Genomic DNA, 57,671 nt, shown 5'->3' with positions numbered 1-57,671 from the left:
CCATCGAGAGCAATGAGCTCAAGTCGATAGTAGGGGTGCAGTGGCACCCGGAGTGCATGGCCGACGGCGACAGGCTGTTCGGCTGGCTCGTGGCCGAGGCGGCAAGCTACCGCAAGGCCCGCAAGGTGCACGACAGGGTGCTGACGCTCGACACCCACTGCGACACACCGATGTTCTTCGCCCAAGGGGTCGACTTCGGCAGGCGCGACCCGCGCCTGCTCGTCGACCTGCACAAGATGGACGAAGGGCGCCAGGACGCCACCATCATGGTGGCATACCTGCCCCAGCCGAAGCCGGGAGAGCGGTTTGCCGACGTCGTGCCGTTTGCAGCAGACAGCCCCGGGGCCTACGCCGACCTCATATTCGACAAGATAGAGGCCATGGTGGCGGCCAACAGCGGCTGTGTGGCCATTGCCCGCACGCCGCAAGAGCTGGCCGACAACAAACGCAGGGGGCTCAAGTCGATAATGCTCGGCATCGAGAACGGGCTCGCCCTGGGCACCGACACGGCCAGCGTGGCGCGCTACAGGCAGCGCGGCGTGGTCTATGTCACACTGTGCCACAACGGCGACAACGACCTGTGCGACAGCGCCCGAGGATGCAACACCCACGGAGGCGTGAGCCGGCTCGGCGCCGACATGATAGCGGAAATGAACCGGCGGGGGGTGATGGTCGACCTAAGCCACGCCTCGGAGCGCAGCTTCTACGACGCGCTTGACATGAGCCGGCTGCCCATAGTGTGCAGCCACAGCAGCTCGAGGGCGCTGTGCGACCACCCGCGCAACCTCACCGACGACCAGATGCGCGCCCTCGCGGCCAAGGGAGGGGTGGCGCAGACCACGCTATACCACGGCTTCCTGCGCACTGACGGCGAAGCCACGGTGCTCGACGCCATGGCACATCTGGAGCACGCCATAGCCGTGATGGGCATCGACCACGTGGGCATAGGCACCGACTTCGACGGCGACGGCGGAGTGAAAGGCTTCGAAAGCTCGTCGGAAGCCATCAGCTTCACACGCCGGTTGCTGGCCCGCCGCTACAGCGAGGCCGACATCCAGAAGATATGGGGCGGCAACTTCTTGCGCGTGATGGCACAGGTGCAGGCAGCAGCCGAGGCCTGACGCCACGCCAAAGACAGTTGCATCGCGCACCGTGGCCAATGCTACGGAGCAGCCATACAACCAGAGACAACCCTAAGAATATGAGACAATACACCATGATATGCCTCATGCTGCTGGCCATGCTGGCAGCCTGCGGCAACAAGAAAAAACAGGCCGGCGACGCCGGCGATGGCGCCACACAGGCCGCCGGGCCACAGTTCAGCGCCGACAGCGCCTACGCCTATTGCGCCGCACAGTGTGCCTTTGGCCCGAGAACGATGAACAGCGCCGCGCACGACAGCTGCGGCAGGTGGATAGAATCGAAGTTCAGGCAGTACGGCATGGACGTCAGACTGCAGCAAGCCACGCTGAGCGGCTACGACGGCACGCCGCTGAAGGCCACCAACATCATAGCCAGCTACAAGCCCGGACTGAAAGACAGGGTGCTGCTCTGCGCCCACTGGGACAGCCGCCCGTGGGCCGACAACGACCCGGACTCGGCCAACTGGCGCAAGCCGGTGATGGCGGCAAACGACGGGGCGAGCGGGGTGGCAGTGCTCATTGAGCTGGCCCGCCTCATCGGAGGGCATGACAGCCTGGGCATAGGCGTCGACTTTGTTTGCTTCGACGCCGAAGACTGGGGCACGCCACAGTGGAGCGACAAGCCCGACAACGGCGACTCGTGGGCACTGGGTGCCGCCCACTGGGCTGCAAACGCCGCCACCGAGGGCTACAAGGCGCGCTACGGCATACTGCTCGACATGGTTGGCGGCCGTGGGGCGCGCTTCTACCAGGAAGGCATGTCGCTGCAATATGCGCCACAAGTGGTAGACAAGGTGTGGGCGGCAGCGGCCGGCCTGGGCTACGGAAGCTACTTCCCGACGGCAGCCGGCGGCATGGTGACCGACGACCACATACCTGTCAACGAAAAGGCCGGCATACCGACGATAGACATTGTGCCCTATTTCCCCGACTGCCCCGAGAGCAGTTTCGGGCCCACATGGCACACCCTGGCCGACAACATGGACAACATTGACCGCAACACGCTGAAGGCCGTGGGCCAGACGGTGGTGCAGGTGCTCTTCACCGAACAGTGAGCGGCCGAGGCATCACAGCCACACCACAGCCCCATCGGTGTAAAAACATTTCTCCGCCACGACCCCGCCGCGCAACCAGCTGAGCCTCAATGCATTGCAATACGGGCCGTTTCACCCTCCGAAACGGCCCGTGCCATAGCGTCAAACGGCCCGTTCCGCAATACGGAACGGGCCGTTTGACGTTACACCAATGCCGCTGCCGCCACCCGGGCGCGGCCTTTGTAAACATCGGTTACCACCGCAGCAATCCAAAAAACTGCATCTTCAAAAGAATGTTCCCGTATTTTTTATCCCTCAACGCTTAATCCACAAACCCGAGCCATTGTAATCATTATCACTTAATACTTAATCCTTAATTCCCAAATCCCGGCCTACCTTCCGCCTTAACCCTTAATACTTAACACTTAAAACTAAACTTTCCCCTCTCATATCTGCCCGGCCTCGACCATCAGCACCACCCGCTCGGTGAGCCTGTCGGTGCCGTCGGGGTCGTACTCCTTGCGCAGGCTGGCCCCGAAAATAGACGAGAAAGCCTGCCAGAAGCCGGCGCGCATCGGCCCGAGAAACGCCTTGACGATGTCGTACGACGACGAGTTGCACTCGCGGTAGATGAGCTTTATGAGCAGCTTACCCTGCGAATAGGTGAGCTTCTTCATCTTCGGCTTATACTCTTGCACTATCCCTTTCTCCACCCTCTTCATGTGTTCCTCGCGCGATTTCTGGTCGGGCAGCGTCTCAAGATACTCATACGTCTCGAGGATAATCTTGTTGGCTTCCTTCGCTATGGGCAGCACCTTCTTGACATTGCGCACAAGCCGCATGTAAGCAGCGGCCTGTCGCTGGCTCTGGAACGTGAGTTTCGGATAGACGTAGACATTGTTCATCTCCATATACAGGATGCTGTCGCCGGCGTCCATCACCTTGCCCACCTTCACCATCGGCACAAACGTAGGGCTGTCCATGGCGTCGAGCAAGTCGTCGGTCGTCGGCCTCTTGCCGTCGTCCTGCGCCTGCGCCGCTGCCGGGAGCATCATCCCGGCCATCATCATTGCTAAGAAAGCCTGTCTCATAACACCGGCAAAAGTAGCCATAATTTTCCGTCCGGCGAGCGACACACGGCAAATTTAGCATCTGCCATGCCCGAATTAAGAAAAATTACGGGTTGCGGCCCACGCCACGGGGCCCCCGGCCGGCGGCTGCGGCTTGTCCGCCGGCCACGCGGGGCGTCACATCCCCGACGGCGCCAGCTTGCGCCTGAGGTGCCTGTACAGCAACAGCATGCACGGCACGAGAAACATGTCGGCCGCCACCCAGGCCACGGGGTCGCCGTAGCAAACGCCAAGGAAGCCCAGCGCAGGCACCAGCCAGATGCTCACACCACACCGGGCCACCATCTCCATCACGCCCGACAGCATCGACAGGTTGCTGTAGCCCAGCCCCTGAATGCTGTACCTCAGAATGGTGAGCAAGCCCAACACTGGGTAGAAATAGCATGATATGCGCATGTACATGGCCGCGTTGGAAATGATTTCCGTCTCGTCCGCGTCTACAAAAAGCATCATCATCTCCTCCGCCAGCGGCAGTATCAGCGCCAGGGTGGCGACGAAGTACACCGCCGTTATCTTGACGGCAGAGCGCAGTCCCATGGCTATGCGCCCCACGCGGCGCGCCCCGATGTTCTGCCCGCAGTAGGTTGCCATGGCCACCCCGATGTTTTCGAACACGCAGGTGAACAGGTATTTCACCCGCATCGAGGCCGTGAAGGCCGCCACATACACCGTGCCGAGCGCGTTGTTGGCGCTCTGCAGCATTATGCTGCCTATGGCCGTGATAGAGAACTGCAGCCCCATGGGCAGTCCGCTGGCCAGCAGCGATGTCGCCTTGGCCCTGTCGTAGCCCCGCTCGTCGGCCCGCGGTATGAGCACGTCGAGCTTTCGCCGTATGTACGCATAGCACATGTAGGCCGATGCCGCCTGCGACATCATGGTGGCAAGACCCACTCCCTCAACCCCCAGTTTCATCCCTATGATGAACAGAAAGTCGAGTAGTATGTTGACCACCGATGAGAAAATGAGGAAGTAGAAGGGCTGCTTCGAGTTGCCAAGCGCGCGTATTAATCCCGCAAGAAGGTTGTAGGCGATGGTAAACGGGATGGCCGCGAACTGGAAGACAAGGAAGACATAGGCATCGGCGAATATCTCGTCCGGGGTGTTCACCATGCGCAATATGGGGCCGCAGAGGGCACATGTGACAGCCGTCATGGCCACGGCAATGACCGCCGCTATGCGCACGGCGTTGGCAACGTAATGGCGCATGGCCACAAAGTCCTTGGCCCCGAACGCCTGGGCCACGGGTATGGCGAAGCCGCTGCACGCCCCGTTGCAGAAGCCCATTATCAAAAACATGATCGAAGCAGACGCCCCGACGGCGGCAAGTGCGCCCACGCTGACAAAGCGGCCTACGATGGCAGCGTCTATAATGAGGTACATCTGCTGCAGGATGTAGCCGCATACCAGCGGCACGGCAAACCTGATGATGCCGCGCGTGGGCGCCCCCACAGTCATGTCGTTAGTGTTACCCATACTGAAAACAATGCTCTTGTCGGGTGCAAAGTTACTCCGTTTTACGCATAGCGGGGCAAACGGCGCGTTAAACTTGTTGAAAACAAAGCGGGATGCGGCCCCCGGCCGCATCCCGCCCTCACATGGTCAGCGAAGCGTTCACCGCGCTACATACTTCTTTCCGCCGCGTATGTATATGCTGCCCTTGGCCGGCCGCTCCACGCGGACGCCCTGCAGGGTGTACACGGCATCGTCGGCAGCGGCCTCGCCCGAGCCCACCTCGGTTATTGCATCGGGCGTTTCGGGCCTGTCGTAGGTGATTACGGGGCACACCGCCATCGAGACAGCATCGTCGACGTTCTCGAACCACTGGCTCGTGCCGAGCGGGTTGCCATACTCATCCTGGTCTTCCACAAGCTGCCATGTGGTGCCCTTCTGCCCCGGATTGCGCCTTACGCACGCCACGGCGATGTCGTCGGATGTGTAAGGCGGCTCTTCGAGCGAGTTGTTGGGCATGCCCTCGATTACCACGAAGAAGTCGCCCGTCACCTCGGCCGGCCTGTCCATCACGAAGGTAGTGGCAAGGAAAGTGTCGTCGGAATACCTTATGTCGCCGGCCTTTACCGATGCCGATGCCAGCGTCTCGCCCGGCTTGCCGTCGGCGTCGGGCCGGCGTATGCTCACGGTGATGTCGGCATCGGGCGTGACGGTGGTGTTAGAGATGAAGTAAACGTCTACGCTGTCTATCGTGGCCGGTGCCAGCGGTGCCTTGAAATGCTCGGCGAAAGCCGGCAGCCCGAGCCAGTTGGAGCCCGCATAGTTGCCGTAGAAGCCCAGCGAGAGCTTGGCCAGGCTGTTGCTCTCGCCTATCTCGAGGTTCCATACATACTGCGCCCCGCCGGCCTGTATGGCATACTGCATCATGTCGATGTCGGTGCCGGCGCCGTTGGTGGCCTGTAGCGCCACGCTGAACAGCCCTTTCCTGGTGTAAGTGACGGTGGGGTTGCGCTCGGCCGACTTCTCGATGTCGGTGCCGTTGAACGTCCATAGCCACTCGGTTGGGTAGCCCCCGGACAGGTCGCGGAAGGTTACGGGCACCCCTGTAGGCACGAGCGTGCCCACGAAGGGCGACAGGTAGCCCTCTTCGGGCAGCCCTATGAGCGCCGACGGCTGCTCGGCCTTGACGTTGACGTAGCCCTGCCGCGTGACGGTGGATGTCGAAGTGCCGTCGCCCACGGTCAGACTGACGCTGTAGGTGCCGGCCTGGGGGTAAGTGACGGTGGGGTTGCGCTCTGTCGACGTTGCCGGCACGCCGCCCTCAAACTCCCACAGCCACGAGGTAACATTGCCCTGCGAGGCATCGGCAAAGCTCACCGAGTCGCCCTGGGCTATGTCGATTGACGAGCCCTCGGAGTCGTCGAGCTGCACCACCCTGAACCCGTCGATGAGCTGGGAGTCGCCCCCATTGCCCTTGTAATTGAACGAGAAGGTGACCGTCTTGCCCTCAACGCGGTCGAGCGGCAGGCGGAAGCGCAGCCACTTGGTCTCGTCGTAGGCCGACGTGTTGGCCCACAGGAACTGCTGCAGCAGCTGCACCGTGTCGCCCGTGGCCACGTCGGTGGCATACAAAGTCCAGCTTGCCTCGAAGAGCCAGACGGGAGAGAAGTAGTTGTAAAACTCGACACAGCTGTTCGGCCTGACGCTTATGGCAGGCGAAGTGACGGTCTCGTCGAAGTCGCTCTGGTTGTACTCGATGCCCAGCGAGAGCTTGCTGTCGGGGTCGATGGCGCCGAAGTCTATGCCCGACCCCATCGATGGCGTGAGCCTCCAGGTGTATTCGGGGTTGGTTTGCTCAAGCGTCCACGAGCCAAATTCGTCCTCAGAGTCGAATCCCTGGGTGTAATAAGGCTTGTAGGCATTGTCTGACGAGAATGCAGCCTGCAAGCCGTCGGCCTGTGCCATCAGCGGCACGGCAGCCATGATAAGAAGTAATGCTTTTTTCATAAGCGTTGTTTTATATGGATTTGAATATGCAAATATACGCAAAATAACGGCAAACAGCGATAAAATGAAACAAAATCTGCTTTGCAGCAAATATTTTCCAACAACCACGAAATGGCGCGGAGGCCACAGTGGCCACACCCCGCGGCGAGACCCCGGCGGCGGTAACAAAACATGACAAAACCGGAATCCCATGACGCCGACGGCCAAACGGGCGCGCAACACGGGCCGTTACGGACTGCAAAAACGGCCGTTTGGCAGTGCCGGACGGCCTGTTTGGCAACCCGCAACAGCCCTTCGCCGCAACCACCTGGGCCTCAGCAACTTGGCAGCATGCACGCAGACACGGCGCGGCGGGTAAAAAAATGCCGACACCAACAGGGCCGCCACAGCCACGGCCCGGCCCCGGCCGCGGCGCCACATGGCCCACGCAGCGCCACGGACAGCCCTCAGGCAGCCGGCATCAGGGCAGGCTGCAGGCCATGGCCCATAGCCTTAAATAATGTGAATTGTGGCATGGTTACGAAAGTTTAGCCTAAATTTGCACCGTAAAAACAATAATGCAATGAGCCTTACAAGGATAATAGGCAGGATGTTTGTGCCAAGGCAGAAAGAGCTCGAGCGGCACATCAGCGGCGGAGCAGACCTGCAACGACAGGTGCTGGAGCACCTCGTGGGCACAGCCAAGGACACAGAATACGGGCGCAACCACCTCTTCGGGGCCACACGAAGCTACGAAGACTTTGCACGCAACGTGCCCGTGAACACATACGAAGAACTGAAAGGCGACATAGACCGCATGCGCCACGGCGAGCGCGACGTGCTCTGGCCGGGCCGCGTGAAGTGGTACGCAAAGTCGTCGGGCACGACCAACGACAAGAGCAAGTTCATACCGGTGAGCCCCGACGGACTGCACGACACGCACTACCGCGGGGGCCTGGACTGCGTGGCCCTTTACCTGCGCAACAACCCGCACAGCCGCATGTTCGACGGCAAGGGCCTCATACTCGGCGGAAGCCATTCGCCCAACTACAACCTGCCCGGCAGCCTCGTGGGCGACCTCAGCGCAATACTCATCGAGAACATCAACCCGTTGGTGAACATGGTGCGCGTGCCCAAGAAACAGACCGCGCTGCTGTCTGACTTCGAGGTGAAGCGCGACCGGATAGCGCGCGAGACCATTGGCAAAAACGTGACAAACCTGAGCGGTGTGCCCTCGTGGATGCTCTCGGTGCTAAGCCGCGTGATGGAGCTCTCGGGCAAGCGGCACCTCGAAGAGGTGTGGCCGGGCATCGAGGTGTTCTTCCACGGAGGCGTGGCCTTCACCCCTTACCGCAGCCAGTACGAGCAGCTCATCACCTCGCCCGGCATGCACTACATGGAGACATACAACGCCAGCGAGGGCTTCTTCGGCCTGCAGGACGACCCGGCAGACAAGTCCATGCTGCTGATGCTTGACTACGGGGTGTTCTACGAGTTCATCCCCATGGACGAGTTCGGCTCCGACAACCCCACCGTGGTGCCGCTGTGGGGCGTGGAGACAGGGCGCAACTACGCCATGCTCATATCAACCACCTGCGGACTGTGGCGCTATGTGCTGGGCGACACCGTGAGCTTCACCCAGACAAACCCATACAAGTTCATCATCACCGGCCGGACAAAGTGCTTCATCAACGCCTTCGGCGAAGAGCTGATAGTGGACAACGCCGAGAGGGCGCTGGCCTACGCGTGCGACGAGACGGGCGCCGAGGTGACGGAATATACGGCCGCCCCCGTGTTCATGGACGGCCGGGGCAAGTGCCGCCACCAATGGCTCATCGAGTTTGCGCGCCAACCCGACGACGACGGACGGTTCGCACGGCTGCTCGACAAGAGGCTCCAGGAGCTCAACAGCGACTACGAGGCCAAGCGGTTCAAGGACATAACGCTGCAGCACCTCGAGGTGGTCAGGGCACGGACGGGCCTGTTCAACGACTGGCTCAGGGTGAAAGGGAAGCTCGGAGGGCAGCACAAGATACCAAGGCTGAGCAACAGCCGCGACATCATAGACCAGCTGCTGCGCATGAACAGCACGGCGGCCAAGCACGAAACGACCACAAACGAAACTATCTGACATGGCCACCGACACACCGACACAACAACGACCGGGCACGGGCAAAGGCAACAGAGCAAGGCTGAGGCGAGCGGCACGCATGGCGGCCGCAGCCGCACTGCTGGCCCTGACCGTGGCATCGTGCGCCAGGATGGGCCAGCCCGACGGCGGATGGTACGACGACACGCCGCCACGGATAACCGGAACCTCGCCCAAAGACAAGGCTACCAACGTGACGGCAAGGAAGATTCACATCTACTTCGACGAATACATCAAGCTCGAAGACGCATCGAACAAGGTGGTGGTGTCGCCCCCGCAAGTGGAGATGCCGGAAATAAAGACGGCCGGAAAGGAGATAAGCATCGAGCTCAAAGACTCGCTGCGGCCCGACATGACATACACCATCGACTTCTCAGACGCCATCTCCGACAACAACGAAGGCAACCCGATGGGCAACTACACCTACAGCTTCTCGACCGGAGAGCGCATCGACACGTTCGAAGTGTCGGGCAATGTGATCGACGCCAGCAACCTCGAGCCAATCAAGGGCATACTCGTCGGGCTGTATGCCAACCTGTCTGACACCGCATTCACCACCACGCCGTTGCTCAGGGTGGCGCGAACCGACAGCCGCGGGCACTTCGTGATCAAGGGAGTGGCGCCGGGCACCTACCGCGCCTATGCCCTGCAAGACGCCGACGGCAACTACATGTACAGCCAGAAGAGCGAGATGGTGGCCTTCAACACCGACTCGATAAGCCCCTCGTGCGGCCCCGACATTAGGCAAGACACCATCTGGCGCGACTCGCTGCGCATCGACTCGATAATCAGGACGGGCTACACGCACTTCTATCCCGACGACATCGTGCTGCGCGCATTCTCCGTTCCGCTCACCGACAGATACCTCATCAAGACCGAAAGGCAGTCGCCCGAGAAGATTGGCATATACTTCAGCTACGGCAGCGACACCCTGCCAGCGATGCGGGGGCTGAACTTCGACGCCGAGAAAGCGTTCATAGTAGAGTCCACCGAGAAGCACGACACCATCACATACTGGATAAAAGACACGGCCCTGGTGAACAAAGACACGCTGCAATTCGCGCTCACCTACATGATGACCGACACGGCGGGAGTGCTCGTAAGCAACACCGACACCATCTCGGCAGTGCCCCGCATGTCGTACGAAAAGCGCATGAAACAACGCCAGAAAGAGTTTGAAGACTGGCAGAAGGAACAGGAAAAGGCCAAGAAAAAGGGCGAGCCCTACGACTCTGTGATGCCCCCGGCGCCGCTGGTGCCCAAAATCAGCGCCGACACATCGCTCGACCCCGACCGCAACATTGCCATCGAGATGCCATCGCCGCTGGCACGGTGCGACACGGCGGCCATACACCTGTACTCCAAGCACGACACGTTGTGGTACAGGTCGCGGTTCGAACTGAGGCCCGTGCCGGGCAAACTGAGGGCCTACACGCTGCTGGCCGAATGGCGGCCGGGCATAGAGTACAGCCTCGAAATAGACTCGGCGGCATTCGAAGACATCTACGGGCTGGTGTCAAACGCCTACAAGGCGGGCATCAGGGTGCGCGCCATGGACGAATACAGCTCGCTGACGGTGAACCTCACCGGCACGGCCGACACGGCCATCATAGTGCAACTGCTCAACGGGGCCGACGGAGTGGTGAAGCAAACGAAAGCCAGCGGTGGCTCGGCAGAGTTCTTCTACGTCAACCCGGGCACCTACTACCTGCGCGCTTTCGCCGACACCAACGGCAACGGGACATGGGACACGGGCGACTATCACGCCGGGCGCCAGCCCGAAACGGTGACTTACTATCCCAAGAAGATTGAATGCAAGGAGAAATGGGACGTGACCATAGGCTGGGACATGTCTGAACTGCCCGGCAACCGGCAGAAGCCGATGGACATAACCAAGCAAAAGCCGGAACAGGAGCGCAAGCTGCGCAACCGCAACGCAGACAGGGCGCGCAACCTGGGCATAGAATACATAAAGCCGAACTAAGCGGCCCGGAACGACGGGCGCCCACGGCAACGGCACGGCCCTTGCCGCCACAGCACGCCGCCGCAGCCGCGACGAAGGCCGGGCGCACAGCCATGACGCAGCCGGCGCCACGGCCTGTGACAGCGGCAAAGCCATAAATGAAAACCAACAACAATGAGAAATATGAGACTGAAAGCTTTAGTGATATCACTGCTCATGGCAGTGAGCTTCGCGCCGGCGTCGGCCCAGTGCGGCATAAAGAACACGGCGTTCAAGTCGGGAGAGTTCCTTTACTACGACCTTTTCTTCAACTGGAAGTTCATCTGGGTAAAAGTCGGGACGGCATCGATGAGCACCGTCACGTCGAGATACGGCGGGCAGCAGGCTTACCGCGCCAGCCTGATAACCAGGAGCAACAACAAGCTCGACAAGTTCTTCACGCTCCGCGACACGCTACTGTCCTACTGCGCTACCGACCTGTCGCCTCTCTACTTCCGCAAAGGCGCCCGCGAAGGCGACAGATACTACGTAGACGAGATTTGGTACACCTATCCGCAGGGCAACTGCCACATGAAACAGCACCGGATAGAGAACGACGGGCGCCACGTATGGAAGCAGTCCGAATACCAAGACTGCGTGTACGACATGATGAGCATATTCCTGCGGGCCCGCAACTTCGACGTTTCCAAGTACAAGGTGGGCGACAACATCCCCATGCCGGTAAGCGACGCCAAGCGGCTGTCGAACTCCTGGCTCAAGTACCAGGGCAAGGAGACGTTCAAGATGGAGGGCAACAACGTGAAATACCGCTGCCTTGTCTTCTCGTTCATAGAGCGCGAGGACGGCAAGAACCACGAGTTGCTGCGCTTCTATGTAACCGACGACGCCAACCACATACCCGTGCGGCTCGACATGTTCCTCAGCTTCGGCTCGGCAAAGGCGTTCCTCCGCGGCTACAAGGGGGTGAAAAACCCCGTCACGTCGAGGCTCAACTGACGCCCGTGCCACCCTGCCGCCCCAACGGCCGTGAGCCTGCGGGGGAGCAACGGCGGCGGCCCGGCAGCCGGCCGGAAACGCAAAGAGGGGTGCATCCGCTGCGGATGCACCCCTCTTTGGGCAAATGCAGTCACTTAAGCTTGTCGTAGTCGGCGTCGGCAACAGGCTCAAGCCATTCGGTAGACGCCCCCTCTGCCGGCACGCTTATGGCCACGTGCTGGAACCAGCTGTCGGCCGCGGCCCCGTGCCAGTGCTTCACCCCGGCCGGTATGTCTACCACGTCGCCCGGCTGGAGCCTGCGCGCCGGCTTGCCCCACTCCTGATACCAGCCTTTGCCGTAGACGCAGATGAGAATCTGCCCGCCACCGTTGTGTATGTGCCAGTTGTTGCGGCAGCGCGGCTCAAAGGTGACGTTGCTCACCGGCAGACGGCCCTCGCCGTTGGCAAGTGGCGCAAGATAGCTCTTGCCAATGAAGTATTTGGCGTAAGCCGTGTTCTCGCCGCCCTTGGCGAATGGCAGCGGCTGCTCGCCCGCGAAAGCCTCGCCGTACACATCGGCAATGGCCTTCGAGGCCCTGTAGGCCGAGGCCTCGGCCCCGCGTGCGGCCAGCGTGAGCGGTATGGAGTGTATCTCGGCGTCGGAGAGCCCCATGTTGCGCGCCCCGTTGATGTGCGACCTGAGCTGCGGCTCGGCCCCCTCGATGCCCGACAGGGCGCTCACCGTTACCAGTTCGCGCTCGGCGAAGGTGAGGTTGTTGCGCGCGAAGATGTCGCCGAAGAGGTGGGCCTTGAGGTAATAGTCGGTCGCGGGCGCGAACTTGTAGTCGTATGGCTTGCCCGTCAGCTTTGTCTGCACCTCCGTGCCCTGCTTGAGGGCATCGTATCCTTCGGGCAGCGGGTCGGCGTCGCGGCCCTCTACGCTGGCCTTTCCGGCCTGCGCGCGCTCGGCCACCACGCGCTGCAGTGTGCCGAGGGCATTGAGGCTGCGCGGGAATCCCGTGTAAGCGTAAAGCTGCGAAAGGGCCTCCTTGATGTCGTTTACAGTCACGCTGTCATCGAGCGCGGCCGAGATGGCCTCGCCCAGCAGGCCCTGTTCACCCCGGGCCTCAAGGTTTGCGATGGCGACAATGTGCTGCTGCCGCCTGTCAAGTACGTTTTCCATAACTCCGTTGTTTTTAGTCTGTGCGCCCGCCGTGGCCGTCACGATAGCTGCTGCGAGCACGGCAATGATTCTCTTAGCCTTTTTCATAATCGTATGTTTTAGCAGTTTGTGGGCCCGCAACGGCTCCGCCGGCCGCGCCGGGCCTTTCAATGGCGCAAAGGTAAGCAAAAAATGCGTGGCCGGCACAACCACAAACACTGATAGGTGTATGCTTTTTACAGATATTGCACTGCCCCGCGCGCCACGGCCGGCAACAGCCCCGCCCCGAGGCAGCGGCGGCCGCACAAGCCGCGGGCTTTGGCAATGGCGGGCGGCGACGCAGCGGCGGCACTGCAGAATGGGCCATACGGGGGTGCGGAACGGGCCGTTCGGCAATACAAAACGTGCCGTTTCGCAATGCGAAACGGCACGTTTCACAACACACTGACATCCAGCGTGTTGCGGCATGCGGCCCGTAAGCCTTGGCAGCCGGGCGGTCAATACTTGAACGAACTGCCCCCGAGAAACTCGCGCAGCAGCGATGTCGACGGCACCTGGCGGTTGGGTATGGGCCTGATGTAGCGCAGGAACTTCAGCAGCCTGTACGCCTCGCTGTACTCGTCGGCGTTCTCAGGCACCAGCTCCAGCAACGGCTCGGCCTGCGTCTTGAGCACGGCCAGCTCGAAAAGCATTGCCGTGTTGAACATGGCGTCGGCATTCTCCTGGTACGGGAAAATCCACTTGTTCTCGCCGGCCCTCACCGACGGCCACCGGCGTATGGTCTCGAGGGCCGACACCCCGCGGTATTTGTAGTCGCGGATGATGCGCCTCAGCAGCCTGTTGTCGGTCGTTGGGATGTAGTTGTGCGAATCGAGCAGGATGGTGGTCAGCGCCGATGCGTAGACGCGATAGATGAGCGGGTCGGGTATTTTCGACGTGAGCTCGGGGTTGAGCGCATGTATCCCCTCTACCACGAGCACCTCGTTGCCCTCGAGCCTCAGCCGCCTACCGCTGCGCTCGCTGCGCCCCGCCTGGAAGTTATACTTGGGCAGCTCCACCTCTTCGCCCCTGAACAGCGCGTTCATCTGCTCGTTGAGCAGGTCGAGGTTGAGCGCATGCAGGTGCTCGAAGTCGTATTCGCCGCTCTCGTCCTTGGGCGTCAGCTCCCTGTCTACGAAGTAATCGTCGAGCGATATGGGCACCGGGTGCAGCCCGTTGGCCAGCAACTGTATCGAAAGGCGCTTGCATGTGGTGGTCTTCCCGCTCGACGACGGGCCCGCGATGAGCACCATCTTCACCCCGCGGCGGTCGGCAATGTCCTCGGCAATGTTCACTATCTTCTTCTCCTGCAGGGCCTCCGACAGGGTGATGAGCTGCGTGGCCATGCCCTTGTCGGCAGCCTCGTTGAGGTCGCCGATGGTTCTCAGCCCCAGTATCTGCTGCCAGTGGTGGTGCTCCTTGAATATCTCGAACAGCTTGTCTTGCTTGAGGAACTCGCCCAGCTTCGACGGGTCGTCCATCGACGGTATGCGCAGCAGCAGCCCGTCAAAATACTTCTCCAGCCCGAACAGGTGCAGGTAGGCCGTGTTTGTGAGCACCGTGCCATAGTAATTGTCGTGATACCCGTCAATCTCGTAGTACGTGGTGTACAGGCTCCCGGTGCTTTCGAGCAGCTTGACCTTCGACTCCGAGCCCAGCTTGCGGAATATCTCGATGGCCTCTTCCGTGGTGCTCTCGTGGCGGTGGATGGGCAGCGCCATGTCAATTATTTCCTGCATGCGCGCCCGCAAGCGGTCTACGTCGTCGTAAGTGATGTACCGCCCGATGTTCAGGTCGCAGTAGTAGCCGTTCGACACGGGTATGTCAATATACACTTTCCCGTCGGGATAAAGGTCGTGAACAGCCTTGCAAAGCACGAAAAAGAGGCTCCTGACGTATGCCCGCCACCCCGATGTGCACTTAAGCGAGAGGAACTCGACGTCCTTGCTGTTGTAAACGCGGTAATGCATCCCCTCAACTCGGTTGTTCACCTTGGCGCTCACAGGGCCATAGTCCATTTCGAGCCCAAATTCATCATATACCTCAGAAAGTGTGCTTCCGATGCGAATGTTTTTTGTTTTTTTATTATTTTTGCAACGGATTTGTATCATCTGTTCCATAACAATGGCCTTTTGGGATTAACGTTTGTAAAGTTACGCCGTTTTCCCGACATGACGCAATATCGCGAAACAAATTATATTAAAATATGTCGATTTGGATTTTTTTTAAGATTATCGGGTCCCTCGCACTGCTCATCTACGGAATGAAGGTCATGAGCGAAGCCCTGCAGAAAATGGCCGGGTCGCAATTGCGCCACATTCTGGGCACAATGACCAAGAACCGCGTTACCGGCATCATCACCGGAATGTTCGTCACGTGCGCCGTCCAGTCCTCATCAGCCACCACGGTGATGACCGTCTCGTTTGTCAATGCGGGCCTGCTGACCCTCGCCCAGGCCATCTCGGTCATAATGGGGGCAAACATCGGCACGACGCTGACGGCCTGGATAATGAGCCTCGGGTTCTCGTTCAACTTCACCAACGTTGTATTCCCCGCATTCATCATAGCCATACTGCTCATCTACACCAGGCGCCACAGATACCTCGGCGACTTCCTTTTCGGCATTGCCTTCATGTTTTTCTCACTCGCAATGCTCAGCGAGACCGGCGCGGCCATGGATCTCGGACACAACGAAGAGCTGCTTCGCTTCTTCAGCTCATTCGACACAAGCAGCTATATCACCATCGTCATATTCTTGCTCATAGGAACCCTGCTCACGTGCATACTGCAGTCGTCGGCCGCCCTCATGGCCATCACCATGGTGCTGTGCTCGAGCGGCGTGCTGCCGGTGTACCTCGGGATAGCCCTTGTCATGGGAGAGAACATCGGAACCACGGCCACCGCCAACCTTGCGGCGCTCGGGGCCAACACCCAGGCGCGCCGCGCCGCCCTGGCCCACCTGGTGTTCAATGTGTTCGGCGTGTTCTGGGTGCTGTGCTGCTTCTACCCCTTTGTCGACGCGGTGTGCAGCTTCGTCAACTACGACCCGCTCTCGGGAAGCACCGACCCGGTAAAGCTCTCGGTGGTGCTTGCCGCGTTCCACACATCGTTCAACGTATGCAACACGTGCATACTCGTGTGGTTCATCCCGCAAATTGAGCGACTTGTGTGCTGGATGATAAAGCCACGGGGAACCGACGACGAAGACGAGTTCCGCCTGCGCTACATCGGCGGCAACGCAATCATGAAGACACCGGAGCTCTCCGTGCTCGAGGCGCAGAAGGAAATACAGGCCTTCGCCGAGCGCATACAGCGCATGTTCGGGTTCGTGCGCGAACTCCTCGGCACGCAGAACGACGCCGACTTCAACAAGCTATTCAGCAGAATAGAGAAGTATGAGGGCATTAGCGACAACATGGAGATAGAGATTGCCAAGTACTTGGACAGCGTTAGCGACGCCCACCTGAGCGACGAGACCAAGGCAAAGATACGGGCCATGCTGCGCGAGATATCCGAACTGGAAAGCATCGGCGACAGTTGTTACAACATAGCCCGCACAATCAACCGCAAGATGGCGGGCAAAGAAGACTTCACCGAGCGCCAGTACGAGCACCTGCACCAGATGTTTGAGCTCACCGACGACAGCCTGACGCAGATGAACGTGCTGCTCACAGGGCGCAAGGACAACTTCGACGTGAACCGTTCGTTCAACATCGAGAACGAGATAAACAACTACCGGAACCAGCTAAAGAGCCAGAACATCAACGATGTGAACAACCATGAGTACACTTACGCCATCGGAACGATGTACATGGACATCGTCAGCGAGTGCGAAAAGTTGGGCGACTACGTTGTCAACGTGGTGGAAGCAAGGATGGGCACACGCCAGAAAGACGCGTAACGGAAGGAACCCGACGGCGCCAAGCAACATCAGGAACATGCTGCCGCGCACGGCTCTGGCCGTGTGCATGGCCCTTATGTGCGTGCAGCTGCGCGCACAGCCTACCATCATCGGGCGCACGCTGACCACCAGCGAAGGCTTTCCCGACAACAACATACGATGCATCGCCCAAGACGAAGACGGCTTCATGTGGTTCGGCTCCATGTATGCGCTGTACAGGTATGACGGTTACACATACTCAAAATACGTGCCGACGGAGCGCGGCGACACGCGCCTGCTGTCGGCGCGCCACATAGAAGACATCAGGCAATGGCGCGACGGGCTGCTCTGGATAAGGCAGCACGGCAACTTCTACACTGCCTACGACTGCCGCAAAGGCAAGTTTGTAGACTACACCGGATGCGGTCTCTACGGCCTGTCGTTCAGCCACGCCACGATGAACGCCGACGGAAGCATCACCCTTGAAGACGAAAACAACGGCACGGCAACGGTTGCCTACAGCGGCGGGAAGTTCACCTACAGGCGCAACCCGGCCGGCAAAGGCGCGCCGCGCCGCAGCAGCAGGGGCACGTTGACAGACAACAAAGGCAACCACATAAGGTTTACCGCCAACGGAGACGTGGTGTACACCGACGCCAAGACAGGCAAGACGTTCACACTGAACGTATATCCGAAACTGCTCATACAGTCAAACCTCAGCCCGAAGGTAAAGGTGGTGTCGCAAGACAACGGCCTGGTGTGGATATCGACATACGGCAACGGGCTACACCTGTACGACAAACGGACGGGCCAGCACACCCACATCACCAAGGACGACAGCCGGAAACTGATAGGCAGCAACTTCATAATAGCACTGGCCGAAGACCGCAACGGCAACATCTGGCTAAGCCAGGAGCGGCAGGGGGTGGCCTGCCTGAAGGCCACGCAGAGCAACTTCAGGGTGATAAACCTCAACGCCGACGGTCAGCGCGACCGCTCCAACGAGACAAGGATGCTAAAAAGGCTGCCCGGTATAGGCATTGTGGCGTCAAACAACGCGGGCTGCCTGTTCGCCATCGAGGGCATGCAGCCAAGGCAACTGCGCCAGACGGACACCATAAGGTACATCTCCGCCGCCACGGGGCCGGCCGGCGAGATGTGGATCGGGACGAAAACCGACGGCCTCATGGTAGGCTCGAAAGCCTACCGCCACACCCCCGGCAACCCGGCATCGCCGGCTGCCAACCGCATCGACTGCGTGCTCAGAGACCGGAAGGGTCGCATGTGGCTGTCAAGCCTCGAGGGATGCGTAGACCTTGCCGTGCCCACAGCCGGCGGAGGCATGGCCTTCCGCCACGTCATTGGGCCCGACAAAAAACTTGACGCCCGCAAGATGGCACTCGACAACAGGGGAAACATCGTGGTGGCATCAAACGACCGGGTGGTGTGCTTCAACCCCGACAGTATACTGACAGCCCCCGGCCGCATCGCCGAGACATGGCTCAAAAGCGGAGCCAAGGACAACGCCGTGCTGTGCCTGCTATGCGACGGCAGAGGGAACACATGGGTGGGAACCGACGGCAACGGCATCTACAGGCTCAGCCGAGGCCGGGTGGCAGAGCGCATAACCGTGGCCGACGGGCTCGCCAACGACGTGGTCAAGGCCATCACGGCCGATACAGCCGGCAACATCTGGGCCGCAACCATCGACGGATGCTCGGTGATAAGGCCCGACGGCACCATCGACAACATGCACTTCGGCACCTACCACCTGCTCAACACATTCAACGAAGACTGCGCCGCAAGCCTGGCCGACGGCAGGGTGATGCTCGGCTCGATGGCCGGGATAGTGGTGGCCGGGCCTGCCGCTGCCGCGACAGCCGAGCCCAGGCAGCCGTTGCCGATGGCGCTGACGCAGGTGCTCGTCAACGGGTCGCCGCTGACCGGGCTGCCCCCGGCTGCCTTCGGGCGTGACGGAGGCCCCGAACTGAGGCTCGACCACGACCAGAACACAATAACGCTGCGCTTCTCTGACTTCAGCTACGGCATGGGAAGCCAGCAGTCAAGATACACTTTCTTCCTCGAAGGCTAAGACAGCCGGTGGAGCGAATGGTCGCCCATGAACATCGCCTCCTACCGCGACCTGCCCACGGGCCGATACACCCTCATGGTGAAGGCGTCGGGCTCAGGCACGGCCATCAGGCTGCCGGTGGTGGTGGAGCCGCCCCTGTGGGCCACGCCATGGGCCATTGCGCTATACATCATTGCGGCGGCAGCTGTGGCCTTCACCGCCTTCAGCCACCTGCGCACGGTATACCGACAGCGCCGTGACATAGCCATGGAAAAACGGCTCACCGACTTCAAGATTAAGTTCTTCACCGACATATCCCACGAATTCCGCACCCCGCTGACGCTCATCAGGGGCAACGTCGACGCCATGAGGCAGTCGGCCGACTTCCCAAAGGCGCTCAAGCAGTCGGCCGACAGCCTGAAACGCAACACCGACCGCATGATGCGGCTCATCAACCAGCTGCTGGAGTTCAGGCGGATGGAGGAAGACAAGCTGCAGCCCTCACTCGAAGAGACCGACATCGTGGCCTTCCTCAGGGCCATTGCCGACTCGTTCCACGACGCGGCTGGGGTTTGTCACTCAATGCAGAGCGTGCCGTTGTATGTGCCCTTCGACGGCAGTCGGGTGCCGGGTTCCTTAAGCCTGCCCTTCTCGGGTCGGCAGAGCACCCGTGTGGCAAAGCGCAACACGTCGGGCGAGGAGGCGTCGCGCACGAGATGGCCGGGTGCCGTCAGCCTGACCATAAGGCCGCCGCTGCCCACCTCGGCCCACCTCATCTGCTTGGTGCCGTAGGCGTTTCGCCCGTCCCACAGGCCCATCACGGCGGCCTCCCGCTTGTTGGGATGAGTGTCGCAAGGGCCCAGTCCGAACCACCTTTCGAGCGTTGTGCCTGGCGACATTGCCGCCTGCAGCCCTACGAGCGGCAGCATGTTGGTCTGGAAGTCGGTCGCGATGGAGTATTCTACGGCCATCCTGCCGCTGCCGTCGATGCGGTAGCGCATGTCGGCCTCAAGCCTGTTGCTGTCGTTGGCCACATAAGCCACCACCGAGCGGAGCACGATGCAGCCGCTGTCGCGGGCCACGGTGAGCTCCGCCTTGCCCGGCACCAGCTTGTCGGGGCTTACGCCTTTGGCAAACTTACGGCCCCTGATGGTCATGTCTCCCTCGTTAAACTTGTGCCAAACGGTGGGCCGCATGGCCCCCATCACCTTCGTTCCGCCCTTCGATACGGACACCGGCATGCCCGTGGCGCGGCTGAACACATATTCCATGTCGCCTGCCCTGACGCTCAGTTCGCCACTGTTGTCGGCCACCGACGGCGCTGCCGCCGCGGCGGCAGGCTTCCCTTCGGCATACGAGGCGGGCTTCAGCTCTACGCTGTTGCGCCCAATCTCGCGGCCCAGCGAGTCGGCAAAGACCATCAGCACGTATGCCGTCTCTCCGCGCCCGACGGCGCCCAGCCTGCCGAGTGGCACCTTCACGAGCCCCAGCGAGTGGGGCGCGGCGTCGGCGCGGACGGTGGCCGAGTCGAGCCTCTGGCCGTCTTTGCACAGCGTCCAGGCCACCCTGACCGAGCCCAGTGGCGTGAAGTCGTAGTCGTTGCGCACAGCTATGAGGGCGGTGTCGGCCCCATCGGCAATGTCCACGCTGCCGCAGGCTGTCCTCACGGGGGCATATACAGCCTTCAGCTCAAGGTAGTCGCGCGTTGTGTTGCGGTAGGAGTCAACAATCCCGTCCCACCCGTTTGAGCTGATGCGCAGGTAAGGGTCGTCCTTGACAATGCCGCCATAGCGCTTCTCGTCGCGCCTCGTTGGCGTCTTGATGCCCTGGTCTGCCCACATCCACACAGCCCCGCCGGCCCCGGCCGGGTGGCTTGTGAGCGCGCGCCACCTGTCGGCAAGCCCCCCGAAACGGTCGGTGCCGAAGGCGTGGGTGTACTCTGTTGTTATCACAGGGCGGTCGCTTGTGGCCGCAAGAGAGTCGTATTCGCCCGCCGTCCAGTAGTGGGGCACCCTGATGTCAATCTCTTCGGGCAGGCTGCCGTCGGCGTTCCACGGCAGCAATATGGGCCTCGTGCCGTCGAGCGCCTTTACCACCCGCGCCGCCCTGAGGTACATGCCGGTGAGCGCATCCTCGTTGCCCACCGACCAGTATATCACCGACGGGTTGTTGACATCGCGCTCCACGGTCTCCACCGTGCGCAGCATCGAGCCCGCCGTGAAGCCCGGGTCGACGGCCATGCCGCCCGCCCCGCCGAGCGAAACCTCGCCCCCGACATACATGCCAATCGAGTCGCAAAGCTCGATGAAGCCCTTGGCGTGCTGGTAATGGGCCGTCCTGACATAGTTGATGTTGGCCGCCTTCATCAGCCGGAGGTCGCGCAGCCAGTGCTCGCGCGTGGTGGCGCGCCCCACGTCGGGGTACTCGTCGTGGTGGTTGACGCCGCGCAGCTTCACCGGCCGGCCGTTGACGCGCAGCACGCCGCCGTCGGTGGTAACCTCGCGGAAGCCTATGCGCTGCACCGAAGCCTGGCTCACGCCGTCGGGCTCAACCAGTTCGACGCGCAGGGTGTACAGGTACGGGTGCTCGGCATTCCACTGGCGGGGCTCCGCCACGCGCATGGTCACGGCTGTCTCGCGCCCGGTCGAGGTGTGGGCCGCCACGCGCCTTTCCACCGTCTGCACCGTGTCGCCGCCGGCATCGAGCAGCGTGAAGCGCAGCACATAGGGCTGCCCGGGGCTCCGGTAGTTGCCCGGCAGGGTGTTCTTGTGGCGGTCTATCACCATGACCTTCATCTTCAGGTCGGCGTCGCGGTAGTCTTTGTCGAAGTCGGTCACCACCCTCACGGCGTCAATCCAGCGCTTGGCGGGCATGGCTTCGAGCGTCACGTCGCGGTAGATGCCGCCAAGCGACCAGTCGTCGTAGGTGTCGCAGACATACCCCGGGTACACTTGCCTGACGCGGACAGCAAGCAAATTGTCGGCGTCGGCGCTGACATGGCCCGTCACGTCGTAGGAAAACGAGGTGAAACCGCTGTCGTGGCGCCCCACCCATCGGCCGTTGAGCCACACCTCGGCCGACGCCCACACGCCGCCGAAATGCAGCAGCACGCGCTTGCCGGCAAACGAACGGGGCACGCGGAAGTGCCTGAGGTAGAAGCCTTCGCTGTGGGGCGCGTCCTTGAACTCGCGGTAGACGGGCTCCTCGAAGCCCTGCACGGCCCAGCACGACGGCACTTTGACCGTGGTGAAACCGCGCGCGGGGCGCTCCGGGTCGTAAAACCCCGACGCCGCTATCGAGTCGGCCTGGCGCGGGCCCGGGGCGTAGCGAAACTGCCAGTCGCCGTTGATGCAGACGCTCTCTTGCGCCGCCGACACCGCAAACGACATGGCCATCAATGACAATAATAAATTTCTCATCGTATGGTATCTATTGGTTTTGATTGTTGTTGACATTGTTATGAATGAATACTGATACGGCACGGGCGGCGCATTTCCGTAAAATATTGTTACCGTCGGCACGGGGCGACGCAACCGCCTGGGTGACAGCGGGTTGCAAAACGGCCCGTTTTGGCCTGCGAAACGGCCCCGGCCACGCCCCAAAACGGCCTCCGCCGCATTGCAATACGGGCCGTTTGGCTATGCCGCCACGGCCGGGCCTCCACGCGGCCGTGGCCGTTGTAAACAAAAGTTACGCTGCGGCCCACCGGCACCGTGGCCACTACCGGCCCATGCCGAAGGCTAACGCCGCACATACTTCTTGCCGCCCCGGATGTAGATGCCGCGCCCGGGACGGTCGACAATGCGCCCGCCGAGGTCGTGGCAGGGCCCGTCGGCGGCAGGCGCGGCCACAGCCGCAGGCTCTACCCCGGAGGCTATGCCGTCGTCGGAAGTCAGGTCTGAGCCAAGGTAATAGCCCAGCTGGGTTGGCATGTTGTAGCCTATGTTCTGGTTGATTGCGCTCATGTGGTATACATGGTCGGTCATAAGCCACGGGAAGGAATGCTCCGTGGGATACCAGGTTGAGAAGATGCGCAGTTCTTTTGTGAACGTGGTGTCGGGGAAGATGAGCTCTTCGCGCCAGTCGCCGAGCATGTCGCCATACCAGCAAGGGTTCTCCTTGGTGCCGTTGACGTAGCTCACGCCATAGCGGTATACTGTGAACACGCGGTCGTAAACCTCTTTGTTCATGGCGTCGATGCGCGTTCCGTTTAGCAGCTGGCGGTTGAGCTCGCCGCTGAACCACACGGCCATGTTGCACGAGGCGGGCTTGTAGCCCAGGTCGCGGCCGTCGATGGAATGGGCGTTGCCCCTGAACCACCACACCTCGCAGCCCGGATAGCGCGGGTCTATGTCGGCCATGCAGGCCCGGCCTACGTCGGAGTCGTCGTTATGCTGCCATATCACGCGCCCCGTTCTGGCGTCGCGCAGGGCCGCCCCCACGCTCCCTGTCTCGAAGCACGACCATATCTGCAGGCCGTCGGCGGCGGGGTCGAACTTGCCCAGGTGCAGGGCGTCGCCATGGCCCAGGCCGATGCAGTTGAGCCCCGTGCCGTCGTGGTCGATGGTGCACGACCCGTAGACCACCTCGTCGAAGCCGTCGCCGTCTACATCGCCCACGCTCAGGCTGTGGTATCCCTGCCCCGAGTAGTAGCGCTGGCCGCTGACCGACGAGTCGAAGCGCCACCGCCGCCGAAGCTCTCCGCCCGAATAGTCCCACGCCTCGAGCACCGACTTGCCGTAGACGCCGCGCGTGATGAGCACCGAGAGGCGCTCGCCGTCGAAGCACCCGGCCCCGATGCGGTAGCTGCTGGCCCGCTTGTAGTTGCTGTCGCCCCACTCCTCGCTCGTGCCCCGGGCTATGTAGTCGGCGCGGGCCAGCTCACGTCCGCTCGCGCCATCGATGACAGAGATGAACTCCGGGCCCGCCGGTATATACTGGCTTCCGTCTACGCGGTAGTCGGTGAGGCCGTCGCCGTCGGTATCGCCTATCTCGGTGCCGTCGCCAAACACCGTTCCCTCCGACGTGCGCATGGCCACCTCGGCCCTTCCGTCGCCGTCGAAGTCGGCCACGGCAAACGACGCCGAGTTGCCCAAAGGTATGTTCGGGCCCGAGCACACCCGCCACATGAACGTGCCGTCGAGGCGGTAGGCCTCGAAGAGGGTGGTGTGGCGCACGTCGCGGGCCACGGCCCCCTCGCCCCCGTCGGTGGTCTCTGTGCTCACCAGCCGCTTCAGTACAATCTCGCAAATGCCGTCGCCATCAAGGTCGCCCACGCTCGCATCGTTGGCCAGGTAGGCGTATGTGGGGTTCACCCCGGTGGTTGTGGCGAGCGGCACCGATATGTATGGCAACCCGGCCGAAGCCTGCCCGGCCTTCATGGTATACTCGGCCAGCGTGGCGTCGCTGCCGTGGTAGGTCAGGCGGTAGGTGTTGTCGACAGTCCTGTCGGCCGTCGCGTCCTGGTAGTTGTACCTGCCCGCTATCGGCTCGGCGTTGACCTTGACCTCGCGTCCGCCCGCCGGCGTGCGGTAAAGGTCGAACGCCAGGCCGGCGCCATCGCCCGGCAGCTTGCGCCAACTGAGCAGTATCTTGTTGTTATGGTGGCTGAATATGCTTTTCGTGGCATCTTTCCGCCCGTTTATCGACCCCCACAGGGCCTTGCCTGCGGGTTCGCCCGCCACGGCGGGCACGGCTGCGCACAACAGTGCGGCCAAGCAAAGTGAAACAGTGTGTGACATATCTTAATGTTTTAGGTTTGTACTAAAGGATGCCGTCAAAGGCGGCAAGCGGGCGCCACGCCCATGGCCCGGCGCGCCAAGGTGGCGGGCAACGCCACGTGGCGCTGCCGCAGCGGCTCACGCAGACAGGCGCCGGCAGCGGGCCTCAGAGGCTGTCGAGCCATGCCTCGAGCTCGCCCATGAGCTGGCGGCGGTAGGCAAACCGCCCGCCGAAGCCCCAGCCGTGGGCCCCCGTAGGGTAGACGTGGAGCGCGGCCGGCACGCCGTTGGCCTTCAGGGCGAGGTAATAGCTGATGGCGTTGCGGGCCGGAACCTTCACGTCGTCCTCGTTTGCCACGATGAAAGCGCGCGGCGACGTGGAGTCTACATTGAGCTCGTTGCTGTAGCGCCTGACGTCGGCCGCCGTGGCACGGGGCCCTATCAGGTTGTTGCGCGATGGCATGTGGGTGTACGACGAGTCCATGGTTACGACGGGATAAAACAGGCACTGGAAGTCGGGACGGGCCTCACCGCGCGAGTTGGTGGCCACATACGAGGCCAGATGGCCGCCGGCCGAGAAGCCAAAGATGCCCACCGCGTCGGGCCTTATGCCCCACTCCGACGCATGGCGCCTTACCAACGCCACGGCCTCCTCGGCATCGCGCACTGGCTTCGACGGGTCGCCGGCGGGCATGGTGTAGCGCAACACTATGGCCGCGCAGCCCATCGAGTTGAGGTAACCCACCCAGTCGAAGCCCTCGCTCTGCAGTTCAAGGTAACCGTAACGCCCGCCCGGGCACAACACCACGGCACGACCGTCGGCCCGACCGGCCTCAGGCAGCGACACATAGATGCGGCCCGTGCCCGAGCTGAGCACAATCTCCTTGCCCACCGGCGCCGGCGCCTTGGCTTCCAAACGCAGGCCCGGCACCACGGCCAGGGCCAACAGCAATGACATTATATATTTCATGACTATATTGTTTTTGCCGCAAAATTAAGCCATAGCCCCATCATGGCGCGTTCAAAATCGTACGTTTGCGTATGTTTTTGTACCCCCCGGGGCTGCCACCATGCCCACATGGCCACCCGAAGGCGGCGATAAGCCAATTTGGCATGGCTAAAAACGGGATGCGGGGAAAATAAGTATGCACATGCAGCGTTATATCCTTAGGGCACGCTACGGCCCTGACCGAAAACAAGCAAAGGCTCGGGCGCGATGCCGACGGCCCCGGCACAAAAGCCCACGGCGCCCATCGGGATATGGCAGACGGCGGCCGCCGGAGGGCCTTACAGACAATTGCAAACCTAAACGACAACGATATGAAACAATCTGTCACATCATTGCTCTTCGCCATGATGCTGGTGCCGTGCCATGCACAGGTGCACCCGGCATGGGGCGACCGTGGCGACGGTACATACGCCAACCCCATATTGAACGCCGACTACAGCGACCCCGACGTCATACGGGTGGGCGACAAGTATTACATGGTGGCCTCCGACTTCCATTACATAGGCATCCAGGTGCTTGAGTCTGCCGACATGGTGAACTGGAAAATAGTCAGCCAGGTGTACGACCGGTTCGACATGCCGGGATGGGACGCCAACAACCACTACGGCGGAGGGTCGTGGGCACCGAGCATAAGGTGGCACGACGGGCGCTTCTGGGTGTTTTTCTGCACGCCCGACGACGGCCTGTTCATGAGCACGGCCACCAACGCGCGAGGGCCGTGGAGCCCGTTGCACTGTGTTGAGAAGGTGGAACGATGGGAAGACCCGTGCCCTCTGTGGGACGACGACGGGCAGGCTTACCTTGGCCATAGCGTGCTTGGCGCAGGCCCGATAATAGTGCACAGGATGGCGCCCGACGGCTCGCGGTTGCTCGACAAGGGCCGAACGGTATACACGGGGCCTGTGGCCGAAGGCACCAAATGGCTCAAGAAAGACGGCTACTACTACCTCATAATACCCGAGGGAGGGGTGGAAAGCGGATGGCAGACGGTGCTGCGGTCGCGCAGCATCTACGGCCCCTATGAGCGAAAGGTGGTGCTCGAACAGGGCCCGACGCCCGTCAACGGGCCCCACCAGGGCGCCCTTGTCGACACGCCAAGCGGCGAATGGTGGTTCTTCCACTTCCAGTCGGTGAACCCCACGGGCAGGATTGTACACCTGCAACCGGCCGGATGGCGCGGCGGATGGCCCGAAATTGGCACCGACACCGACGGAAACGGCATAGGCGAACCAATGGACAGCCACGGCAAACCGGCCACGACAGCGGCCGCCAAGCCCTGCCTGCCACAGGCAAGCGACTGGTTTGACGGCAACGAACTGTACTGGCGGGGGCAACACTCATCGAGGCTCATGCCGCAATGGCAGTGGTGCCACAACCCCGACAACAGCAAATGGAGCCTCGACGAGCGCCCCGGGTGGCTCACGCTGCACGCCGACAGGGCCGACAGCCTGCGCCCGTGCCGCAACATGCTTACGCAGAAGGCTATGGGATATGGGGGCACCGCCACCACCAAGGTGGAACTGACAGACAGCACCGGCAGCACCTTTGCCGGACTGCTATGCAACGGCAAGCAGTTCAGGGCCGTCGGACTGTGCTCCGAGGGGGTGTTCACCGAATGCGACGGACGGCGCACCATCGTTGCCAAAGGCCGCTTCAAGGGCGTCTGCCTAAGGGTCGTGACCGACCTGGAAGCCAACAGCCACCGCTTCTTCTACAGCCTCGACGGGGCCAGCTTCAGCCCCGCCGGCGAACCGTTTGCCATGAGCAGCGGCTACTGGAAGGGCATGCGGCTCGGCCTGTTCTGCTATTCTACGGCCGACAACGGCGGACATGCCGACTTCGACTGCTTTGTCTACGACATCAGCGGGTGGCCCGCAGCCGGCAAAGGGTGGCGATGACGGCATTGCGCCGTGGCGCCGCAAACCGGCTGGCGCCACCCCTCAGCCGCACAACACAAAAGCCAACGGCCGGCAATGCTGCACAGAACACAGCATTGCCGGCCGTCGGCCAAACATCGGGCAAAGGCCGGCGGCACAGCCGCGGCGCCCCCTTCGACATGACGGCAGGCAGCCGGCGCGTGCCGACGCGCCCCACCTCGGCAACCGGCCTATAGCCCGCCGGCCGGCAGGGTCTCGCCCTCGAGAGGCCAGTTGGGCGACGGGTGGTGCATGGCTTTCATCTCGCGGTCAAACCGCTCGACCATGTCGGGATGCTCGGCGGCAAGGTTGTGGCGCTCGCCGGGGTCGTCCTTGAGGTTGTAAAGCTCCAAGGGCTTGTTCTTCTTCACCGTCACACACTTCCAGTCGCCACGCCTTGCGGCACGCTGCTTGCCCGGAAACTCCCAGTAGAGCAGCCTGTTGTCGGTGTCGACCTGCCTGCCGTAGAATAGCGGCAGTATGTTCATGCCGTCGATGCCTTGGGGCAACGAGGCCTCGCCACCGGCCAGGGCGGCCAGCGTGGGCATCACATCGGGGAAGTAGATTATGTTGTCCAGCTTCTGCACAGGCACCTTCCCGGGCTGGTTTACGATGAAAGGCACACGAATGCCGCCCTCGTAAAGCATGCCCTTGCGGCCGTTGAAGCCGGCGTTGCAGCCCAGTTCCTTGAGCGGGGCCTGCACCGCCGCGCCGTTGTCGGAGGCGAAGATGACCATCGTGTTCTCCCTCAGCCCGATGCTGTCGAGGTGAGACAGCAACCTGCCTATGGCCTTGTCCATGTGCGTTATGAGCGAGGCGTAGCGCTTGGTGTTCATCGTCCAGTCGCTGCGGTCGTCATACCACGACGTGTCATCGATGACATAAGGCTCGTGGGGCGCGTCGTATGCCAGGTAGAGGAAGAACGGGCGCTCCCTGTTGCGGTCGATGAAAGCCAGCGCGTCGTCGGTGCTTATGTCGGTGTTGTGGCGCACATGGGCGTCGTGGGCGTTGGCGTCGATGTGTATGAGGCTGTCGCCGTGGAACCTGTAGTACGGGTAATAATATGGCGAATTAGACTCGACGGTGCTTATTGTCCACCCGTAGAACTCGTGGAACCCCCTGTGGTTGGGCGCAGCCATGGGGTCGTAGCCGTCGAGGTGCCACTTGTTGACAAGGCAGGTGCGGTAGCCCGCCGCCGAGAGAACGGTTGCGACGGTGGTGTCGGAGGGCAGGAGGTTGGCCCGGCGTATGTATGTGGTGTCGCCGGCGGGCGACACCTTCACGCCGCGTATGCCCCCGGCGGTGCACTGGTTGTCGCGTATGGTTGTCTTGCCGGTGTTCTTTCCGGTCATCAGAGCGCACCTTGAAGGCGACGATATGCCGCTCCCGGCGTAGCTCTGCGTAAACGACGTGCCCGTGCGGGCCAGGTTGTCGATGTTGGGAGTCTTCACAAAGCGGCTCCCGTAGCACGACAGGTCGCCGTAGCCAAGGTCGTCGGCAAGTATGAAGATGATGTTGGGGCGGTCGGGCGTGGCCTTGGCCTGCCCGTCGGCAGCCTGCGCCTCGGTTGCCGAAATGATGCCGATGGCGGCAAACGCGCCGCCTATGCGTGTCCATCTCTTTCTCATTGCGGTTGTTTTAGTCATTGTATGAATGCAAGCGCAGGCCCACACGCCACACCCATGGCTGCAGAGCCGCTGTGCGCCGAGGGGGCTTGCACCATGCAAAGGTAACTGAAAAAAGCGACACAAAGAAGCGAAATGCGAAAAAAATGAGCCTGTTTCTCCTGACGCCATGGGCCGTTCGGAGGCGCCAAAGGTAAAAGATGCACTATTTTCTGTAATACATGTAACCGCCATAAGAGATTTATTGGCTATCTTTGCCATGCAAATCAAAGAGAAAACGACATGGAGCAAACATTGATCATAGACTCGATTGAGAGTTACAACAATTACTTCGGGTTTGAGACACAGCACCCGCTCGTGGCCGTGGTCGACCTCAGGAAGACCAAGCCCGAATCATTCCCCATGGAGGCGGCATACGACTACAGGGTCTACGCCCTCTTCCTAAAGCAGACATACTGCGGCGACATCACCTACGGCAGGCAGCCCTACGACTACCAGGAGGGCACCGTCACCAGCTTCGCCCCGGGACAAGTGGTGCACGTAAAGCGCATGCCGCACTTCGAACCCAACGCCCGCGGGCTGCTGTTCCACCCCGACCTCATACGGGGCACGTCGCTCGGAAAGGGCATAGGGCAGTATTCGTTTTTCGACTACTCCTCGCGCGAGGCGCTGCACCTGTCTGACGACGAGAAAAAGATATTCACCGACTGCCTCAACAAGATTGAGATGGAACTCGGACGCCCCATCGACCAGCACAGCAAACCGCTGATATGCCGCAACATAGAGCTGCTGCTCGACTATTGCATGAGGTTCTACGACAGGCAGTTCATCACCCGCCGCGAAGCCAACCACGACGTGCTCACGCGCTTTGAGAACGAGCTCAACACCTACTTCAGGGGCAACCGGGCCGAGCGCGAGGGGCTGCCGTCGGTGAAATACTTCGCCGAAAGGTGTTTCCTTTCGCCCAACTACTTCGGCGACCTCGTGAAAAAAGAAACCGGACGGTCGCCGCAAGAGTTCATACAAGGAAAGATAATAGACCTGGCCAAGGAATTCCTGGCCGGCACAGACAAGTCGGTCACCGAGATTGCATACTGCCTGGGATTCCAGTATCCGCAGCACTTCAACCGCTACTTCAAGCGCGGGGTGGGCATGACGCCCATGGAGTACAGGCGCACAGGGGCCGAAGCATGAGGCAAACATCAATCCGAATGCCTATGAACGACACTGATACTTCGACCGTGTGCCGGTGCAACCGCATTTTCGGCGAGCGCACGCTGCACCCGCTGGCCAGCGTCATCGACCTGAGCAGGGCGGCCCCGCAGCAAGAACTGAGCCTCGACTGCTATGCCGTGATGGTGGCCGGCAGGGTGGCGGGATGCCGCAACGGCACCCTGTGCAGCTGCGACTACGCCGACGCCACGGTGCTGTTTGCGCCGCCGGGCCACTACATAGAGGCACAAGGCGAAGCCGACAGCCGGCTGCTGCTGTTCCACCCCGACCTGACAAGCCTCGACAGCCTGGGCATGAAGATGCCCGAATACACCTACTTCGGCTACAACAAGAGCGAGGCGCTGCGGCTGTCGCTGCGCGAAAAGAGGCAGGTGGAGCGATGCCTCGACTATATCGACGAAGAGTTGCACTGGGGCATCGACCGCTTCAGCCGCATACTGCTGTGCAACAAAATCGAACTACTGCTCAACTACTGCCTCCGGTTCTATGCCAGGCAGTTCATACTGCGCCACGACATCATCAGCGAAGACATAGCGAAGGTAACCGAAAAGATTGATATATACCTCAGGTCGGGACGCGCCGCGGCCACAGGACTGCCCGGGGCACAGCTGGTGGCGCAATGGGCGGGGCACTCAGAGGCATACACGTCGGACATGCTGCACGCCGAAACGGGCCACACCACCGAGGAATATGTGCAGAAACGACGCTTCGAGATGGCCAAGCAGATGCTCATAGGCACAGAAAGCAAGGTGAGCGAGATAGCCGCCACACTGGGATTCCCGTCGACACCGGCATTCACCATGCTCTTTGAGAAATGCACCGGATGCACGCCCAACGAGTACCGAAGCCACTGACAGGACGCCCCGGGGCGGTAAACAATACATACAAAACGGCCTGCGACGATATGTCGCAGGCCGTTTTGCCTGATGGCGGAGGCCGTATTGCACCGCCGAACGGCCTCCGCCGCATTGCAATACATGCCGTTTGGCATCGCTATACGGGCGTTGCCGCAAACCGCTATGGCAGAAGCACTTGCACCGGCGCGGGCGAACGGCTCCGCAATGCGAAAAATGCCGACACCGACGGGCATGGCAGACAGAACATCAAGACAATGGGCCACGACTCTGAACAAACAGCCTGCAGCCAAGCCGACGGGTGATATTACCCTGCGGCCCGGCCGTGCGAAAGCCTTATTCAGGCGGTAAGCACTATAGCTTTCGATAGCATGTTTTCATCAAAACAATAAATCCAAGTGTCAACAGAGCTTGCTTCTATCTAAAGCATCCGCCCAATCCATCACACACATTAATTAAGACAACCGGCAAAACCAACCGAACACAAGGCAAAACCAACCGAAGCGTTGCCACGTTTGCATAATGCCGACACCGACGCCGAGCGTCGGAAACAGAGCCAAAGAGCCCAAAGCGGCAGTCAAATACAATGGCAACGAGGCGGTCTGCAGGGGCAATCGGCCACATGGATTGCACATTATATATAATAAGGCCAGCCATCCTCTGCCTCGCAACATCAACCAACATACATATTTCCGCCGCAATCACCGGCCCCGCCACAACCTTTTCAGATACAGTTGCGCTGCCGGCGCCACGCCATCGGCAGGGCCCGGCCGAGCCCATGATGCACCAGGCGTACAGCAGCAATAGCGCCGCAGGCTGCCTTTGCAACCAAGTTGCACAGGCTTTGGCATACCTTTGCCTGTGAAAAAGCGCAGCCGACGGTCCCCGACGCAAGGGGCACGGCCTGCGCAACTACTTACACAGAGCAAACAAAAGCATAATAAGGATATGGAAGAAAACCACAACCACCACCACCATCATGCACACGTGCATGAGGTGAAATCGCTCAACGGCATTTTCATCTTGTCGATTGCGCTCAACGCCGCCTTTGTCATTGTCGAGGCAGCGGTGGGCTTTTTGGAAAACTCGCTGTCGCTGCTGTCAGACGCCGGCCACAACCTGGGCGACGTGTTCTCGCTGCTCCTTGTGCTCGCCGCCTTCAAGCTGGCCGCCGTGCACCCCTCGAAGCGGTTTACCTACGGCCTGAAGAAGAGCACCGTGCTCATATCGCTGCTCAACGCCATCATACTGCTCGTGGCCGTAGGGGCCATCATCCTGGAGAGCATACACAAGTTCCGCGAGCCCGCCCAGGTAGACGGTATTGCCGTGTCGTGGACGGCCTTCGTGGGCATAATCATCAACGGGGCCACCGCCATGCTGCTCATGAGGGGACAGAAAGGCGACATCAACGTGCGCGGGGCGTTCCTGCACATGGCCGCCGACACGCTTGTGAGCGTGGGCGTGGTAATATCCGGCGTGGCCATCACCCTGACGGGATGCAACACCATCGACCCCATCGTGTCGCTCGTCATTGCAGCCGTGATACTGGTGTCTACCTGGAAGCTGCTCTCCGAGAGCCTGCGGCTGTCGCTCGACGGCACCCCCGAGGGCATCGACCCCGAGCACGTGATAGCCAAGATGGAGGGTTGCGCCCACGTGGTCAACGTGCACCACCTGCACATCTGGGCCATGAGCACCACGGCCAACGCCCTGACGGCCCACGTGGTGATAGACGACCTCGGGGCCATGGAACAGGCCAAGGCAGGGATAAAGGCGGCGCTCATGGCCGAAGGCATTGCCCACAGCACTCTCGAGATGGAGACCGCCGACTGCCACTGCGCCGACCACGACACGCAATACGGAGGCTGAGCAACCGAAGATTCTGTAATTCGGGTATGCCATGTATTGCGGATAATCAGTATCTTTGCCCCATCAAAACCACAAAAACATGAAAAAGCTACTGACTATCGCCATCGCCATGATGGCTGCGGCTGGCGCCATGGCCCAGTCGAAGGTGTATTTCACCAAAGAGATTACCCCTGAGTCGCTTGTCAAGGTTTACAAGGCCCTGGGCGTGGAACCCACCGGCCGCGTGGCCGTGAAGATAAGCACTGGCGAGCCCGGAGGCCACAACTACTTGAAACCGACGCTCATACGCAACCTCGTCGACGAGGTAAAGGGCACCATTGTTGAGTGCAACACTGCTTACGGCGGGCGCCGCAGCACGTCGGCCGAGCACCGCAAGGCCATACACGAGCACGGCTTCGACAGCATAGCGCGTGTGGACATCATGGACGAGGAGGGAAACATGAACATTCCGGTGAAGGACACCACGCACATAAAGTATGACATAGTGGGCTCGCACCTGGCCAACTACGACTTCATGGTAAACCTCGCCCACTTCAAGGGCCACGCCATGGGCGGGTTCGGAGGAGTGCTCAAGAATGCCAGCATAGGCGTTGCGTCGGCCGACGGAAAGGCTTACATACACACGGCGGGCAAGGTGCAGAGCCCCAAGGAGCTGTGGCAGAACCTGCCGGCGCAAGACTATTTCCTCGAGTCGATGGCCGCTGCGGCGCAGGGAGTGCACGACTACATGAAGGGTCGCGTGGTTTACATCAACGTGATGAACAACATGAGCGTTGACTGCGACTGCGACTCCCACCCGGCCGACCCGAAGATGAAGGATGTGGGCATACTGGCCTCAACCGACCCCGTGGCGCTCGACAAGGCTTGCCTCGACATTGTGTTCAACCACAAGGCCACGCCGGGCGACGACAACAAGCCGCTCATCGAGCGCATCAACCGCCAGCACGGCACTTACATCGTTGACTATGCCGAGCGGATTGGGCTCGGCTCGAAGAAATACGAGATTGTAGAGCTAAAGTAAAGCTGCCACAAACGACAAAGCCGGGGAGCGGACTTCCGTTCCCCGGCTTTGTCGTTTGCAGCCTGCTGCACCCCGCAGGCCTGCCTGCCGGCCACGCCCGGCCACGCCACGGCCCCGCTCCGGCCGCCGAGCCGCGGCCAGCGCTGCCCTCAGCAATACTCCGAGGGAGTCATGCCGGTAGCCTTCTTGAAGCACCTGCTGAAATATTTCGGGTCGGAAAAGCCACACTTGTAGGCCACCTCCGATATGTTGCCGCTGTGGGCGCGCAGCAGTTCCTTGGCGTAGGCTATGCGGGCCTCCTGCATGAAGTTGTTGGGGGTAACGCCAAACACCCGCTTCATGTTCAGGTAGAACACCGACCGGCTCATGCCCATGTCTTGCGCAAAGCTGTCGACGGTGAGCTCGGCGTTGGCCATGTTGCGCTCCATGTAGGCCCACACCTTGGCCGACCATGCGTCGTCCCGCTCACGCTCCACGTCGGCCTCGGGCGCCCCCTGGCCCGGCACGTGCCTCTCGCCGTGCTTCAGCAGGGCGTATTCCACCTTCTCGCCGGTGGTCATCTTAATGTCGCTCAGCTCGCGCTGCAGCCGCCTGATGTATGCCGCCACCTTGAATATGGCGTAGAGCGCCACGAGTAGCAGCCCCCCGTAGAGCATCCATGCCATGGGCCTCTCGTTGAATGCGGGCGTGCGGTGTATCTCGATGGTGCGCTCGTTGTCGGTCCAGATGCCGTCGCCGTTGGTCGACTTTATGTGCAGCAGGTATTTCCCCGCCGGTATGTTGGCATAGCGAATGTGGCTGTCGGTGGTGTAGTTCCACGTCTCGTCCACCCCGTCGAGCTTGTAGGCATACTCTATCTGCTCGTTTTTGTTGTAGTCGAGTGCAGCCATCTCTATGCTCAGGCTCTTCTCGTTGGGGCCCAGCTCCACCCTGCTGCCGCAGTCAACGACTATTGGCGGCACGTAGCTGCTTTTCTTCAGCTCGGCCGGATTGAACTCCAGTATGCCCTGCGTGGTGCCCATCACGAGCCGCCCGTCGGCCATGCAGAGCGGGCGGGCCTCAGAGAAGACGAAGCCACCGCTGAACATGCTCCGCTTGAAGTTGGTGATGACGCCGGTGGACGGCACGAAGCAGCTCAGCGAGGCCCCCGACACGAGCCACAGCCGGCCCTGCTTGTCTTCGGTGACCGACATCACCACGTCGCTGGCCAGGCCGCTGTCGGTGGTGTAGGGCCTGAACGTTATGGTGTCGGAAAGCAGGTTGGTGCTCATTATTCGGCAAAGCCCGCCACCGTATGTAGACACGAAGATGTTGCCCGAGCGCGCCTGCACAATGTCGGTCACCCGGTTGTTGCTCAGCGAGGTGGCGTCGGCCGGGTCGCGCCGGTTGGCGTGAAACTTCATGGCAGCCGTGTTGCGCTCTATGCGCGCGGTGTAAAGGCCGGTGTTGGTGCCCACGAGCAGCACTCCGCCGGGCGTGATGGCCAGCCGGTGAATCTCTACGTCGCCCTCGTGGACGGGCGGCAGTCCGTTGCCGCTGTTGGCAAAGGTGACCCGTCCGCCCGGCCCCACGGTGGCCACGTTGAGCCCGCCTCCGTAAGTGCCAATCCACATGCGGCCATACGAGTCTTCCACTATAGAGTATATGTCGTTGTGGTTTAGGTCGCCGTCGATGGGGTTGTTGGCCACGTAACGGTCTACGGCGAACCCCTTGTCCGAGGGCGTCAGGCGGAACAGCCCGCTGCCCTTGGCCCCCATCCACACTGTGCCGCGGCTGTCTTCGCGTATGCAGTAGACGCTGTGGCCGAAGAGCACGGGCGCCGGCCTCAGGCTGCCGGAGGCGTCGAGGTAGCCCGCCAGCCGTCCGTCGCGGCCCACTATGCGCACATAGCCGTTTTTGTCGGCCACCCAGAGGCGCCCCTTGCTGTCTTCCATGAGGCCGCGCACCTCTTCCTGCGGGGCGTCGGTGGCCTTGCGGTTGCTTATTGGCTTGCTGACAAACGATATGCGGTCGAGGCCCAGCATGGAGTACACCCATATCCCCCCCTGCCTGTCTTTGTATAGAATGCGCACCGAAATGCCGGCATAGCGCGGCATGGCGGCCACCATGCGCTGCGTGGCCTCGTCGGGCATGTAGCGCACGTCGTGGGCCGAGCGCGGGCCAGTGTATGGCGTGAACTTGCGCGATGTGCGGTTGAATACGAAATAGTCGGAGCGCACCCGGCACAGGATGTTGCCGTCGGCGAGCTCGCGTATGTAGTCAATCCGGTTTGCCTCGAGGGGGCAGTTGTCGCCGGGCCGCGCCTTGTAGTTGCGCAGCCGGTAGCCGTCGTAGCGGTAAAGGCCGTCCCAGGTGGAAAACCATATTATCCCGGCGCGGTCTTGTATTATGCAGCTCACGCGGCTCTCGGCAAAGCCATCGCCCTCGTCGAAGGTCATTATCCGCACCTCGTCGGCAGCACGGAGGCCCATGCCCGAAAGCACGGCTATGAGTATGAAAGCCAACAGTCGTCTCATTCCTGTCTATTGATGCAGTGTTCTTGCCTGCAAAGTTAGCGAAAAAATGTCTAAAAACTTAAGTGTTAGGCCATTAAAATGCACGCCGGCAGGCAGATTGTCCGTACTCGGCCCCATGCCGCACCGGGGTCGGGGCAATGCGGCGCGGGCTGTGAAAAACATTTACAACTCCCCTTCCGCGCAGCCACTTGCGCCGAATGGCGCTGCCAAACGTGCCCCGCGGCCGCCCCGAACGGCCTGTTTCGCCGTGCAATACGGCCTGTTTTGCAATGCCAAACGGCAGCCTGCCGCAGCCGCCTGTGTGCCAGCCACTTGCGCCGCGGGCCACGGCGCCGGTGCCTCGCGGCGCAAATTGTTACAAAAACCAGGCGGCCCGCAGGGCCTTCAATGGCCGGAGCGGAGCACAGCCGCCCGCGCCCGCGGGGCACGCCACGCCGAGCCATCGGGCGAAAACGGCGGCAAGGCCGCGCCCGGGGGCCGCCGACAGGCGAAAACGAAGGTGTGAAAATTGTCCGTAACTGCCGTTTTGCCACGTGTTTACACGAAAATGCACCATGCCAACACGATTTTCCACCACACCGGCCGCCGTTTTTCGTAATTTTGCCGTGGTCAAAAACAGAAAACAAATTACTTGACTATATAAACATATTACTTAACTATTTCGTCTTAACCAGTGAGACAGTTTATTACGGTTATTGCATCGGCAGCGCTCGCGCTGTCGGTGCAAGCCAACCCAAAAGCACAGAACCTGTGGTACGGTTCGCCCGCCACGACATGGAACGAGGCCCTTCCCATAGGCAACGGACGCCTGGCTGCCATGGTGTTCGGCAATCCCGTCTGCGAGCAATTCCAGATAAACGAAGAGACCATATCCAACGGTTCGCCATACAGCAACCACAATCCCGACACTCCGAAATATCTCGACAATCTGCGCCAACTGATATTCAGCGGACGCAGCGACTCGGCGCAAGTGCTGGCCGAAACGCAGCTAATGGGCCCGAGGATATACGGCAAGGGAGGCGCATACCAGACTGCAGGCAGCCTGATGGTGCGCTTTGCCGACCACGGGGGCTACACCGGCTACCGGCGGAGCCTAAGCCTTGACAGCGCCCTCTCGACAACCACCTACAGCGTAGGCGGCGTGAGCTACAGGCAGGAAGCCTTCACCTCGTTAGCCGACCAGCTGCTCGTGATACGCTACACGGCATCGGAGCGCGGCAGGCTCAACTTCTCGGCGTCGCTGACATACCCCGAAGGCAACCCCACCAGGCGCAGCGCCCGGGGCGCCACGCTCACCATGGAGGGCACCACGCAGGCCGCCGGCCGCGCCGTGCCCGGCAAGGTGAGGTTTGTTGTCGACGCCAAGGTAGACAACGAAGGCGGCACGGTGACGGCAGCGGGCGACAGCCTCGTAGTGAGCGGGGCCGACGCCGTGACCATCTATGTGGCCATGGCCACCAACTTCGTAAACTACAAGGACATATCGGCCGACCCACGGCAGCGCATCGACCAATACATGGCGGCCAGCAACCGCCCCTATGCCGAGGCCAAGGCAGTCCACGTAGCCCGCTACAAGGAGCAGTTCGACCGCGTGAGCCTCGACCTCGGGCCCGACAAATATCCCGACAAGCCCACCGACGAGCGCATACGCGACTTCAAGGACGCAGCCGACAACTACCTCGTGGCGCTCTATTTCCAGTTTGGCCGCTACCTGCTCATAAGCTCGTCGCAGCCCGGATGCCAGCCCGCCAACCTGCAGGGCAAGTGGAACGCCAAGCTCAACCCGGCGTGGAGGTGCCGCTATACAGTAAACATAAACACCGAGATGAACTACTGGCCGGCCGAGCCCTGCAACCTGAGCGAGCTGCACGAGCCGCTGGTGCGCATGGTGGGCGAGCTGAGCCAGGCGGGAGCCGCCACGGCACGGCTGCAATACGGCTGCCGCGGATGGGTGGCCCACCACAACACCGACCTGTGGCGCATGACCGGACCGGTCGACGTTCCATACAGCGGAGCGTGGCCTATGTCGGGCGCATGGCTGTGCCAGCACCTCTGGCAACGCTATCTCTACAACGGCGACCGCGACTACCTGCGCTCTGTCTACCCCTACATGAAGGGGGCGGCCGAGTTCTTCGTCGACTTCATGGTCACCGACCCGCGCAACGGCCACCTCGTGGTGTGCCCCTCGGTGTCGCCCGAAAACGCGCCGAAGCGCAAGCCCAAAGCCAACCTCTATGCCGGCATCACCATGGACAACCAGCTCGTGGCCGACCTGTTCACCAACACGGCAGCCGCCGCGGCAGCGCTCGGCACCGACCGGCTCTTTGCCGACACGCTGCTCGGCATGCGCTCAAGGCTCATCCCGCTGCGCATAGGGAAGCACGGACAACTGCAGGAGTGGGCCGACGACTGGGACAGCCCGACCGACCACCACCGCCATGTGTCGCACCTCTGGGCGCTGTATCCCGGCACCGAGATTTCGCCGCTGCGCAACCCCGAGGCCTTCGACGCCGCCAGGGTGTCGCTCACACAGCGCGGCGACCGCTCCACCGGATGGTCAATGGGGTGGAAAGTGTGCCTGTGGGCGCGCCTGCTCGACGGCGACCATGCCTACAAGCTCATCAAAGACCAGCTATCGCTCGTGCCTGCCAACGTTGAGAAAGGACAGGGCGGAGGCACTTACCCCAACATGTTCGACGCCCACCCGCCATTCCAGATAGACGGCAACTTCGGCTGCACGGCCGGCATTGCCGAGATGATGGTGCAGAGCCACGACGGCGCGGTGTTCCTGCTGCCGGCCATACCGGCCGAATGGGCCGACGGAGAGGTGAGTGGACTGCGCACGGTGGGAGGCTTCGTGATTGAGAAAATGAAGTGGCAACGAGGCAAGCTGGCCGAGGCCACCATACGCAGCACCATCGGAGGCAACCTCAGGCTGCGCTCGGCTGTGCCGGTGGCGTCGGAAAGCCACACGCTGAAGGCCGCTGCCTACGCACAGCCCAACCCCAACCCGCTGTTCGCCACGTGGACAATGCCCGTGGAGCGAGTCAACCCTGAGGGCGGGTATGTGCCCGCCGGCAACAGGGCTACGGGCACTACGGCACGGAATACGCATCTATACGATGTGGAGACCCAACCAGGAGACATCATAACACTGAAAGGCATTTAACATAACTTTTACAAAAACTTTTTTCTTCATTAGTGAGGTGCGCCTGATGTGAATCATGCGCACCTTCTTTATATGGCACTTGCGGCGGGCCCGGGCGGCATATCCCAAAACGTACCCGCATGCGCAACAATAAATAACACCATTCGCTTTGATTATCAAGATTAATGAAGTATCTTTGCAGGCGTGACAATACCAACGACTACCATCAAGCTAAAAACTAACTAAAAAATGAACAAAGGCATCATCGTTTGGGCCGCCCTGGCATACTCCGTAGCCGCCGGGGCACAGAAGGTCGACTTCAACAACACGTCGACATGGGCCGAAGACAGGCTCACCGAACCCGGCTACACGCCATGGGCAATAGGACAAGGCACGTCGGCATCGGCCACCATCGACGGCATCGGCATCACCGTGGGCGTGGCCGACGCACAGCAGGGACGGGTGATAAAAGGCAACTGGTGGAAGCAAGGGGTGCAGGCGTACTCCAAGCTCGTGAGCGACGGCATCGGCGTCTACGGCCTCGACGCCGACGGAAACACGCCGCAGATACAGCAGGGCAGCGTGGCACTCACGCTGACCATAAGCGGCCTGGCAGCAGGAGAGCACTCGCTGCTGGCCTACCACAACAATACCGACGGCTACAGCGGCCCGCCAATCGACGTGTTCGTGGGAGATGAGTGCGTGGCAAAGGGCATCAGGCAAACCAACAGGGCACAGACGCCGTCGGAAAGCGGACAGTCGTATGTCACGTTCACGGCCGAGGCAGGCACCGACGTGGCCATAACATACCGCACAACGCCCGAAGACGGGGTGGACTACACGGGGCAACAGATGACCACATCGCTCTTCCTAAACGCCATAGTGTTCGACCAGCCCAACCCGCTGACCACGGCCGCCGACCCGACACCGGCCAACGGCGACTGCCATGCAGCCACGACGGCCGGGCCGCAAGACGAGGCCGAGGGGGCCGTGGGGAGCATAGAACTGAAGTGGACGGCCGCCGCGACGGCCACGCGCCACCACATCTACATAGGCACCGACCCCGAGTCTATGTCTGAAGCGGCCGTGACAACACAGCCAAGCCATACCGTCGACGGCCTCAGCCCGTTCGAGACATACTATTGGAGGGTCGACGAAGAAGACGCCGAAGGCAACACCTACACCGGCGAAGTGTGGTCGTTCCGGCCAAGGCGCATAGCTTTCCCGGGGGCAGAGGGCTACGGACGCTTCGCAATAGGAGGGCGCGGAGGCACCGTCTACCACGTGACGTCGCTTGACGACAACCCTTCCGACCCGCAACCGGGCACCCTCCGCTACGGCATCACCAAGGTGGAAGGGCCGCGCACGATTGTCTTCGACGTCGGAGGGGTGATAGATCTCAAGGAAAAGCTTACCGTACCCGACAAGTATGTCACCATCGCCGGACAGACAGCACCGGGCCGCGGCATCATGATGAAGGGCAAACCGTTTGGCATGCAGAGCGACGGCATCACCAGGTTCGTCAGGATGAGAGTGGGAGGGGCCGACGACTGGGACGGCACCTCGCCCAACCCGAACACCAGCGACGGCCTGGGCATGGCCGGCAACGACCATTCCATCATGGACCACTGCTCTGTCAGCTGGACCATCGACGAGGCATTCAGCTCACGCAACGCCAAGAACGTAACGCTGCAGCGCACGCTCATCTCCGAGGCACTGAACCAGGCAGGCCACAAAAACTATGACAGCTACACAAATCACGGCTATGCCGCCACCATCGGAGGCGACTACGGGTCGTACCACCACAACCTCATGGCACACTGCGAAGGCCGCAACTGGAGCATGGCGGGTGGCCTCGACGGCGACGGAGCCTACGCCGGGCACCACGATATGGTAAACAACGTGTGCTACAACTGGGGCGGACGGGCGTGCGACGGAGGCACCCACGAGGGCCAGTTTGTTGGCAACTACTACAAGATGGGGCCGTCGTCGACCCAGAAAACGCTGCTCAAGGCCGACCTGGAAGGCACCGGCACCGGCTCGCAAAGCTACTACGTGAGCGGCAACATACGCGAGAACACCGATGGAAGCAAGTCGTCTGACAAGCTGGGCGACACCTACCGCTACACCACTTCGGGCGGCCAGATGGTCGACTGGGAGGTGTTCAGCAGCGTGCCTTTCTTCGAGTCGCACATCACCACGGAGCCCGCCGAGCAGGCATTGCGCTCGGTTCTCTCTGACGTAGGGTGCAACCTGCCGGCCATCGACAACCACGACGAGCGCATGATCAGCGAGACTCTCAACGGAACCACGTCGACCGTGGGCAGCCGAACGGGCAAGAAGGGCCTCATAGACAAGGAGAGCGACGCCGAGGGATTTGCCGGTCTGAACATCACCGAGGCCGCCCGCCCCGAGGGATTCGACACCGACGGCGACGGCGTTCCCGACTGGTTTGAGGATGCCGTGGGCACCGACAAGGCCTCGGCCGACAACAACGGCCTGAGCGAAGACCACCCCACATACACCAACCTTGAGCGCTACATAAACTGGATTGCGCAGCCCAACTTCATCATCAGGACCGGCGAGCAGGCCGAAATAGACCTCAGCCCATACTTCGCCGGCTTCAACGGGGCGTCGTTCAGGCTCACCCAGAGCGACGCAACGGTCTCCGTCAGCTCCGGCGGTACCCTTACGGCAAGGTCTGACGAGCCTATGCTCACTACGGCCTGCGTCACCGTGACCGACGAAACCACCGGCAGCAGCATGACGCGGACGTTCAACTTCTGTTTCACCGACGAGATGCCGAACACCGAAGTGGGCTCCTCTATCGACAATACTTTTGCTGAAACCGCCACAAGCGATGCCCCTACGTACACTCTCTCGGGCATAGTGGCCGGCCGCAACGGGCGCGGGCTGTACATCAGCGGCGGCAAAAAATACGTCAGGAAATGACAAGCTGCGGCACGGCAACAGCCCCGCCGCAGCAACACTCCCCACATAAATACATGCGGCAACTATGACAAAGGCCGTCAGGCAGCGATGCGCAGCAATGCGCACCGGCGCCTGACGGCCTTTTTTCATGCCCGCGCAAAAGCGCAGGAAAGGCTCAACGCACCACCACCTTGCGGCCTCCCATGATGTAAATCCCCTTTGACGGAGCGTCAACCCTCACGCCCTGCAAGGTGTATATGTGGCCTTCGGCAACGGGGCTTGGCCCTGCCGTCACGCCGTAGATGGCCGAGGGGCCTTCTCCCGGTGCAAACTGCCAGCCCATGCCGGCGCCATGGAGCGGGCTCGAAGGCACGAGCCTGAGGAAGTCGGTGTCGGGCAACGAACCGTCGGCCTTGCGCGGTGCCATCAGCTCACGGTAGTCGGTAGAGACAAAGTCTGACGGTTGCACCACACAGGCCGTGGGCAGAAACGAGTTGTTCTCTATCGTGCAGCGGCTGCGGTCTATCTGAGTCCAGTCGCCGCGGTTGGCCTGGTAAGAGACGTTAGAGCGCAGCGTGTGCCCGTATCCGTCGACGTCGACAGCCTCGTCCCACGCCTTTTGGTTAACCATGCAGTAGTTGTACTTGTTTTTCCACGCCGTGTTGTTAAGCCAGTCGTTGCCCCCGAGGTGATGGTTGGCATAAAATCCGTTTGCCTTGTTTGAGTAAGCTATGCAGTTGTTGACGGTGTGGCGTGGCGCGTCGAAGGGCTCGTCCTGCACCTGCTTGCCATATCCCCCGGCCTTAAACCCGTTGCCGTCGCCCGGCGTCTTGCTGTCTTCGTCGCGGTATCCGCTGAACATGGCCCAGCAGTGGTCGAACGTCACGGGAGCGAAACAGTTGATGAGGTCGTAACCGTCGTCGCTGTTGCACCACGCCCGGCACCCACGGAACACGTTGCCCGTGTCCTGTCGCCGCACGTGGCACCCAAAGCCGTCGACGTTGCCGCCGCGCCCTCCCTCGCTCACCGAGTCGTAGTTGCGGTACGCGTCGCAGTTGAGCACAAGGTTGTCGGAGCCCTTTGTGATGTACACCCCTATGGCCATGCCGTCGTGTATGGCCACGTTCTCGATGACATTGTGGCTGTTGCCCCGGCGTATGGATATGGCCTCCGACTGCGTGTGGCCGGTGATGGTAACCTGCGTGCCCACAATGTCGAAGTTCTTCAGGTGCAGCCAGTTGGCATGTATGTAGAACACCGACACGCGCAACCCCTCGGGCTTCACCGCCGTGAGGTCGAACACTGGCCGCTCTCCGGGCATGCCGGCATACACTATGCGCGCGCCCTCGCGCCCGCTCTTGTCAAGGTTGAACACCGTGGCATATATTTTCTCCTCGACACCCATCACCTGGTCTTCGGTGATGTGGTAGGTGCCGCCGCGGAAGTAAGCCGTGTCGCCAGGTGCCAACAGCTGCTGTGCGGCCGCCAGGGTGGCCAGCGGACTGTCGATGGAGCCGCTGCCGGCGTCGTTGCCGTCGGGTGCCACATACACCACCTTGGCCTGCGCAGCAACGGAAAAGGCCAACACGGCCATGAAGTATAGTTTTCTCATATCTAAAGATTATTTTACGCCAGTGTTTGTTTTATTGTAAATATATTGCAAACGGGGCGCCATGCAATTCCGCCATCGCACTGCCTGGTGCCGGTTTGCGTTCTGCAAAGGTACACGTTTTTTCTCAACGAGAATAAAAAAACAAGTACAAAAATCCACCCCGGCCACCGTCGCGGCAACAATCGGGCACAACAGCGCCATGCCGCCGCAAGCCCGCAGCGCGGCAGGCAGTGTAAAGGAAAACGCTGCCAGCCCCGCCCCTACATAACAACCTGAGCCACAACCACTTACAGCGGCGGTCGTTTTGCCTTGCAAAACCGGCCGAATGACGATGCCAAACGGCCCGTATGGCAACATGAAACAGGCCGTTCGGCAGTGCCATACGCAAGCCGCCCTGCCCCGATGAAGCCTTTTGTAAGCATTTGTCAGGAAACCACGGCCTCCCCGAGGCCCAAAAACCACTCAATGGAGCCGCATTGTTTGGCCGGTAAAAATAAAATTGCTACCTTTGTTTGGCATTCCGCCCCGCATGCAGGCAGGGCTGCACCCAAACGCAAACAATACAGACATGACAGACCAAAGCATATCGCCCATACTCGAGCTGCAGCGCCAGCGCGCGTTGCTGCAGATGGAATACGATGCCGACAAAGAGGAATTCCGCCGCCAGACTGAGGCCGTGGGCATGCGGCGCAAGGTGAAGCGCGGCGACGCATGGTGGCCGCTGCGCATGGGCCGCACCTATTACAACTCGCTCAACCAGTTTTGCATCGAGGTGTACCGCACGTCCGACACCGAGATAGAGCACAACTTCGAGTTCGGCAGGCCCGTGGTGTTCTTCCGCGCCACGGCCGACGGCGACGGCACCCGGGGCTCAAGGCATACCGGGGCCGAGCCACAGGGCAAGCTGAAATACTTCGGGTTTACGGCCACGGTGAGCTTTGTCGACGGCGACCGCATGGTGGTGGCACTGCCCGACGCCGCCGACGCCGTGGCGCTGCAGGCTGCCACCGACGCCGGCGTGCAGCTGTCGTTCGACGAGACGAGCTACCGCCTGATGTTCGACGCGCTCGACCGCACCATGCGGGCCAAGGGGCGGCTCGCCTACCTGCGCGACCTGTTCTACTCGCGCCGCGAGCCCGGCCGGCTCACCTTTGCCCCTATGCGCTTCCCCTACCTCAACGCCACGCAGCAAGACGCCGTCAACGAGGTGCTCAGGGCCAAGGACGTGGCCATAGTGCACGGCCCGCCGGGCACGGGCAAGACCACCACTCTGGTAGAGGCCATACACGAAACGCTGCTGCGCGAGCCCCAGGTGATGGTGTGCGCGCAGAGCAACATGGCGGTAGACTGGATATCAGAGAAGCTCGTAGACCGCGGTGTGAGCGTGCTGCGCATAGGCAACCCCACGCGGGTGAACGACAAGATGCTGTCGTTTACCTACGAGCGCCGCTTCGAGTCGCACCCCGACTACCCGCAGCTGTGGGGCATACGGAGGGCCATACGCGAGCTGCGGGCCCACCGCCGCCGCGGCGACGACCGCTGGCACCAGCGCATGGAGAGCCTGAAGGGACGGGCCGCCGAGATAGAGCTGCGCATCAACGCCGAGCTGTTTGGCGAAGCCCGCGTCATAGCCTCGACGCTGACGGGCTCGGCCAGCCGCCTGCTGGAGGGCATGAAGTTTGGCACGCTGTTCATCGACGAGGCCGCCCAGGCCCTCGAGGCGGCCTGCTGGATAGCCATAAGGCGGGCAGGGCGCGTGGTGCTGGCGGGCGACCACTGCCAGCTGCCGCCCACGGTGAAAAGCATCGGGGCCATGCGCGGCGGACTGGGGCGCACGCTCATGGAGCGCATTGTTGAGCTGCACCCCTCGGCGGTGACGCTGCTGCGCATGCAATACCGCATGAACGACGACATAATGCGCTTCTCGAGCCGGTGGTTCTACGGCGGCCGGGTGGAGTCGGCACCCGAGGTACGCCACCGCGGGATACTCGACTTAGACATCCCAATGACGTGGATAGACACGTCGCAGATGGCCGCCGCCGCGCCCGGCGAGGCCGACAGCGAGGCCAACCCCTTCAGGGAGGAGTTTGTGGGCGAGAGCTTCGGCCGCATCAACAAGGCCGAGGCCGAGCTCACCCTGGCCACCCTCGACGACTACTTCAACCGCATAGGCCGGCAGAGGATTGTCGACGAGCGCATCGACGTGGGCATAATATCGCCCTACAGGGCTCAAGTGCAATACCTGCGCCACCTCATCAGCCGGCGCGACAGCCTCAAGCCCATGCGCCGGAGCATATCGGTGAACACCGTCGACGGCTTCCAGGGGCAGGAGCGCGACATCATCCTGATTTCGCTCGTGCGCTCCAACGACAGCGGCGAGATAGGTTTCCTGCGCGACCTGCGCCGAATGAACGTGGCCATCACGCGCGCCCGGATGAAGCTCATCATACTCGGCGACGTGCCAACCATGACGCGCCACCCCTTCTACCGCCAGCTGTGGGAGTACATCGAAGGGCTGAAGGCCGCCTGCCACCAACAGTGAGGCAACGCCGCAGGCGCGCCACCGCGCCGGGGCGCGGCAGCCACGGCACACCTGCATGACCATTGCCACACGGCCAGTGAACTGCGGCCGCAAACAAAAGGCGGTGCCCCGCCGGGGCACCGCCTTATATATTGGCCGGCCAACAAGCCTAAAGGGCAAACTTGTAGCCTACGGTTATCGAGAGCACGCCGTTCTTGCCATAGTCGTAGTCTACTTCGTCAAACTCAACGGTGTTGTTCTTTAATATGTCGGTGACGCCGATATTGTAGCGTGCATCGATAACGATGTCGCTGAACTCATACGAAAGTCCAACGGGAATAGAGAAGTCGAAGGTGTTGCATGCGTCCTTCACGTCAACGCTCATGTCGTCGTAATCCTCCTTGGCCTTGGTCATGAAGCCGGGCTGGATGCCCGCATTGATGGAAAGACCCTTCCAAACATAGATGTGGGCGAGGATGGGAATGTTGATGTATTCGGTCTTGAACTTGCCGTCACCTTTGTCGGCCTTGTCACCCTGCATAGAGTAAAGGAGGCCTGCCGAGAGCCCGAACAGCTGCGAGAAGCGGTATTCGGCCTCAACACCGGCCACAGCGCCGGCTTTCATCTTAGTGTCATCAAAACCTGACTTAGCCATGTTAAGACCCACCTTTGGCATAAGGGTGAATGTTCCCGGCTCCGTCTGGGCCTTTACACCCAGACTCGACAGCACGATGGCTGCCATCAGTAATATCTTCTTCATAACCCATATGTTGCGCGCCCCCTGCTGTTGCTCTTCATGCCTCATGCCGGTCGAGGGCGCCTTAACCCGGACAAGGCATGACTAAATTCACTTATTGTAACTTTTTCGTGACCCTAACTTTAACCTGAAACTATTTTTCCCTGTCTCTTTCCTTGTTTTAACGGCAATGCAAACCGTGCGCAAGCAAACCTTGAAGCAATGCCCGCCGACACAGATTGCGTTTTCCAAAGGTAAGACAAAATAATCATATTATAACGTTATTATACATATAATTAAGCTAAATTAACCCAAAGAAGCAACCGTTAACAGGGCTATTTGTTACTTTTGCACCACTCTTTGGCTCTGTCAACAGCCCCGGAGCGACAACAGGCAACACTGCAACATAGCATGGCAATAAGGTATACACGCACCGAAGAGCGACTCAACGTATGGTCGCACGCAGCCGGCATGGCCATCGTCATGGCGGCCAGCGCGGCTCTGCTGGCAGCCTACGGCCAGGCCGACAGCCCGTGGTCGGCTCTGGGCCTGGGGCTCTACGCCCTCGGGGCCACGGCGTCGTATGCCGCATCGACGGCCTACCATGCCACCCCTCGCCGCCATCCCATGCGCGAACGGCTGCGGCGCGTGGACCACGCCGCCATCTACTGGCACATAGCCGGGAGCTACTCGCCTATCACCCTGGTGGCCCTGCGCGAGGCGGGCGGCTGGGGCTGGGGGCTGTTTGCGTTTGTGTGGCTGTGCGCGGCGGCCGGCACGGCAGCCACGTTTGTCAACCTCCGCGAGCACAGCAACACCGAGACGCTGTGCTTCGTGGGCATGGGGCTGTCGGTGCTGACGGCCTTCGGCCCGCTGTCGGCATGCACGTGCGGCGCCACCATTGCGTGGATAGTGGCCGAGGGGGTGATGTATGTCAGCGGGGCGGCCTTCTACTCGCTCAACAAGCGGCGCTACATGCACAGCGTGTTCCACTTTTTCGTGCTCGCCGGAACGCTCTGCCACCTCATGGCCCTGGCCCAGATGTTCAGCCATCTGTAGCAATGGAAGCAGCCGGCGCGCCACTGTCCGGCGGCCTATTTCTGTAAGAAAGCGTTACCACCGCCATCCCGTAGCGCAACGACCTGGTTGACAGAGCGTTGCAAAACAGCCCGAACAGAGTTGCAAAACGGGCCGAACGGCGCTGTGATATGGGCCGAACGGCAGGGCCAAACGGCCCGTTTGGCAGCGCATAGCCACACTGCCGCCGCCACAAAGGGCGCAAGTGTAAACTTTATTCGCGGCCCCGGACAGGCGCGGCCGCTGCCATGCAGGCCCGCGGCCGGCATCTGCGCCGAGTGCAGGGCGGCAGTGCCAACAGCCGTCTTTTCGCACTAAGGCGGCCAATTGCCATCAAAGCGGACATATTTTCTTGGCCCTTTGTGCTTCTTTCTTGATTAAAATCCCTACCTTTGCGCCCATGAAACGCATTTTATTCGTGACCGCGCTCACCGTGCTGCTTGCCCTGCAGGCCATGGCACAGTGCGCATTTGTGTTCCCGAGTGAAGTGAAGCCGCTGCTGCACACGTCGTGGGGGCAGGAGCACCCCTACAACAAGCTGTGCCCGTGGGAGCAGGTTGACACCATAGTGCGCCACTCGCCCGCCGGATGCGGGCCCCTGGTAATGGCCCAGGTGATGCGCCGCTACTCCTACCCGCAGCGCAGCCGGCTGATAGGCACGGCCTACGACTGGGCCGACATGCCGGCCGCGGCAACCGACTCAACGCCTACCGGGCAGCAAGACGCCGTGGCGCAGCTCATCGTCGACTGCGGCACGGCGGCGGGCACCGTCTACACCCAGAGCGCCAGCGCCACCAAGATAAACGGCGTGGTGGCCGGGCTGAAAAAGTATTTCGGCTACAGCCGCTACATGCACATAACCGACAAGGCCGACTATGCCGGCGCCGAGGGGCTGCAGGAATGGAAACGGCTGATGTTCGGCGAGCTCAAGGCCGGGCGCCCGGTGGTCATCAGGGCCGAGCGCAACAGCCACGACGCCCACGTGTTCATCATCGACGGATGCCGCGACTCTGCCGTCCACGTCAACTGGGGATGGGGGGGGAAGCTCAACGGATACTACGACCCCGACACGCTGGGGGGCTACAGGCTCAACCAGCGCATGGTGGTCGACGTGGCACCCGAGCCATACCGACCGGCCACGCGCACCGTCACGCTGCGCCGACCCGGCACGCTGGCCGCCCACATAGGCCCCGCCGACAGGCTCACACTGAGGCACCTGAGGGTGGCGGGGGCAATCAACGGGGCCGACATACGCCTGATGAGGACACTCGCCGGCGGTGGGCCGAAAGGCCGCAGGGGCGGCGTGCTGGCCACCATCGACCTGAGCCGGGCCGTGATACTGACCATGCCCGACTCGGCCTTCTGCGGCTGCGCCAACCTAACCTACGTTGCCCTGCCGCTCACGCTGCCCGAGATAAGCCGCTACGCCTTCGCCTCGTGCCCCAACCTCAACCGGATTGACATACCGGCCATGGTGGGCGAGATAAAGCGGGGGGCGTTCTACGGCTGTTTCAACCTCATAGACGTGACCCTGCCGGCATCGCTCAGGGCTATAGGGGCAAGCGCGTTCAACTCGTGCACAAGCCTCACCGAGCTCCACCTGCCCCGCTCGGTGACATCGGTTGGCCCCGGGGCGTTTGCATACTCAAAGAACCTGCACACGCTGACGGCCCCGAAGGCACTTCACAACATTGGCCGCGATGCCCTGAAAGGCACGGCCGTAACTAAAATCAACAGATTATGAACGGAATAACATTAGGCCTTCTCGTGCCATTCATGGGCACGGTGGTAGGCTCTGCGTTCGTGTTCTTCATGCGACACGAGATGAACGCCATAGTGCAAAAGGCACTGCTGGGATTCGCATCGGGGGTGATGGTGGCCGCATCGGTGTGGTCGCTGCTCATACCGGCGCTCGAATTCAACAGCGACACCAACTCCGCGCCGCAGATAGTGCCGGCCGTCGTCGGCTTCCTTTCGGGCATGGCGTTCCTGCTTCTCATCGACTACGTCACGCCCCACCTGCACCTCGGCACGTCCAAACCCGAAGGGCCCCACTCACGGCTGTCGCGCACGGCAATGCTCATGCTTGCCGTCACCATCCACAACCTGCCCGAAGGCATGGCCGTCGGGGCAGTGCTGGCCGGGGCGGCCGAGGGCCATGTGGGCATAAGCACGGCCGGGGCGCTGGCCATGTCGGTGGGCATAGCCATACAAAACGTGCCCGAGGGAGCCATCATATCCATGCCCATGCGTGCCGCCGGCAACAGCCGCTGGCGCTCATTCGTCATAGGCAGCCTCAGCGGGGCGGTAGAACCGCTGGGCGGACTGGCCGTCATACTGCTCACGGCATGGCTCACCCCGGCCATGCCATACCTGCTGGCGTTTGCCGCCGGGGCCATGCTCTATGTGGTAATCGAGGAACTCATACCCGAGGCAAGCACCGGAGAGCACAGCAACATGAGCACGGTGGGGTTCGCGCTCGGCTTTGTGCTCATGATGACGCTCGACGTTGTATTGGGATAAAACATACGGCGCAAACAGCGGCTGGGCCGCCAAAGGCCCGACGCCCCGCGCCGAAAACACACCGACATGCGCTTTCACACACTACATACCGACATAGCTCCGCCACCAAGGTTCACCTACCCGATGTGCTATGAGCCCCACCCGCTGTGCCTGATGGCCGCCGACGAGGTGCAGAGGCACATTGCGCAGGCCGCCGAGTGGCGCGAAGAGGCCGGACGCGGAAAGATGTTCGGGGTGCTCGTGGCAGCCGCACCAGACGGCACGCTGGGCTACCTGGCTGCCTACTCCGGGCAGTTAGGCGGGCGCAACGACTGGCCTTTCTTCGTCCCGGCGGTGTTCGACATACTCTGCCCGGGCGGGCATTTCAAGACGCGCGAGGCCGAGATAACCGACATAAACCACAGGATAGCGCAACTGGAAGCCGGGGCCGACAGAGCCGGGGCGGCCGAGCGGCTCGACCACCTGCGCCGCAAGTGCGAGGCCGAAGAGGCCGGCTACAGGCTCTGCATGGCCGAAGCGAAGCGCCGGCGCGACGAGCTCAGGGCCGGCGGGGCCGACGAGGAGAGCCTGCGGCGCCAGAGCCAGCACATGAAAGCCGAACTGCGGAGGATGAAAAAACGCCACGCCGCCCTCATGGCCGAGGCCGCCGGTGACGTGGCCGAGGCCTGCCGCGAGGCCGAGGAGCTAAAGGCCAGGCGGCGGCAGATGTCAGACGAGCTGCAGGCATGGATATTCTCGCAGTTCAGGATGCTCAACGCGCTCGGGCAGCAACGCGACCTCAACGACATATTCGCTGCCGAGACGGGCGGCGCCCCGCCCTCGGGGGCCGGCGAGTGCTGCGCCCCCAAGCTGCTGCAATACGCCTACAGCCACGCGCTCAGGCCGCTATGCATGGCCGAGTTCTGGTGGGGCGAGTCGCCAAGGGCCGAGGTAAGGCGCCACCTCAACTACTACCCGGCGTGCCGGGGCAAGTGCCTGCCCATACTGAAACACATGCTGCAAGGCCTCGACGTAGACCCCGACCCGCTGGAAGGCGACGACGGCGGAAGGCTGCAGACGATATATGAAGACGGCCACATAGCCGTGGTCGACAAGCCGGCGGGCATGCTCTCGGTGCCGGGGCGCACGGGGCGACGCTCGGTGGCCGACGTGTTGCGCATGAAATGGGGCGACGGCGCAGAGCCGCTGGTGGCCCACCGCCTCGACATGGACACCTCGGGGCTGCTCGTGGTGGCCAAGAGCCCGGGCGACCTGAGGCTGCTGCAACGGCAGTTTGAGGGCCGGAGCGTAAAGAAACGATACATCGCGCTGGTAGACGCGCCCCACATAAGCCCGCCTGAGGGCCGCATCAGCCTGCCGCTGCGGCCCGACCCGCTCGACCGACCGCGCCAGGTGGTCGACCGGCAGCAAGGGCGCGAGGCCGTGACATACTACAGGGTGATGGCCGAACGCGGCGGCAGGGTGCGCCTCGAGCTGCACCCCCTGACGGGCCGGACGCACCAGCTGAGGGTGCACTGCGCCCATCCCGACGGGCTCAACGCCCCAATCGTGGGCGACGCCCTGTACGGGCAGCGCGCCGAAAGGCTATGCCTGCATGCCGAAAGCATTGAGTTCTGCCACCCGGCCACAGGCCAGGCGATGAGCTTCAGGAGCGAAGCGCCCTTCTGAGGCCTACGCCAAGACACTCGCACAAACAACGGCCCGGGCTTTAATCGCAAGCCCGAGCCGACACCCCGACACCTTGGTCATGCAACAGTTTTTAATCAACAATCTCGCGGCGCAGCGGATAGTTGCCCCTCAGATGCTCGAAAAGGTCGGGCCTGCGCTTCAGCCTGTCGCTGTCGTCGAGCGGGTTGTAGAGCTGCAAGGGGTCGCCGTCATACACAAAACCGGCCGGCAACCGCGGCGGATGGATGCGCCCTGGGTTGGGCAGGCCGAAGAAACGGCACAGCGCATCAATGGCCATGTTGTCGGCATTCACCTTACCGTCGGCCGAATACCCCGCAATGTGGGGCGTGCCTATGTACACCTGCGACAGCAGTTCCGGGTCGATGCCAGGCTCGTTCTCCCAAGTGTCGATGACAGCCTGGCGCACCCGGCCCTCCCTGAGCGCCTCTTTCAGCGCCGCGTTGTCTACCACCGCCCCGCGGCTCGTGTTTACCAGGAACGGCCTTCGGGCCAGGCGGCCGAAGAAAGCGGCGTCGGCCAGATGGCGCGTGGGGCACGGGCCTCCGTCGGTGAGCGGCACGTGGAACGTGATGACGTCGGCCTCGCGCTCGATGACGTCCATGCCCACATATCCAGGGGCGCCCACCGGGGGGTCGCACACAAGCACCCGCATGCCCAGCTCGCGCCCGACGCCACACACCAGCCGCCCCACGTGGCCGCAACCCACCACGCCCAGGGTGGCACCTGAGGGCTCAAGGCCGCAGTCGCGACGCAGCAGCAGCAACGAGGAGCGCACATACTGGGCCACAGAAGAGGCGTTGCACCCGGGGCAGTTGGTCCAGCTGATGCCGGCGCGCCGCATGTATTCCGTGTCGATATGGTCGAAACCGATGGTGGCCGTGGCCACAAACCTCACACGGCTGCCGGCGAGCAGCCGCTCGTCGCAGCGCGTGCGGGTGCGCACAATGAGCGCGTCGGCGTCTCTCACGTCGGCGGCGGTGATGTCGGCACCGCGCTTGTAAACAACACGAGGGGTGAGCTTGGCCACCGCTTCGCGTATGTAGGGAATCTTGTCGTCTATAACTATCTTTATGTCCATGGTGGCAAAAGTACACAAAAAAAACCAACCGGCAAAACCATCGCGGCACAATGGCTACGGCACGGCAACAGTGGCGGCGCGGCATACTGTAAAGATATAGTGCGGAAATTTAACATTTCATCACGCCGTGTTCCAAGTACGGCAAGACGAAAAAGGGCATGCGGAATCGCGAAAACACACGCGCACCGACGCCAAACGGCCCCCCGCCATAACACCAAACGGCCCGTTCGGCCTTGCAATAAAGGCCGTAATGCATCGTGGCGAGGCTCGCGGAAGTGGCAGATAACCCACATTTGTTGCCCTTTTTACAACGAAAAAGCCAGGCAACCCCGCCCATGGCCAAGCACAGGATGCGAAAGGCAAGGGGCAAACCACAGCAGCTCAACGGTTTACGGCAGCAGCCTCGAGAATGGCGCATTTGCCGCAACAGGCAGCACGGCCGCCGGAAACACCATTCCCACGCACACACTTGTAATGATATTTCCATGTGTTTAACATTTCCGGAAAAAACCAACCGCCACAAGGGCAAGCCCCAGCCACAGCGAAAAACAACCGCCGCGCAAGGCCGGCAAACAACAAAAAAGATGGCAGGAAACACGCAAAATATATATAAAAAGATTGGAATGAAGTGAAAAACTCTTCAATATAGTTGGGCGATTAAAAAAGTTTGTTTAGATTTGCAAATAAATACGCCCGCCAAGGCAAGCCGAAGCGGGCACAAACAACAAAGATGAAAGAAATGTCATTCGCAGAACACTGCAACGCAATCTTCGACAAAGTCGTGGCCGACTACCACCTGACGGACAACGTAGATACGCCCATCCAGAACCCATACAAGCGTGACTCGATAGACCACAGCCTGTATACGAAGTGCTGGATAGACACGGTGCAATGGCACCTGGAGGACATAATACGCGACCCACACATCGCCCCCACCGACGCGCTGTCGCTGAAACGCCGCATAGACCGCAGCAACCAAGACCGCACCGACCTGGTGGAGCAGATAGACAGCCACTTCCGCCACACCTACAGCGAGGTGAAGCCGCTGCCCGACGCCCGCCTCAACACCGAGAGCCCGGCGTGGGCCGTGGACAGGCTCTCGATACTGGCACTGAAGATTTACCACATGAGCGAGGAGTCGAAAAGGCCCGAGGCCACCGACGAACACCGCTCACGGTGCGCAGCCAAGCTGGCCGTGCTCGAGGAACAGCGCTCAGACCTCACCACCGCCATCGACCAACTGCTCGAAGACATTGAGGCCGGCAGGAAGTACATGAAGGTGTACCGCCAAATGAAGATGTACAACGACCCCACCACAAACCCCGTGCTATATGGCAACAAAGGCTGAGCAGGCAACCAAGGCGACGCCAACGCGCCTGCCGATGGCCGCAGCCGGGGAAATGACGGGATGCAGAAAACAAGCTGAGGAATGAAGAAAGAGCATATCCTCATAATGAGGTTCTCATCGCTCGGCGACGTGGCCATGACCGTGCCCGTGGTCTACTCGCTGGCCAAGGCCTACCCCGACGTGCGCATAACAGTGCTCAGCAAAGGCTACGCCAGGGCTTTCTTTGAAGACCTGGCGCCCAACGTCAGCTTCATGGAGGCCGACGTGAAGCACGAGTACCACGGCATAAGGGGGCTCAACGCCCTGTACCGGCGCCTGACAGCTAAGAACTTCACGGCCATTGCCGACTTCCACGACGTGCTGCGCTCCGAATACCTGCGCATGAGATTCAACGTCGAAAGATACAGGGTGGCCCACATCGACAAGCACAGGAGGCTGCGCAAACAGCTCACCGCGCAGCACCACAAGCGCCTCGAGCAGCTGCCTACGCCGTTCAAGAACTACGCCGACACGCTGGCGCGGCTGGGCTACCCGGTCACACTGGGCTTCCGGTCCATCTTCCCGGAAGAAGGCGGGAACCTGAACCTGCTGCCCGCCGTCATCGGGCCGAAGAAAAACTACGAGCAGTGGATAGGCATCGCGCCGTTTGCAGCCCACCAAGGCAAGGTATACCCGGAGCGCCTGATGCGCCAGGTGATAGGCATGGTGGTCGGGCGGTTCCCTTCGGCAAGGCTGTTCCTGTTCGGCCGCGGCCAGGAAGAGGAGCGCACGTTCGACAAGTGGTGCGCCGAGGAGCCCCGGTGCGTCAACGTCAGCCGCCACCTCGAGGCCATGCAACAGGAGCTTATACTAATGAGCCACCTCGACCTGATGCTTTCCATGGACAGCGCCAACATGCACCTGGCCTCAATAGTGGGCACACCGGTGGTCAGCGTATGGGGAGCCACACACCCGGCAGCGGGATTCATGGGCTGGAACCAGGCCGCCGACCGCGCCGTGCAGATAGACCTGCCATGCAGGCCGTGCAGTATCTACGGCAACAAGCCGTGCCTGCGGGGCGACTATGCCTGCATGAAGAACATACCACCAGAACAAATCGTGGAACGCATGGCTTTCGTACTGGCCAAGACAAGGGCCTCGGAGAAGGCTTTGCGGGAACGAGAATAAACAAAACCCAAATATCAATCAATTAAAAGAACAACAATTATGAAGAAGTACATTTGCGAGACCTGCGGTTATGTATATGACCCGGCAGAGGGCGATCCCGATAGCGGAATAGCCCCCGGAACAGCGTTTGAAGACCTGCCCGACGATTGGGTGTGCCCGCTCTGCGGTGTGGGCAAGGACGACTTCAAGCCCGAAGACTGACACAACGCTATAAGATGATGGCCGCGCACGATGCTGCGCGGCCATTATTGTAACGCCCGGCTGATAGGCGAAGGGGCGGCATGGGCCATAACCGCGGCCCACGGCATTTGGCGGGACGACGCCCACAGGGCGGCAGCCTCAGTCGGAAAGCATCAGCCCGCGGGCGAAGTGATAGATGATGATGCCCGCCGTGACCGACACGTTCATAGAGTGCTTAGTGCCAAACTGCGGTATCTCAAGGCACCCGTCGCACAGGTCGACCACCTCCTGGTGCACACCTTTCACCTCATTGCCAAGCACAACGGCATAGCGGCGGCCCGCCTCGGGCGCGAAGTGGTGCAGCTTCGTGCTGCCGACCACCTGCTCGACGGCATACACCTCGTAGCCCGCAGCGCGCAAATCGCCGACGGCCTCTGACGCCGAACGGTAATAACGCCATTCCACACTGTCTTCCGCGCCGAGGGCGGTCTTGTGTATCTCGGTGCTCGGAGGGGTGGCGCTGATGCCGCAAAGGCACACGGCCTCGATGCGGAAGGCGTCGCCCGTGCGGAAGACGCTGCCCACGTTGTACATCGAGCGCACGTCGTCGAGCACGACGACAAGCGGCATCTTTTCTGCATCCTTGAACTCGCTGACAGTCAGCCTGTCCATTTCTATAGTACGTAACTTTCTCATCACGGCTCTATTTTCGTCATACATTCGACCTTCCGCCAAGCGGCAGGCGGTGCAGCAGCGGCCGCGCCACAATCAGCGTGACGGCTACCAGTATCATAAGCGCGCCAAGTGCTATGCGCCCGGTGATGTGCTCGCCAAACACCGAAGCCCCTATTACCAGCGCCGTGACAGGCTCAAGCGCGCCGATGATGGCGCTGTATGTGGGTCCGACGTCTTTGATGG

General features: G+C 61.4%; 37 protein-coding genes and 1 pseudogene (2 of these 38 only partly in view). 23 read left to right on the top strand and 15 right to left on the bottom strand.

The features are described 5' to 3' along the window. A protein-coding gene (locus tag H6B30_RS01095) for a membrane dipeptidase (RefSeq protein WP_205107046.1) crosses the window boundary here: on the top strand, nt 1-1,121 show its 3' portion. Its footprint begins 634 nt before the window's first position; the window shows 1,121 of its 1,755 coding nt (coding positions 635-1,755); its start codon lies off the left edge, out of view; it ends in the stop codon at nt 1,119-1,121. Nucleotides 1,122-1,201: 80 nt separating this feature from the next. Further along, the gene (locus H6B30_RS01090) at nt 1,202-2,197 is read left to right on the top strand and encodes a M28 family peptidase (protein ID WP_205107044.1); all 996 of its coding nucleotides are present in this window, start codon (nt 1,202-1,204) and stop codon (nt 2,195-2,197) included. Nucleotides 2,198-2,622: 425 nt separating this feature from the next. Here H6B30_RS01090 and H6B30_RS01085 read toward each other — a convergent pair whose 3' ends face one another. From H6B30_RS01085 to H6B30_RS01075, 3 genes are all read right to left on the bottom strand, one after another. Further along, a complete protein-coding gene (locus H6B30_RS01085) occupies nt 2,623-3,267 on the bottom strand; it encodes a DUF4294 domain-containing protein (RefSeq protein ID WP_205107042.1) in 645 nt (214 codons plus the stop codon). A gap of 156 nt (nt 3,268-3,423) precedes the next feature. Continuing rightward, the gene (locus H6B30_RS01080; protein WP_205107040.1) at nt 3,424-4,779 is read right to left on the bottom strand and encodes an MATE family efflux transporter; all 1,356 of its coding nucleotides are present in this window, start codon (nt 4,777-4,779) and stop codon (nt 3,424-3,426) included. A gap of 138 nt (nt 4,780-4,917) precedes the next feature. Then, nucleotides 4,918-6,762: a PKD domain-containing protein gene (locus tag H6B30_RS01075; RefSeq protein WP_205107038.1), complete on the bottom strand. Its 1,845-nt coding sequence runs from the start codon at nt 6,760-6,762 to the stop codon at nt 4,918-4,920. Nucleotides 6,763-7,324: 562 nt separating this feature from the next. Between H6B30_RS01075 and H6B30_RS01070 the strand changes: the two genes are divergently transcribed. The 3 genes from H6B30_RS01070 to H6B30_RS01060 all read left to right on the top strand — a co-directional run bounded on the left by H6B30_RS01070 (nt 7,325) and on the right by H6B30_RS01060 (nt 11,849). After that, nucleotides 7,325-8,872, top strand: a complete 1,548-nt coding sequence (locus H6B30_RS01070; RefSeq protein WP_205107036.1) for a GH3 auxin-responsive promoter family protein — start codon at nt 7,325-7,327, stop codon at nt 8,870-8,872. Nucleotide 8,873: 1 nt separating this feature from the next. Then, a complete protein-coding gene (locus H6B30_RS01065) occupies nt 8,874-10,874 on the top strand; it encodes an Ig-like domain-containing protein (protein WP_239483428.1) in 2,001 nt (666 codons plus the stop codon). 162 nt (nt 10,875-11,036) lie between these two features. Then, nucleotides 11,037-11,849, top strand: a complete 813-nt coding sequence (locus tag H6B30_RS01060; protein WP_394802233.1) for a DUF3108 domain-containing protein — start codon at nt 11,037-11,039, stop codon at nt 11,847-11,849. 130 nt (nt 11,850-11,979) lie between these two features. On the opposite strand, the gene H6B30_RS01055 is transcribed toward H6B30_RS01060, so the two are convergent. Further along, entirely contained in the window at nt 11,980-13,098 is a 1,119-nt protein-coding gene (locus H6B30_RS01055) for a carboxymuconolactone decarboxylase family protein (protein ID WP_239483427.1), read from the bottom strand. A gap of 389 nt (nt 13,099-13,487) precedes the next feature. Continuing rightward, the gene (locus H6B30_RS01050; RefSeq protein WP_205107032.1) at nt 13,488-15,149 is read right to left on the bottom strand and encodes a nucleoside kinase; all 1,662 of its coding nucleotides are present in this window, start codon (nt 15,147-15,149) and stop codon (nt 13,488-13,490) included. An 86-nt stretch (nt 15,150-15,235) separates the two neighbouring features. On the opposite strand from H6B30_RS01050, the gene H6B30_RS01045 reads away from it, so the two are divergent. The 3 genes and pseudogenes from H6B30_RS01045 to H6B30_RS16650 all read left to right on the top strand — a co-directional run. Continuing rightward, entirely contained in the window at nt 15,236-16,930 is a 1,695-nt protein-coding gene (locus H6B30_RS01045; protein ID WP_205107030.1) for a Na/Pi cotransporter family protein, read from the top strand. Between the two features lie 37 nt (nt 16,931-16,967). After that, a complete protein-coding gene (locus tag H6B30_RS01040; RefSeq protein ID WP_205107028.1) occupies nt 16,968-19,001 on the top strand; it encodes a ligand-binding sensor domain-containing protein in 2,034 nt (677 codons plus the stop codon). Nucleotides 19,002-19,028: 27 nt separating this feature from the next. Further along, a pseudogene (locus H6B30_RS16650) lies at nt 19,029-19,454 on the top strand (histidine kinase dimerization/phospho-acceptor domain-containing protein); the annotation flags it as partial. A 101-nt stretch (nt 19,455-19,555) separates the two neighbouring features. Here H6B30_RS16650 and H6B30_RS01035 read toward each other — a convergent pair. The 3 genes from H6B30_RS01035 to H6B30_RS01025 form a co-directional block, all read right to left on the bottom strand. Next, a complete protein-coding gene (locus H6B30_RS01035; protein ID WP_205107026.1) occupies nt 19,556-22,399 on the bottom strand; it encodes a glycoside hydrolase family 2 TIM barrel-domain containing protein in 2,844 nt (947 codons plus the stop codon). Between the two features lie 321 nt (nt 22,400-22,720). After that, entirely contained in the window at nt 22,721-24,721 is a 2,001-nt protein-coding gene (locus H6B30_RS01030) for a rhamnogalacturonan lyase family protein (RefSeq protein WP_205107024.1), read from the bottom strand. A 145-nt stretch (nt 24,722-24,866) separates the two neighbouring features. Further along, nucleotides 24,867-25,670, bottom strand: coding sequence for an alpha/beta hydrolase (locus H6B30_RS01025; protein WP_205107022.1), 804 nt, complete (start codon nt 25,668-25,670; stop codon nt 24,867-24,869). A gap of 350 nt (nt 25,671-26,020) precedes the next feature. On the opposite strand from H6B30_RS01025, the gene H6B30_RS01020 reads away from it, so the two are divergent. After that, nucleotides 26,021-27,607, top strand: a complete 1,587-nt coding sequence (locus H6B30_RS01020; RefSeq protein WP_239483425.1) for a glycoside hydrolase family 43 protein — start codon at nt 26,021-26,023, stop codon at nt 27,605-27,607. A 209-nt stretch (nt 27,608-27,816) separates the two neighbouring features. Here H6B30_RS01020 and H6B30_RS01015 read toward each other — a convergent pair whose 3' ends face one another. After that, a complete protein-coding gene (locus H6B30_RS01015; protein WP_205107020.1) occupies nt 27,817-29,253 on the bottom strand; it encodes a sulfatase-like hydrolase/transferase in 1,437 nt (478 codons plus the stop codon). Nucleotides 29,254-29,532: 279 nt separating this feature from the next. Between H6B30_RS01015 and H6B30_RS01010 the strand changes: the two genes are divergently transcribed. From H6B30_RS01010 to H6B30_RS00995, 4 genes are all read left to right on the top strand, one after another. Then, nucleotides 29,533-30,444: a helix-turn-helix domain-containing protein gene (locus H6B30_RS01010; RefSeq protein ID WP_205107018.1), complete on the top strand. Its 912-nt coding sequence runs from the start codon at nt 29,533-29,535 to the stop codon at nt 30,442-30,444. A 23-nt stretch (nt 30,445-30,467) separates the two neighbouring features. After that, a complete protein-coding gene (locus tag H6B30_RS01005; protein ID WP_205107016.1) occupies nt 30,468-31,337 on the top strand; it encodes a helix-turn-helix domain-containing protein in 870 nt (289 codons plus the stop codon). A 948-nt stretch (nt 31,338-32,285) separates the two neighbouring features. Then, nucleotides 32,286-33,206 carry a cation diffusion facilitator family transporter gene (locus H6B30_RS01000; RefSeq protein WP_205107014.1) on the top strand — a complete coding sequence of 307 codons (921 nt, stop codon included), beginning with the start codon at nt 32,286-32,288 and terminating at the stop codon, nt 33,204-33,206. Nucleotides 33,207-33,285: 79 nt separating this feature from the next. Continuing rightward, entirely contained in the window at nt 33,286-34,227 is a 942-nt protein-coding gene (locus tag H6B30_RS00995) for a DUF362 domain-containing protein (RefSeq protein WP_205107012.1), read from the top strand. Nucleotides 34,228-34,376: 149 nt separating this feature from the next. On the opposite strand, the gene H6B30_RS00990 is transcribed toward H6B30_RS00995, so the two are convergent. Then, nucleotides 34,377-36,743: a two-component regulator propeller domain-containing protein gene (locus H6B30_RS00990; RefSeq protein WP_205107009.1), complete on the bottom strand. Its 2,367-nt coding sequence runs from the start codon at nt 36,741-36,743 to the stop codon at nt 34,377-34,379. A gap of 673 nt (nt 36,744-37,416) precedes the next feature. Here H6B30_RS00990 and H6B30_RS00985 point away from each other — a divergent pair. Both H6B30_RS00985 and H6B30_RS00980 read left to right on the top strand, forming a co-directional pair. Then, nucleotides 37,417-39,912 carry a glycosyl hydrolase family 95 catalytic domain-containing protein gene (locus tag H6B30_RS00985; RefSeq protein ID WP_205107007.1) on the top strand — a complete coding sequence of 832 codons (2,496 nt, stop codon included), beginning with the start codon at nt 37,417-37,419 and terminating at the stop codon, nt 39,910-39,912. Nucleotides 39,913-40,140: 228 nt separating this feature from the next. Further along, a complete protein-coding gene (locus tag H6B30_RS00980) occupies nt 40,141-42,843 on the top strand; it encodes a hypothetical protein (RefSeq protein WP_205107005.1) in 2,703 nt (900 codons plus the stop codon). A 154-nt stretch (nt 42,844-42,997) separates the two neighbouring features. Here the strand turns inward: H6B30_RS00980 and H6B30_RS00975 are convergent, their stop codons facing one another. Beyond that, nucleotides 42,998-44,434 carry a right-handed parallel beta-helix repeat-containing protein gene (locus tag H6B30_RS00975; protein WP_205107003.1) on the bottom strand — a complete coding sequence of 479 codons (1,437 nt, stop codon included), beginning with the start codon at nt 44,432-44,434 and terminating at the stop codon, nt 42,998-43,000. Between the two features lie 568 nt (nt 44,435-45,002). On the opposite strand from H6B30_RS00975, the gene H6B30_RS00970 reads away from it, so the two are divergent. Beyond that, nucleotides 45,003-46,976: an AAA domain-containing protein gene (locus tag H6B30_RS00970; protein ID WP_205107001.1), complete on the top strand. Its 1,974-nt coding sequence runs from the start codon at nt 45,003-45,005 to the stop codon at nt 46,974-46,976. A gap of 148 nt (nt 46,977-47,124) precedes the next feature. Here the strand turns inward: H6B30_RS00970 and H6B30_RS00965 are convergent, their stop codons facing one another. Continuing rightward, nucleotides 47,125-47,715: a porin family protein gene (locus H6B30_RS00965; protein ID WP_205106999.1), complete on the bottom strand. Its 591-nt coding sequence runs from the start codon at nt 47,713-47,715 to the stop codon at nt 47,125-47,127. A 387-nt stretch (nt 47,716-48,102) separates the two neighbouring features. Here H6B30_RS00965 and trhA point away from each other — a divergent pair, with 387 nt between their 5' ends. The 4 genes from trhA to H6B30_RS00945 all read left to right on the top strand — a co-directional run bounded on the left by trhA (nt 48,103) and on the right by H6B30_RS00945 (nt 52,959). Then, nucleotides 48,103-48,750 carry a PAQR family membrane homeostasis protein TrhA gene (gene trhA / locus H6B30_RS00960; protein WP_205106997.1) on the top strand — a complete coding sequence of 216 codons (648 nt, stop codon included), beginning with the start codon at nt 48,103-48,105 and terminating at the stop codon, nt 48,748-48,750. Nucleotides 48,751-49,168: 418 nt separating this feature from the next. Next, nucleotides 49,169-50,512, top strand: coding sequence for a C10 family peptidase (locus H6B30_RS00955; RefSeq protein ID WP_205106995.1), 1,344 nt, complete (start codon nt 49,169-49,171; stop codon nt 50,510-50,512). After that, the gene (locus H6B30_RS00950) at nt 50,509-51,291 is read left to right on the top strand and encodes a ZIP family metal transporter (RefSeq protein ID WP_205106993.1); all 783 of its coding nucleotides are present in this window, start codon (nt 50,509-50,511) and stop codon (nt 51,289-51,291) included. The genes H6B30_RS00955 and H6B30_RS00950 overlap by 4 nt, the downstream gene beginning before the upstream one ends. 66 nt (nt 51,292-51,357) lie before the next feature. Beyond that, on the top strand, nt 51,358-52,959 hold the full coding sequence (locus tag H6B30_RS00945; protein ID WP_205106991.1) for an RluA family pseudouridine synthase: 1,602 nt from the start codon (nt 51,358-51,360) through the stop codon (nt 52,957-52,959). 91 nt (nt 52,960-53,050) lie between these two features. Here H6B30_RS00945 and H6B30_RS00940 read toward each other — a convergent pair whose 3' ends face one another. Next, nucleotides 53,051-54,052, bottom strand: coding sequence for an NAD(P)-dependent oxidoreductase (locus H6B30_RS00940; protein ID WP_205107139.1), 1,002 nt, complete (start codon nt 54,050-54,052; stop codon nt 53,051-53,053). A gap of 745 nt (nt 54,053-54,797) precedes the next feature. On the opposite strand from H6B30_RS00940, the gene H6B30_RS00935 reads away from it, so the two are divergent. The 3 genes from H6B30_RS00935 to rd all read left to right on the top strand — a co-directional run bounded on the left by H6B30_RS00935 (nt 54,798) and on the right by rd (nt 56,774). Continuing rightward, complete coding sequence (locus H6B30_RS00935) at nt 54,798-55,406, top strand: DUF4254 domain-containing protein (RefSeq protein ID WP_205107137.1); 609 nt, start codon at nt 54,798-54,800, stop codon at nt 55,404-55,406. An 81-nt stretch (nt 55,407-55,487) separates the two neighbouring features. Next, the gene (locus H6B30_RS00930; RefSeq protein WP_205106990.1) at nt 55,488-56,573 is read left to right on the top strand and encodes a glycosyltransferase family 9 protein; all 1,086 of its coding nucleotides are present in this window, start codon (nt 55,488-55,490) and stop codon (nt 56,571-56,573) included. A gap of 39 nt (nt 56,574-56,612) precedes the next feature. Beyond that, complete coding sequence (rd, locus tag H6B30_RS00925) at nt 56,613-56,774, top strand: rubredoxin (protein ID WP_205106988.1); 162 nt, start codon at nt 56,613-56,615, stop codon at nt 56,772-56,774. Nucleotides 56,775-56,912: 138 nt separating this feature from the next. Here the strand turns inward: rd and H6B30_RS00920 are convergent, their stop codons facing one another. Together H6B30_RS00920 and H6B30_RS00915 are read right to left on the bottom strand one after the other, a co-directional pair. Continuing rightward, on the bottom strand, nt 56,913-57,449 hold the full coding sequence (locus tag H6B30_RS00920; protein WP_205106986.1) for an RNA methyltransferase: 537 nt from the start codon (nt 57,447-57,449) through the stop codon (nt 56,913-56,915). Between the two features lie 16 nt (nt 57,450-57,465). After that, nucleotides 57,466-57,671: the 3' portion of a DMT family transporter gene (locus H6B30_RS00915; protein WP_205106984.1), read on the bottom strand. Its footprint extends 703 nt past the window's final position; 206 of the gene's 909 nt are visible here — the last part of the coding sequence; the start codon falls outside the window, past its right edge; its stop codon occupies nt 57,466-57,468.

This window comes from Marseilla massiliensis, assembly GCF_016899955.1.
Lineage (GTDB): Bacteria > Bacteroidota > Bacteroidia > Bacteroidales > Bacteroidaceae > Prevotella > Prevotella intestinigallinarum.
Note: the sequence above shows the minus strand (reverse complement) of the source record. Positions and strands in the feature narration are given on the sequence as shown.

Excerpts from the sequence above, each read along its gene's own strand:
- H6B30_RS01090 (WP_205107044.1), top strand. The coding sequence starts at position 1,202 with ATGAGACAATACACCATGATATGCCTCATGCTGCTGGCCATGCTGGCA.
- H6B30_RS01085 (WP_205107042.1), bottom strand. The coding sequence starts at position 3,267 with ATGAGACAGGCTTTCTTAGCAATGATGATGGCCGGGATGATGCTCCCG.
- H6B30_RS01080 (WP_205107040.1), bottom strand. The coding sequence starts at position 4,779 with ATGGGTAACACTAACGACATGACTGTGGGGGCGCCCACGCGCGGCATC.
- H6B30_RS01075 (WP_205107038.1), bottom strand. The coding sequence starts at position 6,762 with ATGAAAAAAGCATTACTTCTTATCATGGCTGCCGTGCCGCTGATGGCA.
- H6B30_RS01070 (WP_205107036.1), top strand. The coding sequence starts at position 7,325 with ATGAGCCTTACAAGGATAATAGGCAGGATGTTTGTGCCAAGGCAGAAA.
- H6B30_RS01065 (WP_239483428.1), top strand. The coding sequence starts at position 8,874 with ATGGCCACCGACACACCGACACAACAACGACCGGGCACGGGCAAAGGC.
- H6B30_RS01060 (WP_394802233.1), top strand. The coding sequence starts at position 11,037 with ATGAGACTGAAAGCTTTAGTGATATCACTGCTCATGGCAGTGAGCTTC.
- H6B30_RS01055 (WP_239483427.1), bottom strand. The coding sequence starts at position 13,098 with ATGAAAAAGGCTAAGAGAATCATTGCCGTGCTCGCAGCAGCTATCGTG.
- H6B30_RS01050 (WP_205107032.1), bottom strand. The coding sequence starts at position 15,149 with ATGGAACAGATGATACAAATCCGTTGCAAAAATAATAAAAAAACAAAA.
- H6B30_RS01045 (WP_205107030.1), top strand. The coding sequence starts at position 15,236 with ATGTCGATTTGGATTTTTTTTAAGATTATCGGGTCCCTCGCACTGCTC.
- H6B30_RS01040 (WP_205107028.1), top strand. The coding sequence starts at position 16,968 with ATGCTGCCGCGCACGGCTCTGGCCGTGTGCATGGCCCTTATGTGCGTG.
- H6B30_RS01035 (WP_205107026.1), bottom strand. The coding sequence starts at position 22,399 with ATGAGAAATTTATTATTGTCATTGATGGCCATGTCGTTTGCGGTGTCG.
- H6B30_RS01030 (WP_205107024.1), bottom strand. The coding sequence starts at position 24,721 with ATGTCACACACTGTTTCACTTTGCTTGGCCGCACTGTTGTGCGCAGCC.
- H6B30_RS01025 (WP_205107022.1), bottom strand. The coding sequence starts at position 25,670 with ATGAAATATATAATGTCATTGCTGTTGGCCCTGGCCGTGGTGCCGGGC.
- H6B30_RS01020 (WP_239483425.1), top strand. The coding sequence starts at position 26,021 with ATGAAACAATCTGTCACATCATTGCTCTTCGCCATGATGCTGGTGCCG.
- H6B30_RS01015 (WP_205107020.1), bottom strand. The coding sequence starts at position 29,253 with ATGAGAAAGAGATGGACACGCATAGGCGGCGCGTTTGCCGCCATCGGC.
- H6B30_RS01010 (WP_205107018.1), top strand. The coding sequence starts at position 29,533 with ATGGAGCAAACATTGATCATAGACTCGATTGAGAGTTACAACAATTAC.
- H6B30_RS01005 (WP_205107016.1), top strand. The coding sequence starts at position 30,468 with ATGAACGACACTGATACTTCGACCGTGTGCCGGTGCAACCGCATTTTC.
- H6B30_RS01000 (WP_205107014.1), top strand. The coding sequence starts at position 32,286 with ATGGAAGAAAACCACAACCACCACCACCATCATGCACACGTGCATGAG.
- H6B30_RS00995 (WP_205107012.1), top strand. The coding sequence starts at position 33,286 with ATGAAAAAGCTACTGACTATCGCCATCGCCATGATGGCTGCGGCTGGC.
- H6B30_RS00990 (WP_205107009.1), bottom strand. The coding sequence starts at position 36,743 with ATGAGACGACTGTTGGCTTTCATACTCATAGCCGTGCTTTCGGGCATG.
- H6B30_RS00980 (WP_205107005.1), top strand. The coding sequence starts at position 40,141 with ATGAACAAAGGCATCATCGTTTGGGCCGCCCTGGCATACTCCGTAGCC.
- H6B30_RS00975 (WP_205107003.1), bottom strand. The coding sequence starts at position 44,434 with ATGAGAAAACTATACTTCATGGCCGTGTTGGCCTTTTCCGTTGCTGCG.
- H6B30_RS00970 (WP_205107001.1), top strand. The coding sequence starts at position 45,003 with ATGACAGACCAAAGCATATCGCCCATACTCGAGCTGCAGCGCCAGCGC.
- H6B30_RS00965 (WP_205106999.1), bottom strand. The coding sequence starts at position 47,715 with ATGAAGAAGATATTACTGATGGCAGCCATCGTGCTGTCGAGTCTGGGT.
- trhA (WP_205106997.1), top strand. The coding sequence starts at position 48,103 with ATGGCAATAAGGTATACACGCACCGAAGAGCGACTCAACGTATGGTCG.
- H6B30_RS00955 (WP_205106995.1), top strand. The coding sequence starts at position 49,169 with ATGAAACGCATTTTATTCGTGACCGCGCTCACCGTGCTGCTTGCCCTG.
- H6B30_RS00950 (WP_205106993.1), top strand. The coding sequence starts at position 50,509 with ATGAACGGAATAACATTAGGCCTTCTCGTGCCATTCATGGGCACGGTG.
- H6B30_RS00945 (WP_205106991.1), top strand. The coding sequence starts at position 51,358 with ATGCGCTTTCACACACTACATACCGACATAGCTCCGCCACCAAGGTTC.
- H6B30_RS00935 (WP_205107137.1), top strand. The coding sequence starts at position 54,798 with ATGTCATTCGCAGAACACTGCAACGCAATCTTCGACAAAGTCGTGGCC.
- H6B30_RS00930 (WP_205106990.1), top strand. The coding sequence starts at position 55,488 with ATGAAGAAAGAGCATATCCTCATAATGAGGTTCTCATCGCTCGGCGAC.
- rd (WP_205106988.1), top strand. The coding sequence starts at position 56,613 with ATGAAGAAGTACATTTGCGAGACCTGCGGTTATGTATATGACCCGGCA.
- H6B30_RS00920 (WP_205106986.1), bottom strand. The coding sequence starts at position 57,449 with ATGAGAAAGTTACGTACTATAGAAATGGACAGGCTGACTGTCAGCGAG.